Raw genomic sequence first — 55,470 nt, 5'->3', positions numbered from 1 at the left:
CCCGTACGTCGGGCCCGCCTTCGCCTTCAGCTTCAACACCCCCCAGGGCATGTGCCCGGCGTGCGAGGGGCTCGGCAAGGTGTCCGACATCGACGTCGACGAGCTGGTGGACCGGGACCTGTCGCTGAACGAGGGCGCGCTCAAGATGCCCGGCTACGGCGTGGACACCTGGCCGTGGCAGATCATCGTGGCCTCCGGCTTCTTCGACCCGGATGTCAAGTTGCGTGACTACACGCCGGAGCAGTGGGCGGACTTCCTGCACAAGCCGCCGGTCAAGGTGAAGCTCGGGGCCAACAACTTCACCTATGAAGGCCTGGTGCCCAGGGTGCGGCGGCAGTATCTCGGCAAGGACCGGGAGTCGATGAAGGGGCAGGCGCGCGCGTTCGCCGACCGGGCGGTCAAGCTCGCCGGCTGTCCCGACTGCGCGGGCTCGCGGCTGAACGAGGCGGCCCGGTCGGCCACCATCGACGGCGTCACCATCGCCCAGTGCTCCGCCATGCAGATCAGCGACCTGGCCGAGTTCGTCGGAGGCATCCGGCACGCCTCGGTGGGGCCGATCCTCGACAGCCTGCGCGAGACGCTCGACTCCCTGGTGGAGATCGGCCTCGGTTATCTCAGCCTGGACCGGGAGTCCTCGACGCTGTCCGGCGGCGAGGCGCAGCGGGTGAAGATGGTCCGGCATCTCAACTCGAGCCTGACCGACGTCACGTACGTCTTCGACGAGCCCACCGCCGGGCTGCACCCGCACGACATCCAGCGGATGAACGACCTGCTGCTCCAGCTGCGCGACAAGGGCAACACGGTGCTGGTGGTGGAGCACAAGCCGGAGACGATCCAGATCGCCGACCACGTCGTCGACCTCGGCCCCGGCGCCGGCTCGGCGGGCGGGCGGCTCTGCTACGCCGGCGACCTCGACGGGCTGCGCAGGTCCGGCACCCTGACCGGCCGCTACCTCGACCACCGCGTGACCCTGCGCGAGAAGGTCCGCACGCCCACCGGTCAGCTCCCGATCCGCGGCGCCACGCTGCACAACCTGAGTGACGTGAGCGTCGACATCCCCCTGGGGGTGCTCAGCGTCGTCACCGGCGTCGCCGGATCCGGCAAGAGCTCGCTGATCCACGGCTACGTGGCCGGGCTGGAGGGCGTGATCGTCGCCGACCAGTCGCCGATCCGTGGCTCCCGGCGGAGCAACCCGGCCACCTACACCGGGGTGCTCGACCCGATCCGGGCGGCCTTCGCCAAGGCCAACGGCGTCAAACCCGGCCTGTTCAGCGCCAACTCCGAGGGCGCCTGCCCGGCCTGCAAGGGCATCGGCCTGATCTACACCGATCTGGCGATGATGGCCGAGGTGGCGACGGTGTGCGAGGAGTGCGAGGGCAAGCGGTTCACCCCCGAGGTGCTGTCGTACAGGCTGCACGGCAAGAACATCAGCGAGGTGCTGGCCATGCCCGTGGCCGAGGCCCGCGAGGTGTTCACCACCGGTCAGGCCGGGGCCATCCTCGGCCGTCTCGAAGCGGTGGGCCTGGGCTACGTCGGGCTGGGCCAGCCGCTCACCACGCTGTCCGGCGGCGAGCGTCAGCGGCTCAAGCTGGCCATCCACATGGCCAGGAACGGCACCACCTACGTGCTGGACGAGCCGACCACCGGCCTGCACCTGGCGGACGTGGACCGCCTGCTGGCGCTGCTGGACCGCCTGGTCGACGACGGCAACACCGTCATCGTCATCGAGCACCACCAGGCCGTGATGGCGCACGCCGACTGGATCGTCGACCTCGGTCCTGGTGCCGGCCACGACGGCGGCCAGGTCGTCTTCACCGGCACCCCCGCCGAGCTCGTCGGCGCGGGCAAGTCCCTCACGGCGCAGCATCTGCGCATGTACGTGGACCAGCCGTAGCACGACGCCCCTGGCCGCGGCCCGTTCGCGGCCAGGGGCGTCCATCAGCCGGTTCGGCGGTCGCCCAGGTGGGCGGCGAGACCGTCGAGCATGCGCTGCAGGCCGAACTCGAACTCCTCCTCCAGGCTCACGTCGTCCTGGTCCGCCGAGGCGATCATCGCCAGGATCGGGTAGGGGCCGTCCGCGACCAGCTCGTGGAAGCGGTCGCGGTTGGACTCCCACCACTGCTCCTTGCCGACGCCGGTCAGGCGCTCGGCCTGCAGGTCGTTGACCAGGAACATCGCCATGCCCTGCACGTAGCCGGAGATGGTGACCGCCGCCCTGACCATGGTGGGCAGGTCGCGGCTCAGCCCTTCGACGCCGCGCAGCAGCCATTCGGTGCGCGCCGGCCCGCCCGGCGCCAGTCGCGGCCGGGTCACCGCCAGGACCTGCAGGAGCCAGGGGTGGCGCCGGTAGAGCGCCCACATGATGCGGGCGTAGGCCTCCACGCGCGCCCGCCAGCCGTCCCGCTCGGCGGGCGGCGCGCCGGCCGCGGCCTCCGCCTCGTCGAGCACGGCGCCGGCCATCAGGTCGACCAACTCGTCCTTGCCCGGCACGTGCCGGTAGAGCGACATGGTGCCCGCGCCCAGCTCGCCCGCCACCCTGCGCATGGACAGGGCGGCCAGACCCTCCGCGTCGGCGATCGCGATGCCCGTACGGACGATCCGCTCGACGCTGAGGCCGTCCTTGGCGGCCGGTTCGGGTGCGGCGGGCGGGATCTCTTCCGGCCGGGGGCCGGTGCGTGCCGCCGCTCGCGCGCGGTAGGCGCGCGCCTGGCAGGCGCGCGAGCAGTAGGTGGGGCGGCGTCCTCGCGCGGGAACGTCCAGCGGCCCGCCGCAGCCGGCACACGTCAGTTTCATCACACTCCCCTTCTGCGTGACGAAATGCTACCACGTGACGAAATTCGCGGCTATGCCTCTGTTTAATCTGTGCGTAGGGTGTATGCATACACCGTACTCATTGAGGAGGTCTTCGCATGGGGAGAGCGAGGGATCGGGCGGGGCTGGTGACGCTCACCATCCCCGGCGTGCTGGTCTCGATGGACATGTCCGTGCTTTATTTCGCGCTTCCGCCGCTGAGCGCCGAGCTCAGACCGACCGCGACGCAGACGCTGTGGATCATGGACGTGTACGGTTTCCTCCTCGCCGGTCTCCTGGTGACGATGGGCACGCTGGGCGACAGGATCGGCCGCCGGCGGCTGCTGATGATCGGCGCGGCGGCGTTCGGGGCGGCGTCGGCCGTGGCGGCGTACTCCAGCAGCGCGCAGGAGCTCATCGCCGCCCGGGCGCTGCTCGGCGTCGCTGGGGCGACCCTCGCGCCGTCCACGCTCGCGCTGATCCGCACCATGTTCCAGGACCCGCGCCGGCGCAGGACCGCCGTCGGGGTGTGGGCGGCGGGGTTCTCCGGCGGCGCGGTGATCGGGCCGGTCGCCGGCGGGCTGCTCCTGGAGCGGTTCTGGTGGGGCTCGGCGTTCCTGCTCAACGTGCCGGTGATGGCGCTGCTGCTGGTGGCCGCGCCGCTGCTGGTCCCCGAGCACCGCGATCCGTCGCCGGGCAGGTTCGACGTGGTGAGCGCGGGCCTGTCGCTCGCCGCCGTGCTGCCGGTGATCTACGGGGTGAAGCTGCTGGCCGAGGAGGAGCCCGGCTGGGGCGCTCCGGCCGCCGTGCTGGCCGGGCTGGGGCTCGGGGCGCTGTTCGTGCGCAGGCAGGCCCGGCTGGCCGCGCCGATGATCGACCTGCGGCTGTTCCGGTCGAGGACGTTCACCACCTCACTGGCCGTGAACTCGCTGACGATGTTCGCCATGGTCGGGCTGACGCTGTTCGCCGCGCAGTTCCTGCAGCTCGTCGCCGGGCTGCGCCCGCTCGCCGCCGCGCTGTGGATGCTGCCGGCGATCCTCGCGACGACGGCCGGCGTGGCGGTCGCCACTCTCGCCGTACGGCGGATCCGACCGGGAACGGTCGTCACCTGGGGGCTGCTGGTGGCCGCGGCCGGGCTGCTGATGACGGCCCGGGTCGAGGCGGTGTCCCCGCCCGCCGTCCTGGTGGCCTGCGTGGGCGTCATGGCGGCCGGCATCGGCATGGTCGCCACCCTGGCCACCGACCTGATCCTGGCCGGGGCGCCGCCGGAGCGGGCCGGCGCCGCTTCGGCGCTGTCGGAGGCCGGCACGGAGTTCGGCGGCGCGCTGGGCATCGCCGCGCTGGGAACGGTGGGCGCCGCCGTCTATCGGAGCGAGATCACGGCCGCCCTGCCCGGTCTGCCCCAGGCGGCGCGCGAGACGCTGGCCGGGGCGGCCGCCGTGGCCGGGCAGGTGTCCGGGAGCCTGCGCGGGCCCCTGATGGAGGCGGCCTCCGCCGCGTTCGTGTCCGGCCTGCGGGCCACCTCGATCACGGCCGCCGTGATCATGGCGTTGATCGCCGTCCCGGCCGCCGTCCTCCTGCGGCATGTGCGCGCCGACGCGGACGGCCCGGCTCAGCAGCAGAGGCGCAGGTAACGCTGCAGGTCGGCGAGGGCCTGGGCGGCGCGTTCGCGGTCACCTCGGTAGAGCACGGTCTTGCCGTCGCGCCGGGAGGCGATGATGCCGCCGCGGCGCAGCAGGGCGAGCTGCTGGGAGGCGGTGGACTGGCCGATGCCGGCGAGCTCGGCGACCTGGCCGACCGACAGCTCGGCGCCCTGGGCGGCCTGGCCTTCGACGGCGACGGTGAGCGCTATCCGCACCGCGACGAGGTGGTGGCCTACCTGGAGCGTTACGCAGGCGAGCTGTCCCGTGACGGCGCCGAGATCCGCACCGGAGCCCGGGTCGGCGGCGTCACCGCGACGGACGGCGGCTTCACCGTGCGCCTGCAGGACGGGCAGAGCCTGAGCGCGACGGCGCTGATCGCCGCCACCGGCTCCTTCGGCCACCCCCACCTGCCCGCGCTGCCGGGCCAGGAGACGTACACCGGCCGGATCACCCACGCCGCCTGCTACCGCTCGCCGCAGGCGCTGGCCGGGCGGCGGGTCGTGGTGGTGGGCGCGGGCAACTCCGCGGTCCAGATCGCCTACGAACTGGCCGAGCACTCCCGCGTCACCCTGGCCAGCCGCGCGCCCGTCCGGTTCGTCCCGCAGCGGCCGCTGGGGCGGGATCTGCACTTCTGGTTCCGGCTCACCGGCTTCGACCGGCTGCCGCTGCGACGCTCGGCCGACCCGCCCGCCTCGCCGGTGCTCGACCCGGGCCGCTACCGTGACGCCCTGCGCCGGGGCCGGCTGGACCGCCGCCCGATGTTCGCGCGGCTGGCGGGAGAGGAGGTGGAGTGGGCCGACGGCCGCCGCGAGCGGGTGGACGCCATCGTGCTGGCCACCGGCTACCGGCCCCACCTGGACTATCTCGATCCCCTCGGCGCGCTGGCGCCCTCGGGGCACCCCCGGCACGCGCGGGGCCTGTCGAGCACCCATCCCGGCCTGGGCTTCCTCGGGCTGGAGTGGCAGCGCACCCCCTCGTCCAACACGTTGCGCGGTGTCGGCTCGGACGCGCGCCACGTGGTCCGTGGCCTCGTCGCGCGGCTGCCGCGTCGTAACGTGGCACAGGGAGCTCGACGAGGGGACTGAGATGACACTGACCGCTGAGGACCGTACGGCCATCATCGAGTTGATCTCGTTGCACGGCCATCTCGTGGACGGCGGCGAGCTCGACCGCATGGACGAGCTCTTCACCGCCGACATCCGCTACGACGTCACCGACCTCGGCGGCGGCATCATCCTGGGGCTGGCGGCGCTGCGGGAGGCGGCGCTCGCGCTGGGCGAGGCGAATCCCGTCGGCCATCACGTCACCAACATCGTGCTCCGCGAGCTGGCCGACGGCACGGTCCGCGGCCTGTCCAAGGGCATCGGCGTGCACGCGGACGGCACCTGCGCGAGCGTCACCTATGAGGACGTGGTCGCCCGCGGCGACGGAGGATGGCGCATCACCCACCGTAAGGTCGTGCGGCGACGGGTCCCGCTCGGCGGACGGTGAGCGGGGCGTCTCAGGCGAGTGAGTCGATCCAGCGCTGGAGGCGACGCCCCTCGGCGACCATCAGCTCCGGGTCGCGGAAGGTGTTGGTGAGCAGCGAGATCCCCTGGTAGGAGGCGATCAGGGCGACCGCGAGCTCGCGGGAGTCCGGCCGCCCCATCTCGGCGAAGCGCAGCTCCACCCAGTCGATCAGCAGCCCCATGACCCCGGCCGCCGCCCGGTCGAGGCCGTCGGCCCGCTTGTCCAGCTCCGAGCAGAGGGTGCCGGTGGGGCAGCCGTAGCGGGCGGCGAGCTCGCGCTGGTCCACCCAGCCCTGGACGAGCGCCTTGAGGCGGTCCGGTGGCGTGGCGGCGTGCTGCTCCAGGGCGGCGGTCATCGTGTGGAACTGCTCCGCGTGCGCGCCGATCGCCGCCTCGATGAGCTGGTCCTTGGTCTTGAAGTAGTAGTAGACGTTGCCCACGGGGACATCGGCGGCCTGGGCGATGTCGGCGAGCGTCGTCTTCTCGACCCCCTGCTCGTGCAGCACCCTCGTGGCGGCGCCCACCAGCCGCTCACGCTTGCCCGGCTTGCGCACCGCGCTCTTCGTTGAGTCAGTCATCTCACTCACAGGGTAGCCGATCGCACGTCGATCAGTGGCCCGCGTGCCGGTCCGCCGCCGCGAGCCTGTGGGCGCCTTCGGCCAGGTCGGCGGTGTCGGCGGCGGCCGCGAAGCTGAGCCGCAGGTAGGCGCCGGAGGGCTCGGCGGGGAAGAAGCGGCGGCCGGCGTCGACCGCCACGCCGTGCTCGCGGGCGGCGGCGGCGATGGCGGCGTCGTCGGCTCCCGATGGCAGCTCCGCCCACAGGTGCAGGCCACCTGCCGGGGAGCCGGTGAGCCGCCAGCCGGGCACCCGCGCGGCCAGCGCGCCGGCCAGGAGGGTGCGGCGCTCGCGCAGCGCCGCGCCGAGCGCGCGCAGATGGCGGTCCCAGGCGGGAGTGCTGAGCAGCTCGATGGCCGCCTCCTGCAGGGGGCGGGCGGTGAAGAAGTCGTCGACGAAGCGCATGCCCGCCAGTCGCCGCAGCACCGGACCGCGGGCGATCACCGCGCCGATGCGCAGGCTGGGTGAGGCGGGCTTGGTGAGCGAGGTCAGCTGGATCACCGTGCCGTCGCGGTCGTCCGCGACCAGCGGGGGCGGCAGGGGGATGCCGTGACCGAGGTGGCGGGCGAAGTCGTCCTCGATGAGGAAGGCGCCCGCGGCCCTGGTCACGGCGGCGACCTGGCCACGCCGCTCGGGTGAGAGCACCGCGCCGGTCGGGTTGTGGAACGTCGGCTGGCAATACAGGACCCGGGAACCGGTCATGGCGAACGCGTCGGCGAGCAGGTCGGGGCGGATGCCGTCGCCGTCCATCGGCACGGGCACCGGGCGCAGCCCCGCGGCGCGGGCCGCGACCAGCGCGCCGGGATAGGTGGGCGACTCCATCAGCACGGCGCTCCCCGGCGCGGCGATCGCCCGGAAGAGCATGGACAGGGCTCCCTGCGCGCCACCGGTGATCAGCACGTCCTCGGCGGTGACGGCGCCGCCCGCCTGCTCGGCGAAGATCGCGCGCAGCGGCGCCAGGCCGGCCGTGGGGGCGCGGTGCCAGGCGTCGGGCCGGCGGGCCGCACGGGCCAGCGCGGCGCCCAGCGCCCGGGTCGGCTGGAGGGTCTCGTGCAGGTAGCCGCCCGCCATGGCGATCATCCCCTCGGGCAGGGGACGCGGCGGCTCGACGGCGACGGCCGGGTCGAAGTCGCGCCCGGACAGGGCCACCGACTGCCAGGAGGTGTCCGGCACGCCGCCGGCCGGCCGCTCGCGGCGGGGGGCGACGAACGTGCCGCTGCCGGGGCGGGTGATCACCGCGCCTTCGGCGGCCAGGGTGGCGATGGCGCGCGAGACGGTGCCCGGCCCCACCCGGTAGCGCTGGGTCAGCTCGCGGCTGCTGGGCAGCCGGTCGCCCGGCGCCAGCCCGGCCAGCAGCGCCCGGAGGCTGGAGGCCAGATCGGCGGAAGTGCTACTGTCGGACATGAAGACTCATGGTAGCGCTACCAGTGCTGGGGCGGAAACACTACTGGACATCGCGGCACTGCGCGCCGACACCCCCGGCTGCGAGCAGGTCGTGCACTTCAACAACGCCGGCTGCGGCCTGCTGGCCACCCCGGTGCTCGCCACGATGCTCGACCACCTCAACCTGGAGGCGCGCATCGGCGGCTACGAGGCGTCCGCCGCGCGCGCCGAGCAGGTCCGCGCCTTCTACACCGAGACCGCCGCGCTGATCAACTGCGCCCCCGGCAACATCGCCTTCGCCGGCAGCGCCACCCACGCCTACGCCACCGCGCTGTCGTCGATCCCGTTCGAGGCCGGGGACGTCATCCTGACCACGCGCAACGACTTCATCTCCAACCAGATCGCCTTCCTGTCGCTGCGCAAACGCTTCGGGGTGCGGCTGGTGCACGCCCCCGACCTGCCCGAAGGCGGTGTGGACGTGGCCGCGATGGCGGCGCTGATGCGCGCCCACCGGCCCCGCCTGGTGAGCGCCACCCACATCCCCACCAACTCCGGCCTGGTCCAGCCGATCGCCGAGATCGGCGCGCACTGCCGCGAACTCGGCCTGCTCTACCTGGTCGACGCCTGCCAGTCCGTCGGGCAGTTCCCGATCGACGTGGCCGAGATCGGCTGTGACCTGCTCACCGCCACCTGCCGCAAGTTCCTGCGCGGCCCGCGCGGTTCGGGTTTCCTGTACGTGTCCGACCGGGTGCTGCGGGACGGCTACGAGCCGCTGTTCATCGACATGCACGGCTCCCGCTGGGTCTCGCCGGAGGACTACCGGCCGGTGGAGTCGGCGGCCAGGTTCGAGGAGTGGGAGTTCCCGTACGCCACCGTGCTGGGATGCGCGGCGGCCGTCCGCTACGCGCGCCAGGTCGGTGTGGAGGCGATCGCCCGGCGCACCCCGGCGCTGGCGGCGCGGCTGCGTGCGCGGCTCGGCGACCTGGCGGGCGTGCGCCTGCTGGACAGGGGCAGGGAGCTGGGCGCGCTGGTGACCTTCGCCGTCGAGGGCTGGCAGGCGGAGCCGTTCAAGGCGGCGATCGACGCGGCGGGCGTCAACTCGGCGCTCAGTTTCCGGGAGTTCGCGCAGTTCGACTTCGCGGACAAGGACGTCGACTGGTGCCTGCGCCTGTCGCCGCACTACTACAACACCGAGGACGAGGTGGACCGGGTGGCCGGCACTGTGGCCGGGCTGCTCACGTCCCGTTGAGGAAGGTGGGCACAGCGAGCACAGCGAGCACGGCGGGCACGCGCCGGCCGGTGTCGTCGGCGAGCTTGGCGAAGACACCGGCGGCGTGCTCGCCGACGGTTCCCTCGCTGCGGCGTGTCCTCTGCTCCCGCCTCGGCCCGGTGACGTCAGAAGGGGGTTGCCGTGACGCTATGATGGCGCCATAGTGGTGCCATGAGGTTCGAGCCGCGCCGTGAGGGGACCGAGATGCCCACGTTCGACACCCCGGAGCCGATCTCCGTCACGATCTTCATCGGCACCGGCGACGTCCGCCTCGCGGCCAGCGACCGCGACGACACCGTCGTGGAGGTGCGGCCGAGCGACGAGTCCGACGAGGTCGACGTGCGGGCCGCCGAGCGGACCAGGGTGGAGTTCGCGGGCGGCCGCCTGACGGTGAAGACGCCATCGGACGTGGCGCGCAAGATCTGGGGCCGCGGCGGCTCGATCGACGTCGTGGTCAGGCTGCCGTCCGGCTCGCGGGTGGAGGCCGACGTGGCGTCGGAGGTCCGCGCCGAGGGCCGCCTGGGGGACTGCACGGTCAAGACCTCCGACGGCGACATCTGGCTCGACGAGGCGGGCAAGCTCCGGCTCGACACCGCCGACGGCGACATCACCGTGGCGCGCTCGTCCGGTCAGGCCGACGCCACCACCGCCAACGGCGACATCCGCATCGGCGCGATCGGCGGCCCGGCCGTGATCAAGACCGCCAACGGCGACATCACCCTCGGCGAGGCGGCCGGCCACCTGCGGCTGCACACGGCCTACGGCGACATCGTCATCGACCGGGCCGACTCGAGCGTCGTGGCCAAGACCGCGACCGGCGGCATCCGCGTCGGCGCGGTGGCGCGCGGTACGGTCGTGCTCGACACCGCCGCCGGCGACCTCGAGGTGGGCGTCCCCGAAGGCACCGCCGCCTGGCTGGACGTCAGCACCTCCTACGGCACCGTACGCAATCTCCTGACCCCCGCCGGCGCCCCCGGCAGCGGCGAGGAGACCGTCGAGGTGCGCGCCCGCACCTCCTACGGCGACATCCTCATCCGCCGCCCCTGACCCCCGGCCGCCGTCCGGGGGTCACCGGTCCCAGGAGGGTTCCGCGGCGTGCTCGACCCGGCCTTCGGCGGTGAAGATCAGGTAGCGGTCGAAGTCGGCGGCGAACCAGCGGTCGTGGGTGACCGCCAGCACCGTACCGGCGAAGGCGGCCAGCCCCTCCTGCAGCGCGTCGGCGCTGGCCAGGTCCAGGTTGTCGGTGGGCTCGTCGAGGAGCAGCAGCGTGGCGCCGGACAGCTCCAGCAGCAGGATCTGCAGCCGCGCCTGCTGCCCGCCGGACAGGGTCTCGAACGGCTGGCCCCACGCCGGTGCGAGCTCGTAGCGGGCGAGCGCCGCCATGGCGTCATTGCGGTCCAGGCGGTGATCGGCCATGACGATGCCGGCGACGCCACGGCCGCGCAGGTCGGGACGTTCGTGCGTCTGGGCGAACAGGCCGGGCCGCACCCGCGCGCCCAGCGTGGCCGTGCCGGTGTGCGCGATGGGCTCACCGGCGAGCAGGCGCAGGAAGTGGGACTTGCCGGTGCCGTTGCGGCCGAGCACGGCGACGCGCTCGCCGTACCAGATCTCGTGGTCGAAGGGCTCCAGCAGGCCGGTCAGGGCGAGCCGCTCGCAGATGACGGCGCGTTTGCCGGTGCGGCCGCCGCGCAGGCGCATGCGGACGTTCTGCTGCTTGGGGACGCGCTCGGGCGGGCCCGCCCGCTCGAACCGATCCAGCCGGGTCAGGGCCGCCTGGTAGGAGGTGGCCAGCGCGTCGTTGTGGGTGGCGCGCCCGCGCAGGGTGTGGACCATCGCGCGCAGGCGGGTCCGCTCCTGCTCCCAGCGGCGGTGCAGCTCCCGCAGGCGTTCGCCGCGGTCGCGGCGGGCCTGGGCGTAGCCGGCGTAACCGCCGCCGTGCACCCACACCCGGCCGGCTTCGACCGTGACGACGCGGTCGGCCGTCTCGGCGAGCAGCCGCCGGTCGTGCGAGACGAGCAGCACGGTCTTGTACGTCTCGCGCAGCCGCCGCTCCAGCCACTGTTTGGCGGGCACGTCCAGGAAGTTGTCCGGCTCGTCGAGGAGCAGCACCTGGTCGGGCCCGCGCAGCAGCGCCTCCAGCATCAGCCGCTTGCGCTCACCTCCGGACAGCGTGTCCACCGCTCGACGGCGTACCCGCTCGAAGGGCAGGCCCAGGGCGGCGGTCGCGCACACGTCCCAGACCACCTCCAGCTCGTAGCCGCCGGCGTCGGCGTAGTCACTGATGGCCTGGGCGTAGCGGAGCTGGCGGGGCTCGTCGTCGCGGGCGGCGATCGCCGCCCCGGCGGCGGCCAGCTCGGCGGCGGCGTCCTTGACGCGCCGCGGCGCGACGGCGAGCAGCAGGTCGGCGACGGTGCCCTGGCGGAGGAACTGGCGCATCACGCCCACGCCGCCGGTGGTCGTCACACTGCCGGAGGCCGGTCGCAGCTCTCCGGCGGCCAGGCGCAGCAACGTCGTCTTGCCGGCCCCGTTCGGCCCGACCAGCGCCGCCTTGACGCCGTCTCCGACCCGGAAGGACACCTCGTCCAGCAGCACCCGGCCGTCGGGCAGCAGATAGGTCAGGTCGCGCACCTCGATATGGCTCACTGTTCCATTACTAGACCATCGATCCGGTAGTCGTACAGCGTATTATCGGCCGGGTGGCAGACGAGAGCGTGTGGCTGCGGCCGCGCAAGCGGGAGCGCAGGCCGCTCACCCTGGACCGGATCGTCACCGAGGCCGTCGCCCTGCTGGACGAGGAGGGGGAGGCCCGGCTGACGATGCGCCGGCTGGCCGAGCGGCTCGACACCGGCTCGACCACCCTCTACTGGCACGTCAGGACCAAGGACGACGTGCTCGATCTGGCGCTGGACGCGGTGTTCGGCGAGGTGCCGCTGCCGGACGCCGGCGGCTGGCGGGACCGGGCGGGCGAGCTGGTCTCCGCCTGGCGGGCCGCGCTGCTGCGCCATCCCTGGTCGACCGGGCTGCTGGACCGGCCCATGCTGGGGCCGAACGCGCTGGCGCGGACCGAGTTCCTCTACGCCACGCTCGCCGAGGCCGGGTTCGGCGGGCCGGACCTGCCTGCGGCCGCCTTCAGCCTGTCCACGTACGTCACCGGCTCGGCCACCATGCAGGCCCGCGACGAGGCCGCCACCGATCCCGCCGTGCGCGAGCTCATGGTCGACCGGCTGGCCGCCTATCCCACGCTGGCCGGCCACGGCCTCGGCCACGACTGGGACGCCACCTTCGCGCGGGGCCTCGGCTACCTGCTGGACGGGATGGCCGCCTCGATCAGGGGTGCACGGTGATGACGACCTTCGCCCGCGCGTGCTCCACACCGAGATAGCGCAAGGCCTCGGCGGTCTCGCTCAGCGGGTAGGTCCGGTCGATGGCCGGGGTGACCTTCCCGGCTTCGATGAGGCCGGTCAGCTCGGCCAGGTCGCTCCGGCCCGGGTTGACCGTGCGCAGGCTCCGACGGCCGAACGGTGAGATCACCAGGGCCAGGAGGATGCGGCGCATGGGCCCGAACCAGCGGCCGCCGTCGCCGGCGGAGAGCAGGAGGATCCCGGCGGGGGTCAGGGTGCGGCGGAGCGCCGACAGCCGATGGTTGCCCACCAGGTCCAGGATGACGTCGTAGCGCCGCTCGCCACGGGTGAAGTCGTCCTTGGTGTAGTCGATGACGTCGTCGGCGCCGAGGGACCGGACCAGGTCGGTGTTCCTGGTGCTGCACACGCCGGTCACGCGCGCGCCGAACGCCTTGGCGATCTGCACGGCGAAGGTGCCCACGCCGCCCGACGCGCCGTTGATCAGGACCTCGTCCCCGGACCGCACCCGGCCGCTCAAGGCCGCGAGCGCGGTGACGGCGGCGAGCGGCACCGCGGCCGCCTGCTCGAAGGTGAGGTTGGCCGGTTTGCGCGCCAGCCGCCGCTCGGGGACGCGGGCGTACTCGGCGAGGCTGCCGGTGCTGATCTCGGCGTAGACCTCGTCGCCCGGCTGGAATCGGGTCACCTTCGCGCCCACGGCCGTCACCCGCCCGGCGACGTCCCTGCCGAGCACCGGGTTCTTCGGCCTGCGCAGCCCGAAGGCCAGGCGGATCGCGTACGGAGTTCCTGTGGTGACGAACCAGTCGGCCCGGTTGAGCGAGACCGCGTGCACGCGCACCAGCACGTCTTCGTCGCCCGGCACCGGCATGTCGATGTCAGCTAATTCGAGGACATCAGGTGATCCGTAGGTGTACTGGCAGATTGCTTTCATCGCTTGTCCTTACTGAGAGATGCGAGGGTTCCGGTGGAACGCCCGCCGGAAGCCGTCGGCGGAGTCGGTCAGGCACATCAGGACCACGGTGATCACGACGACGTAGGTGACGACGGACCGTGACCAGCCCATGGCCGCCAGGAACGCGTGGTTCAGCAGCAGGTCGCCGGCGGCCAGCCAGACGACCGTCACCGCGAACAGGACGCCGAGCACCGCGTTGGCGACGGCCTGCGGCACTCCCCAGCCCACGTAGTAGCCCAGCAGGTCGAAGCCGATGCGGGCAGCGGCGAAGAAGACGGCGAGGTAGAGCGCCCCGGACTCCCACAGCGCGGGCGCGATCACCCCGATCGGCTCGCCGTCGGCGCCGGTGAGCGGCCCCACCGTCTGGGTCAGCACCAGCAGGCAGGCGAGCAGGGTGGTGATCACGGTCCCGCCGATCAGCCCGGTGAGGTCGACCCGGTGCGCGGGCAACGCGGGCAGCGCGGAGACGTCCCACTTCACCCGCAGCTTCTCGCGCAGCGCCGGCGAACGCCCGACGACGGCGAACACGGCGGTCACCCAGAACGCGATGTGCATGGCCGTCACCAGCACGGCGACGACCGCGTCCCAGACGACCTGCCCGATCGGCGCGCCGTCGAGGAACCGTACGAGGCCGGCGGCCACGAACAGCACCGGCACCACCGCCGACAGCAGCGCCTTGAGCAGCCGGACGTAGTCGAGGTAGAGCTCCGGGCCGATGAGGTGCTGCGGCCGGCCGGTGTAGCGGGCGGCCAGGCGCGCGGGGTCGCCGAGCTCGGCGATCACCTGTGTCTCGGCGCTCTCGGCGTCGGCGCCGTCCCGTAACCGGTCGTCGATCGCGTCGGCGATGGAGGCGCGCAGCTCCCGCTCCAGGTCGGCGCGCTGCTTGCCGGGAACGCCGCGCAGCATCGCCATGACATAGCGGTCGGTGAGGGTGGCGGTCATGACTCGTCCTTCAGGAGGGTGCGGAAGGCGGTGTCGAGGTCGGTCCAGTCGGCGGTGAGGGTGGCCGCGAGCTCGGCCCCGTCGGCGCTGGTGCGGTAGAACTTGCGCGGTCGTGACTCCTCGGTGTTCCACTCGCTGGTGAGCAGCCCCTGTTTCTCCAGGCGGCGCAGCAGCGGATAGAGGGTGTTGGCGTCGACCGCGAAACCCCTGCTCTCCAGCGCCTCCAGCAGCGCGTAGCCGTAGTCGGGCCGCTCCAGGACCAGCAGGCAGGCCAGCACGACGGTCCCGCGCCGGAGCTCCTGGCGGTGCGTGGCGAGCGCGTCATCATCGATCACCCCTCGGACGATAGTGTGTGGCACACACTATGGCAAGGCCGCACAGCATTGTGTGCTGTTAAGGTAAGGCGGTGATCAGCCGTCACGCGCTCAACCGCGCCACCCTCGACCGCCAGCTGCTGCTGCGGCGCCACTCCATGCCGGCACTCAAGGCCGTGGAACACCTGGTGGGGTTACAGGCCCAGGCGCCGTTCCCGCCGTACTTCGGGCTCTGGTCACGCCTGGACGGGTTCCGCCCCGAGGAGCTGGCCCGGCTGCTGGAGCAGCGGGAGGCGGTCCGGATCGTGCTCATGCGCGGCACCGTCCACCTGGTCAGCGCCGCCGACGGCCTGGCCCTGCGGCCGCTCACGCAGCCGCTGCTCACCAGATACCTGCTGAACGCGTACGGCAAGACCATCGCGTCACTGGACCTGGACGCGGTCGTCGCGACGGGACGCCGAGCACTGGAGGAGCGGCCGCTGACCGGCGCCCAGCTCGGCGCGAGGCTGGCCGAGCACTACCCCGGCGTCAGCGCGGCGGACCTGTCGCAGATCATGCGCAGCCTCGCGCCGCTCGTGCAGGTGCCACCCCGGGCGGTGTGGGGCAAGGCAGGACAGACCGCCTACGCCACCGTCGAGTCATGGCTTGGCTGCGCACCCCATCCGGCCCCGACCCTCGACGACCTCGTGACCCGCTACCTGACCGCCTTCGGACCCGCGACCGTCGCCGACGCCCAGGCCTGGTCCGGGCTGACCGGGCTGCGCGAGGTGTTCGACCGGCTGCGGCCCCGGCTCGTGGTCCTGGAGGACGAGCGCGGCCGGGAGCTGTTCGACCTGCCGGACGCGCCCAGGCCGGGGCCCGGCGCGCCGGCGCCCGTGCGGCTGCTGGCACCGTTCGACAACCTGCTGCTCAGCCACGCCGACCGCACCCGCGTCATCTCCGACGAACACCGCAAACGCGTCATCACCATCAACGGGCAGGTCCTCGGCACCGTCCTGGTCGACGGCTTCGTCCAGGGCGCGTGGAAGCGGGACAAGGCGGTGCTGACCGTGGACATGTTCGCGCCGGTGACGGCTGGGCAGGCAGAGGAGATCCAGGCCGAGGCCGCCGCGCTGCTGGCCTTCGCCGAGCCCGGCAAGGCCCACGACATCAGGGGGATCTGAGTGGGGGAGTACGTGTACGCGGCCGCCGCGGTGCACGTGCCGGCACCGCCGGAGCAGGTGTTCGCGCTGATCACCGACTGGCCCCGGCACCGGGAGTGGATGTTCATGACCTCGGCCCGGCAGGCGGGCGACGGCCGCGTCGAGGCCTACACCGGGATCTGGCCGTTCGGCTTCCTCGACGTCATGACGATCACCGCCTGGGAGCCGCCGGCGCTGGTGCGGATGCGGCACATCGGCCGGCTGGTGCGCGGCGAGGGCGTCATCCGCGTCCAGGCCCGTGACGGGGGCAGCCGGGTGATCTGGGGCGAGCGGCTGCTGCCGCCGTTCGGGCTCCTCGGGCGCGCGTTGTGGCCGCTGGCGCGGCCGGTCACCGTCATGCTGGCCCGCCGCTCACTCCGCAAGCTGGGACGGCTCCTGGCCCCCTGACCTCCGCCGGCGGATCAGCGGCGGCGACCGCCGCCGGGGACCTGACCCGGCGCGCGCCCGAGCCCGCCGCGGCGGCGGCAACGCCGAGGGGCCGCTGCGCGCCGTACGGATGCGCGCCCCGGGAGTGCGCCCTGGGCGCGCGTCTTGGGCGCGCCTTGGTTGCGCGCCGCCTTCTGGTACGGCATCGCCGTCACTTCGCTCGTCTGCCCCCTTCAAGCGAGGGACGTCCGATGCCGCCCTTCAGGTGGAGGGCTTGCGATGACTGACCTGCGGCCCAACAGGTGCGGGGTTTCTGAGCAGCGCGGCGCTGAGGGCCTCGGCCAGGGCGGCTTCGGTGCGCTGCCCGGCCGGCTCGGCGGCGCGCCAGGCGACGAACCCGTCCGGGCGGATCAGGACAGCCCCGCCACCGGTCACCCCGAACGCGGTCGCCCAGCGCCGCTCCGGATCCCCCAGCAGGCCGCTCCCCGCGACCGCACTGCCATCCGCCACCTGGTACGACGTCAGCCATGGCCCGGCGACGCGGGCGGCGGCCTCGGTCCAGGCGCCGCCCTCGGGGCCGGCCAGCAGCACGAACCCGCCGGCCCACAGGTCGACCGTGGACACCCGCCGGCCTTCCCGCTCCAGCCACACGTGCGGCGCCCGCGCGCCGGGCTCGCCGGTCGGACGCCGGGGGTCCTCGAAGCCGGCGCCGTCGTAGCGGTAGCCGAACTTGACGGTCACCTCGTCGAGGAGCTCGATCGCCGCCACCTCGGCGGGCAGCTCCGCGCCGAACCAGTCGCGGCCCGTGGCCAGCGCCTGATCGACGGTCCTGGCGGCGACGGGACGGCGTTCGGCGTCATAGGTCTCCAGCAGGGACGGCCCGGCCCAGCCGTTGAGCACGTAGGCGAGCTTCCAGGCCAGGTTGGCGGCGTCCTGAATGCCGGTGTTGGCGCCGAAGGCGCCGGCCGGAGGCATGACGTGAGCCGCATCCCCGGCCAGGAAGATCCGGCCGTCGGCGAACGAGTCGGCCACGGCGGCCGTACTCTGCCAGGGCAGCACCTCCAACGGCTCGACCGCCAGGTCGGGCACCCCAGCGGCGGCGCGCGCGAGCTCGACGCAGCGCTCCGCGGTGAACTGGCCGACGCCCTCCTCGGGATCGAAGGGGACATGGAGAGCCATCGTGTCGCCGATGACACGGACCATCCCGGAGAAACCCGAATTGTTCACCTGGCAGATCGCGAACGTCCTGTCACGCAGCGCGTCGCCGAGGTCGGCGCGGGCCATGATGCCGGCGATGTGCTCCAGCACGCCGACACCGCTCCTGCCGATGCCGAGCTTGGCGCGGATGGCACTGCCGGCCCCGTCGGCGGCGATCAGGTAGTCGGCGTGCACCGTGACACGGGCGCCGGTGGCCCGCTCCTGCAGCACGGCCGTCACGCCGTCCGGGCCGTCGTCGTACGCGCGCAGCTCGGTGCCGAACCGCAGATCGGCGCCGAGCGCCTCGGCGTGCTCGCGCAGCACGGGTTCGAGCACGTCCTGGGAGAGCATGACGTCCTCGCAGGGGCTGACATCGGAGAGGTCCTGCCGGGCGCTCGGCCGCTCGATCCAGTAGTGGTGCGGGCTGGTCAGGCTCTCGGCCCAGAGCAGCCCCGAGCCGTTGAGCCGCCACGGCCCGGCCGCGCGCACGGCCTCCTCCACGCCCGCCGCCCGGAACAGCTCCATCGTGCGGGCGTTGTAGCCGGGAGTGCGGGGGTGGATGGAGGTGCCGGAGTGCCGCTCGGCGAGAATCACCCCGACCCCGTGCCGGCGCAGGAACAGCGCGGCCGATAAGCCGACCAGGCTGCCGCCGACGATGAGCACCTCGGTGTACTGGTGGGACATGTCGTCATCTCCTTGGAAGTCTCTCAGTCGAGCGAGGTCAGCAACCGCTCCAGCTCCTCGCTCAGGCGCGTGTCGGCGCCGGGGGGCATGGGCGGGCGCATCACCATGCCGAGCACGATGAACATGATCATTCCCGCGACCGTGACGGTGTCGAGGTCGCCGCGGACCCGCCCTTCCCGCTGGCCCGTCTCGAGCCAGCCGTTGATCGTCTGGTGCCACTCGTCGTGACAGTCGGCGATCAGGCGGTGGATCACCGGGTCCTCGTGGGAGGTCCAGACCATCTCGTGGAGCAGCCGGAAATGCCCCGGATCGACCTCGGCCTGGCGGTGCAGGCCGGTGAGCATCGTGCGCAGCGCGGCCAGGCCGTCCTGCCACTCGGCGTCCAGCCGCAGCGGCGCCAGCATCCGCTCGCGGATCGTGTGCTCCAGCACGGACCGCACGAGGTCGCCCTTGGTCGGGAAGTAGTAGTGCAGGGTGGCGACGGTGATGCCGGCCTCGGCGGCGATGTCGCGCGTGCGCGCCCCCGCCAGGCCGGAGCGGACCATGGCGCGATACCCGGCCGCGATCAGCCGCTCCTGACGCTCCTGCGATCGCGGACCTGGTTTGGCGCGCTTGACGGTCATGCCGCCCTCCATCTTCTATCAGTTGATAGAAAGTTACGGGCAGGCCGGCCCTGAAGTCAATCACTTGATAGAAAACGGGGGAGCGCGTCGCGGGCTGCCACGGAATGCATGGTGATCGGGCCCTGCCGGCAGCCCCACCCGGGCGACCCGGTGCCGCCGGCGGCGGCCCGACGGGGGTGATCCGGTGCCGCCGGCGGCCCGGCCGTGGTGGTCCGGTGCCGCGGGGGCCCGGCTGTGGCGATCTGGTCCTGCCGGGGCCCGGCCGTCGCGTTGCGGCCGGCCGGCGGCGAACGCCGTGCCACCTGCCGCGACCGGCGGCGTCTAACGTGGGACCGATGCTCTCCGACCATGTCCGTACGCCGGACGGCCGACCGTACGACCCGCTCGACGCCAAGGGGATCCTGGTGTTCGTCCTGCTGGGCGTCGCCGCGGCCTGGGACGCCGCCACCGGGGTGGACCGGCCGGCCTGGCTCGCCTGGCTGGGCCTGGCCGGTGTCGCCGCCCTGTACGCCGCCGCGGTCCTGCTGGCGTTCCGGCGCGTCCCCGCGCTCGCGACGGCGGCGCTCATCGCGCTCGCCGCCGTGGTGACCGCCCTGGCGGCTCACTTCGGCGGCGGCTGGCTGTATCTGTTCCCGCTGGTCGGCATCGCGTGCGGGGTCGTCCTGTACGGCCGGCGCGTACGGATCGCACTGCTGGCCCTGACCGGGGTGACGGCGCTGGTCGTCTGGCGGGGCGGCGGGCAGCTGGAGTCGATCATGACGTTCTCGTGGGGAACGTTCAGCGCCGGGATCGTCGTCGCGTTCATCCTGCATCTGCACGCCCTCATCGCCGAACTGCACGACACCCGGCAGCAGCTGGCCGAGGCCGCCGTGACGCGGGAGCGGCTGCGGTTCGCCCGTGACCTGCACGACCTGCTCGGCCACACACTGTCGGTGATCGTGGTGAAGGCCGAGGCGGTGCGCCGCCTGGCCCTGCGCGACCCCGAGCAGGCCCGGCGGCAGGCCGGGGACATCGAGACCGTCGGCAGGCAGGCCCTGACCGAGGTTCGCGAGGCGGTCACCGGCTACCGCGAGGCCAGCCTGACCGGCGAGCTGGACCGGGCCGTGGACGCGCTGCGCGCGGCCGGCGTGGAGCCGGTCGTGCGCAGGACCGGCCCCGAGCCGGACGGGCGGGCACAGACGCTGCTGGGCTGGGTGGTGCGCGAGGGCGTCACCAACATCATCCGGCACAGCGGCGCGACTCGCGCGGAGATCGAGCTGACCGGCACGTCCCTCACCATCCGCGACAACGGCCCCACCCCACCTCCCACCGGCACCGCCTCGAAACCCACCGCTGCTGTCACCCCCGCTGGTACCACCACCACCACCTCCACCACCACCTCCACCACCACCACCTCCGATACCGCCGAGGATGCAGCCGCCGCCGAGGTCGCCTTCGGAGGTGCTTCCGGTGGCGGCGGTAGTGGGTTGCGGGGTCTGGCCGAGCGGCTGGCCCAGGCGGGCGGCCAGGTCGAAGCGGGTCCGCTGCCGGAGGGCGGCTGGCAGCTGAGGGTCTTCCTGCCCCAGGACTGACCGGCCACCAAAGCGGCGAAGGGATGCGATCAGGTCAGGAACGTGACCGCGGGCGGTCAGGCCATGTTGCTGTACGCGTGCTCGGTTCTCTGGACGCCGGCCACCCGTCTCGCCGACCCGCACAAGCCCGTGGGGGCACCCTGGTCTTCACTCAGCGGCGGGTTGGGCCGGGGCCGCGGGGAGGCGCCCACTTGGTGACCCAGGCGAGGCCGAAACCGGATAGGTGTGTTGTAGACTATGTGTTATGTCCCTCAAGCATGCCATCCTCGGTCTCCTCGATCTGAGGCCGATGACCGGGTACGACCTCAAGAAGACCTTCGACGACACGGCCCAGCATTTCTGGGCGGCCGATCGGTCGCAGATCTACCGCACCCTCGGCACCCTGAACGCCGAGGGCCTGCTGGACGAGCACGTCATCCCGCAGCGGTCACGCCCGGCCCGGCATGAGTACCGGCTGACCGAGGCGGGCTCCGCCGAACTGGACGCGTGGCTGCGCTCCCCGGCCCCCGCCGAGTTGCCGCGTGAGGCGTTCCTGACGCGGATCTACTTCGCCGGCCGCGCCGAGGACCCCAAGCTCGTACGGGCACTCGTCGAAGAGCGCCGGGCCCTGGTGCGGCAGCGGCTCACGGCGTTCCAGGCCCTTGAGACGCCCACGACGACGTACGCCGAACGACTGCGGGCGTTGACGTTGCGCAACGGCATCATGCACCTCGAGGCCGAGCTCAGCTGGCTGGACGAGCTCGAGGAGGCGCTGTGATGTTCGTGCACGAGGAGCACGCGGACGCCGGCGAGACCCTCCTGTTCCTGCACGGCGGCAACGTCGCGGGGTGGATGTGGCGCGACCTGGCCGCATCGCTGCCCGATCACCACAGCCTGGTCCCCGACCTCCCCGGCTTCGGCGCGTCGAACACCGAGCCCTGGACGACCGTCGCCGGCGTGGCGGACTCGGTGGCGGCGCTCATCCGTGACCGCGCCCACGATGGACGCGCGCACCTCGTCGGCCTCTCCCTCGGCGCGGTGGTGGGCACCGTCCTCGTGGCACGCCATCCCGATCTCGCCAGGAGCGCCATGCTCACCGGCGCACCGCTCCAGGGCCTGGGCGCGACGGCGAGGGCGCTGGGGCTCGCACAGATCCGGTTGTGGGGTTCGCGGCCGTACTGGCGGGTGATGGCGCGCGCGTTCCGGTTACCCGATGACGCGGTCGGCGCGTTCGTCGAGACCGGCCTGGGGATCGACCGCACGTCGGCGCGGCGGATGCTGACCCAGGTGTCCGCGGGGGTGCCGGCCGCGGATTTTGAAGGCCTGCGGCGTACGCGGACGCCGATCCTGATGCTGGCGGGCGAGCGAGAGCCGAAGGCGGTGCACCGAGCGCTGACCGAGGTGACCTCCCGGGCGCCGGAGGCGGTGGCGCGGACCGTGCCCGGGATGCGTCACGAGTGGAGCGCGGAAGACCCGGAGCTGTTCCGCCGCGTACTGCTGCACTGGCTGGCGACGGGCGAGCCAGAACCCGAGCTGGCGTTCACGACACCGGCCCGCACGCCGGCGCCGTGACCGGGCCGGCCGGGATGCTCCCCCCAGGCCGAGCACCGTTCCGCAGCCGGACGGTGGTCGCGGTGTGCGCCGGCGCCAGATGCGAACTGTGCGTGATCTTGCCGGCGTGTTCGGCGCATCAGCGGGCCACCTTCGCGTAGGCCTCCTCCCTCTCCTGCGGCCCCATCGCCTCCAGCTCCTTGGCGAACTGCTCGGTCTCCACGAACATGAGGACGTACTTCATCGTCTGGCGGACCTGCGGCGGCGGGATCGCGGTGCGGAACACCGGTCCGGCGCGGCCGAGCCGGGCGAAGGGCCAGGTCAGCTGTCGGCGCATCCTGGAGCCACCGTAGACTGGAAGAGCCGGGGAAACCCGCAGATCCGGACCGGGGACCAGGGATCCTGCCCCAGGAGGACGCCATGCGGCAGACAAGACTGGCCGGGGAATCGGCGGAGTACCTCGCCGCCCGCGAGGAACTACGCCTGGCCGAGATCGACCTCATGCGCCACCGCGAGAGGGTCGCAACCCAGCGACGGACGCTCCCCCAGGGGCCGCCCGTCGACGACTACGTCTTCATCGAGGGCCCCGCCGACCTCGACGCGGGCGACGCGCCGGTCCGCGAGGTCTCCCTCGGCGGCCTCTTCACCGGGCAGGACCGCCCGCTGATCGTCTACCACTTCATGTACGGCAAGCTGCAGACCGATCCGTGCCCCATGTGCACCCTGTGGATCGACGGCTTCAACGGCATCGCCCACCACATCGCCCGGAACGCCGACTTCGCCGTCGCCGCGGCAGCCGACCCGCCCGTCCTGCGGCAGCACGCCCGCAATCGCGGCTGGCACCGGCTGCGGCTGCTGAGCTGCGGCGACAGCACCTTCAAGTACGACCTCGGCAGCGAGGACAAGGAAGGCGAACAGGACTCCACCATCTCCGTCTTCACCCGCGACGGCGACGGCGCGATCCATCACTTCTACTCCGCCCACCCTCGCATGGCCGACGACCTCGACGAGCGCGGCATCGACCTCCTCGCCCCTGTCTGGCACCTCCTCGACCTCACCCCGCACGGCCGAGGCGACTGGTATCCGCACCTCCACTATTGACCTTCGCCCGCTGGGTTCGATCCATCGAACGTTGAGCCTTGCCTTGAAGGTCAACGTGGGTAGGGCGCCGCTGTGTACGCGGGTCGTCGCGTACTTCTGCTCTGACGGTCATCGAGGGGTGGACGCGGTGCCGCGTGAGGCGGCGTGGTGGGTGACGGCGGTGGCGAAGGCGGTGATGACCGGGTGCGGGCGGGTGCCGTCGCCGGCGAGTTCGGGCTGGAAGAGCGTGCCGAGGAAGAACGGGTGGCCGGGCAGTTCCGCCACCCGCACGGTCCCGTCGTCGGCGTGGCCGGTGAAGACGAGCCCGTGGGCGGTCAGGGTGCGTTCGTGGGCCTCGTTGAGCCCGTAGGAGCAGTTGTAGGCCTCGACGGTGTCGCGGCCGCCCATGATGCGCTCGATGAGCGAGCCGGGCTTCAGCCGGACGGCGCCTTCGTGGCCGGCCAGCGAGCACGCCAGCGGCGTCAGCAGGAAGTCCGCCTCCCGATCGGCCTCGCCGTTCCCGCCGTCCTCGGCGTACTCGGCGTACTCGGCGTGGGCGGCGTCCATCCCGCACACACCGCGCGCGTACTCCAGCAGCATGTGCTGGAATCCGGCGCAGGTGCCGAGGAACGGGATGCCGCGCTCGCGGGCGGTGCGGGCGGCCGCGACGGCGCCGGCCTGGCTGCGGTAGGGGCTGCCGGGCAGCATCCAGATGCCGTCGAAGGCGGCCAGGTCGCCGGCGTCGGGGGTGGGGATCCAGTAGGGGTCGAGCGCGATCCCGTGGCGCTCGCGCAGCGCCTCGACCAGCAGCGGGACGCGGGTGTGCGAGCGCACGCCGGGCGAACGGTCGGCGACCAGGGCGATGTTCATGCCCCCATGGTGGCCGCCGGACCGGCTTAAGCGCCAACGATGAAATGTGCGGATGCTATAAGCATTACTGATGGATCCTCATTTGCTGCGTACGTTCGTGGCCGTGGCACGTCACGGTTCGTTCTCCGGCGCCGCTGGAGAGCTCGGCTACACGCAGTCGGCGGTCTCCCAGCAGATCGCGGCGCTGGAGGCCGATCTGGGCATGCCGCTGTTGCTGCGCCGTCCGGTGGCGCCGACGGAGGCGGGGGCGCGGCTGCTGGAGCATGCCGGGCCGCTGCTGCTGCGCCTGGTCGCCGCCCGCGCCGACGTGCGCCGGATCGCGGCGGCGCCGGCGCACCGGCTGACGGTGGCGGCGACGCCGCTGGCGCTGAACGCGGTGCTGGCCGTACGGCTGGCGCGGGGGCGGGCGGCTCAGCCGCGGCTGTCGGTGACGGTGCGCACCTGCGGGCGTGAGGAGGTGGCCGGGCGGGTGGCGGCCGGGCAGGCGGAGCTGGGGCTGGCCGACGGCGTCACCGCGCCGAGCGACCCGCTGCGGCCGGCGGACGTGGGGCCGCTGACCACGGCGATGGCGGCCGAGGAGCCGCTGGTGGTGGCGCTGCCGGATGATCATCCGCTGGCGGGGCGGGCGGGGCTGCGGCTGGCCGACCTGGTGGACGCGCGGTGGCTGCAGACGCCGCTGTGTCCGGTGGAGCGGCTGCGTGACCTGGCGGGGGACGGTTTCCGGCCGGGGCTGGCGTATCTGGGTGACGACGTGCACACGGTGCTGAACCTGGTGGCGGCGGGGCACGGGCTGACGTTGCTGCCCGCCTCGGTGGGGCGGGGGGTGCCGCTGGTCGCGCCTCGCCTGGTGCACCGGGTGGAGCTGCTGCACGGGGCTCTGCCGCCGGGCCCGGCGGCGGAGCTGGCGGCGGCGCTGTCGGCTTGAGGCCCGTCGCGGGCGAACGTTCAGGCGAGGCGGGTGAGGAGCCGGGCGACGGCCTCGGGCCGTTCGGCGAGCATGCCGTGGCCGGCGTCGAGCTCGTGGATCTCGATGTTCGGGCGGGCGGCGACCAGCTCGGCCAGGTCGCGGCGCAGGCCGGCGCGGAAGGCGGCCATGAGCCCGGCCAGCTCCGGCGGCCGTCCAGGCTGACGGCGGCCGGGCAGGAGGGGTGGCGCCGGGCCCACATGCCGGCGAGCATCCCGCCCAGCGAGTGGCCGGCGACCACCGGGTCGGCCTGCCCGAAGAGCGCGGCCACCACCGCGTCGAGGTCGCCGAGTACGGCCTGCCAGGTCCACGGGCCGTCGCCGGAGCGGCCGTGACCGCGCAGGTCCACGGCCACCACCCGGAAGGCGCCGGTGAGCATCGGGGCGAGCGGCTCCCAGCGGAGCAGGTTTCCGCCCGCGCCGTGCAGCAGGAGCAAGGGCCTGCCGCTGCCGCCGTGGTCGCGGACCGCGATCGGCACCGCCCCCGCGCCGCTGATCATCTGGTCACCGCTCATGGTCGTCTCCCGGGTCTCGTGTGTCGAGCCGCTCGCGGATCGACGGCGTGGAGACGCCGCCGTCCGGGTGCGCGTGCAGCTTGCCGCGCCGTACGAGATCGTGGACGCCCTGACGGGTGATGCCGAGCATCGCTCCGGCGACGGCGTAGGAGACCCGCTCGGCGGACGGGTGGCCGACGCGCCGGGCGATGGCGCGGCCGAGCGGGGTGCGCCACCAGTCGGCGGGCGGGTCGAAGGCGGCGTCGCCGGGGTAGAGCACCGCGACCAGGCGCGCGCCCCTGTGGGTGGCGCGGGCCTGGTCGGGGCCCAGCAGCTCGGCGGCCCAGGCGTCGGCGTCCTGCCGCACCCGGCGGCGCATCGCCTCGATGCCCGGGTCGGCGGCCGTCACGTCGTCGCTGAGGAGGATGTCGAGCGGGTCCAGCAGCCTGCTGGTCACCAGCCGGATCAGGTCCTGTGCGAGCTCCTCCCGCTCGTGCCGTGTCACGGTGCCTCCCACGTCTCGCCCGGCCACTGCTTGACGTACGATAGCAAGTACTTGACGTGTTACGTCAAGCTGCTAATGCCAGCCTTCGACACCTCCGGGGACCGGCGCGGCCGGGTCGTAGGGGTCACGGGTGAAGATGAAGGTGTTGAGGTCGAGATGGTCGGCCGCCACCCGCAGCGTCTCACCGGCGTAGTAGCCGTCCAGGCCGAGCCAGGTGCCGTCGTCCTGCGGCGCGAATCGGGAGGCGCGCCCGGTGCCGCGCACCGGCTCGAGCGACAGGCCACCGCCGGGCAGCAGCCGCAGCAGGTAAGGGGCGGGCCCCCAGTGCCACAGGCCGGTCAGCGCCAGCAGGGCGGGGTCGGCACCCGCGGGGGTCCACTCCTGGGGCAGGCGCGGCTCGTGCTCGTCGAGGATGTCGAGCAGGTCGGTGAGCAGCCCTGGCCGCATGCCGGAGGTGGTGTTGGCCACGAACAGCGCGCCGACGCGGTCGCCGGGGTCGGCCCACACGGTCGCCAGGAAGCCGGGCATCGACCCGGTGTGCCCGGCCAGGCGGCGACCGGCGTGCCGGGTGAGCTGCAGGCCGAGCCCGTAACCGGAGGTCCAGGCGTCGCCGTCGGCGACGGTGGCGGGCTCACGCATCTCGGCGAGGGTGTCCGCCGACAGCACCCCGCCGGTGTCCCCGGCCACGAACGCCGCCCAGCGGGCCAGGTCGGTGGTGGTGGACCACAGCTGCCCGGCCGGTGACATGGCGCCGGCGTCATGCTCGGGCTCCGGCAGCAGCACGTCGGCGTAGGGGTGGACGGCGTAGCCGGTGGCGTGCGGCGGCCGCGGCCTGGCGGTGGTGTCGTCCATGCCGAGCGGGCCGAGCACCTCGGCTCGCGCCACCCGGTCCCACGGCGCGCCACGCAGGCGGGCGACCAGCTCACCGAGCAGGGAGAAGCCGATGTTGGAGTAGTGGTAGCGGCGGCCCGGCCGGTGCTTGACCTCGCCGGGGCCGACACGGGACAGCAGGTCGGCCATGTCGATGCCGGGGGTGCGCTCCCACCAGCCGGTGGGCGGCTCGGCCGTCAGGCCGCCGGTGTGCGAGAGCAGCTGAGCGATCGTGACCTCGCCGAAGCGGGTGTCGGGCAGATGCTTGCCGATCGGCTCCAGCAGGTCGATCAGGCCCTCGTCACGCAGCCGCATGACGGTCACGGCCACGACGCTCTTGGTGATCGAACCGATCCGGTACTGCGTGCCGGGCTCCGGCGGCCGCCCGTCCACCTGGCCGCGCCCGGCCTGCCACACGATCTCACCGTCGCGCACGATCGCGGCCCGCACCGAGGGGATGCGGCATTCGGCCTGTTCGACGGCGAGCCTGCGTAGCAGCGCCCGCGCCGTCTGATGTCCTACCTGACTCATGGGGGTCAAGCCTAATCCCGGCCGGACGCCCTCCCGGGTCGTTCGATGCGTTCAGGCCGGCGGGGCGGCGTCGAAGGCGTCCAGGATGAGCCGGGTGGCGTCCAGCTGCCGGTTGGTGACGCCGAGCCTGGGCACCTCGATCGGGCCCGGCCAGGTGTGGCCGCCGCCGCTGATCGTGTACAGGCGCACGCGGACACCGCCGGCACAGCCCGTCCAGGTACGCAGCCGTACCTGCGGGACGGGGGAGGAGGCGGCGGCGGGGGAGCGGCAGCCGAACGCGTCCGCCCAGCCGCCCGTCACCCGCTCCACCGGCTGCAGCGTCACCAGGTCGGCGAGCTTGCGCAGGTCGCCGGAGGCGTCGCTCAGCGGGTGCCCGCCCCGGTAGGGGACGACCCGGTCGGCGGTGCCGTGGAAGGCGACCAGCGTGGCCGGCTCCGGTCTCTGACACGGCTTGACGATGTTGACGCCGCCGACGGCCGCCACCCCGGCCAGCCTGCCGTCCAGGCCGCACACCAGGGCCGTGGCCATGGCGCCGCCGTAGGACAGGCCGGCGGCGAACTCGCGCCGCCGGTCCACGCACAGCCGCTGCTCCAGCCGGTCCAGCAGCGCCCGCAGGAAGCCGGTGTCGTCGGGGCCGAAGCCGTGCGGCAGCGTCCAGGCGAGCCGGTCCTCGGCCACCTGCGGCGTGGCCACGATGTAACCCCGGCGGACGCCCTCCCGCGGCAGGCGGCTGTAGGCGGCCTGCTCGCGGGCGTTGGAGCCGAGCCCGTGCAGGTTCAGCAGCACCGGGTGCGGGCCGTCACCCTCGGGCAGCGACAGCAGGAAGACGCGCGCCTGGCCGGCGAACTCCAGCTCGTGCCGGCCTTCCTTGAGCGGCTCGCCGCCCGCACAGCCGTCCGGCGGCGGCGCCGCAGCGGAGGAGGAGGGGCGCGCGGGCGCCGGCGCGCCGACGGCGCACCCGGCCCCGGCCAGCAGCAGCGCCGCCAGGGCCACCCTCAACACGCGTGCGAGCACCCCGGGCTACCGCTCCACCGCGCCCGCACGCTCAGGCCCGGCATGGGGCCCGGCATCGGGAGGGCCAGCATGGGGAGGCCCGGCATGGGGACGGCCGGCACCGGCGCGCGGCATGGGCATCCGACTCCTTGGCAGAGGTCAGATGAAACGCTACACGCGACCGCTGACACTCTCTCCCCGTCGCGCCCCCTTGTTTCCGGTCAAGGCCCGCATCTCACCGCCGTGGACGAGCAGGGCGTAGATGACGAGGATGTCGACGGCGATGACGATCAGCGACCAGAACGGGTACGCGGGGAACCAGGCGAAGTTGACGATGGCCTGGATCGCCGCCAGGAAGATCCCGACCGCGCGCCCCCACGCCTTGCCCCACATGACGGCCAAGCCCGCAAGGGCGACGATCACCCCGAGGACCAGGTGAGCCACACCCCAGGCCGTATAGGTGACGGGAACGGCCAGGTTGTCCGCCGTAACGACGTAGAAACCGGTGTTGAAGATGCCGACGAGCCCCATCACCGCCTGGAAGCAGCCCACCAGCACCATCGTGAAACCGGCGAACAACACCCAGCCGAGCCACCCGGTCACCCGGGGCTCCGCCTGCTGCGGCGGTTGCGCCTGGGCCGGGCCTTCACGCTGCTGCGGTACGGCCGCCGCCGGGTCCTGGGACGTCTGGCCCGCCTGCGGGTGCCGTTGCTGTGCCATGGTCGGCTCCTTTCCGCCCTGCCCTCCCTTCCATCCGGCATATCACGACACTTTCCGCAGGTGTCCTATGGCCGCGTAAACACGACGTCGCTTCGGCTTGGCCGGACGACCCGCCCCCCTCCTAGGATGACGATCATGCGTCTCACCCCCTTACTCGCGGCCCTCACCCTGTGCTCGCTCCTCTTAGCCGGCACGGCCCAGGCCGCCACCTACCCCATCCGCGACCGCGCCCTGACCGCGAACAAGCTCTACCGCAGCGGCGACCTACGGCCGAGCCAATGCACCGAACGCCAGGTCAAGCCGAACGACGTCCCCGCCGCCAAGCGCTACCTGACCACGATCGTGAACTGCCTCAACCGCTCCTGGGCCGCCCACTTCGCACAAGCCGGCCTGCCCTTCGCCAAAGCCAGGATCGGATTCATCACCAAACCACGGCGCTTCTGCGAAACAGCGTGGATCGACGCCTCGGCCAGATACTGCGACGACGAGCGGCGCTTCCTCGTCCTGCTGGACCGCGACCTGCTCAGCGAACCGTCGGACCTGTTCCTCTTCGACGTCGCCGCCCACGAATTCGGCCACCACCTGCAGAACCTCACCGGCATGGGCCGCGCCTTCGACCGCCACCCCTACAAGGGCAAGAGCGAGCTGCACGAGCAACTGCGCCGCTACGAACTGCAGGCCGAATGCCTGGCCGGCGTGTTCATCCGCAGCACCTGGGAATCCCTGGACCGCACCACCCAGGACTGGGAGACACTCCTCGACATCGACCGGAACAGCGGCGACGAGCAGAGCGAGCACCGCACCCACGGCAAGGGACGCACCATCGCCGCCTGGCTCGACAAGGGCTTCCGCTCCGGCTCACCCGCGGCGTGCAACACCTGGACGGTCCCCTCAGCCCGCGTGTCCTGACCCAGGCAGCGGCAGGCGGTAGACCGACACATGCGAAGGCGACTCGGCCGTGAAGTCGGCCCCGGCCCAGTCGGCCTGCCTGCTCTCCAGCTCGAACCCGGCCAGCTGCGCCATGAGATCCAGCTCCGAGGGCCAGATGTACCGGTGCGGGCTGCGGAACAGCTCGGCCTGCCGGCCCTCACCGAACCTGAAGTGATGCGACACGACATGCTGACGCAGCACGTCGTAGGTGTCCAGACCGATGTAGCCGGGCTCGCAGTTGCAGACCATCGCCTGCTGGCCCGGCGGCAGCCTGCGCAGCTCCGGCACCCACAGCTCCACCACGAACCGGCCCCCCGGCACCAGATGCCGGGCCGCGTTGCGGAAACACGCCACCTGCTCGGCCTGCGTGAGCAGGTTCGAGATGGTGTTGAAGACGAGATAGACGAGCGTGTACGTCCCCGGCGCGGCAGCCGTCGCCATGTCGCCGGCGACCACCGGGACCGTGGCCTCGTCCACCTTCGCCCGCAACTGCCGGATCATCGGGGCGGACAGCTCGATGCCGGTGACGGGCACCCCCCGCTCGGCCAGCGGCACGGCCACCCGGCCGGTGCCGATGGCGAACTCCAGCGCCCGCCCACCGTCCGCGAGCTCGGCGAGACGGTCCACCGTGGGGTCCAGAACCTCGGGCGCGAACATGCCGGTCCCGGGCGTGTCATATCGCTGGGCCGTCTCGGCGTCCCAGATCTCCTCCTGGCGCATGCCGTCCACCATGGCCACCGACCGCACACGATGTCCAACGATTTCCCGGCACCACCGAGAAGATCGCACCGTCCCGCCGAGCCGGAGGTGCTTCGCCGCGACCTGGACCGGATGGACAAGGCTCTCGAACGGCAGACTGACCTGCTGATCAACGAGGCGATCCAGCGATGGAGCCGGAATCGGGTCCGTGCCGGCCCCGCCGTCGAACGGACGGGGCCGGTGATGGTGGTCCGTCAGTCAGCGCAGATGGCGAAGACGCTGATCCCGACGTCGTTGCTGCCGGTCTGACGGCCGAGACCGATCCAGCCGCGTCCATCGTCGGTGGGGAACGACCCCACCAGGATGGCGGCGTTGCCGCGGGCCTCCGCGCCGCCGCCGAGGACACGCTTCGAGCCCGGGCAGTACAGCGTGCGACGCTGGAAGTTGGGGACGTTGGCGTTGGGCAGGGTGACGAGCTGGTAGCCGGGCGGTAGCGCCGAGTGGTGGGTAACCGCCACGGCGGGAGCGGATGCCTGGAGGGCTACGACGGTGGCCGCAGCACAGGCCGCCGTGGCCAGGGCGGCGAGGGAAAGGGGCAGAGACTTCTTGAATCGCACGGTCTCTCCTTGTCTGATTCCCCTGACAGACACCATGTCCGGGCAGCGCGCGGCAAGCCGGCTTTGCGGCGCTGAGCGGACGGTATGAGGTCAGGGGGAAGGGCGCTGACACGCTGAGTATCCGATCCGTTTCTCTCCGTGTCTAGAGGATGTCGAGCCGTTCTTTTGCTTCTCGACGCCCGCTCACGCTCGACCGGCCGCCTCGGCGGGGGAGAGGTGCCCGCGCGTTCATGATGGATCGTCAGCCCAGCGGCGCGGCGGTTATCCGGCTGCCTGCTCCCGGGCGGTGGACACCTGGTCGCCCAGGCGTGATCGTCCTTGGTGGAACCGCACGGCTTGCGAGGCCCTGAGCAATGGCCGCACGCTGGAGCGGTGGACATAGGCATGATCAGTCTGGTTGTCACGCTCACCATCGGCGTCGTACAGGTCTACCTCGCCTGGCAACAGCTACGCCATTCACGCAACCAGGCGACACCCCACCACACGGGCCCGGCCGAGACCACGTCGCCTCCCCCGTCGCCGCCGAGCGCCACGAGCGCCGAACCGACGCCCTCCTCCGGCTCCGCGCTACCACCCCACGACGCCCCCGCCGAACCTCCGCCCCCTCAGCGCCGCACCCCAGAGCCGCCTCCACACCCCGAACCGCCGGCGACGGAAGCGCAGGCAGGGGAATCGCGCCCATCCCCGCCACCCGACGCCCCCGTCGAGGACGACGCGCGCGGCATCATCCCCGTCCTGCTGGCCTACATCGCGCCGGCGTCCCTGTGGGTGGCGGGCCTGGTCAGCCTCGCCGCCCTCGGCTGGATCTTCGGGTACGACGACCTGGCCGAAGATTACAAGACCCCCACGGAACGCGTGCAGTTGTCCTCCAGCCTGTGGTTCATGGCGGCGGCACTCCTGATCAGCAGCACGTCGACCGGATTCACCGCGTACGCGTGGTCCCGCGAGAAGTCCATCACCGACGACAACGAGGAACGCTTCAACCTGTACGTGGCGACAGCGGTGCTCGGCCCGCCGCTCGCGGTGTGGCTCGTGATCGCCCGGCGCGCCGTGATGTTCTGATCTTCCGCCCTCCGCGGCAAGCACCGAAGCGGCTCGCAGAAGGTGTCGCGGTGTTGTAGATCTGCCCTAGTCTCATCTGGGTGGGGAGGCCCGAGGTGAGCCCGGACATGGGCTCCAGAAAAAACGTCACTGTCTTGGACGCGGTACTGGAACGCATCACCTACGCCAACGAGGAGACCGGCTACACAATCGCCCGCGTGGCCACCGCCCGCTCCGGCGCCGAGCTGCTGACCGTGGTCGGGCCGCTGCTCGGCGCGCAGGTGGGGGAGTCGCTGCAGCTCAGCGGACGCTGGACCTCCCACCCCCGCTACGGCAAGCAGTTCGAGGTGTGGTCCTACACCACCGTGCTGCCCGCCACCGTACAAGGCATCCGCCGCTACCTCGGCTCCGGCCTCATCAAGGGGATCGGCCCCAAAATGGCCGAACGGATCGTCGACCACTTCGGCACCGACACCCTGGACGTGATCGAGAACGACCCGCAGCGGCTGGTGGAAGTGCCGGGCCTCGGCCCCAAACGCACCAAGATGATCGGCGCCGCCTGGGAAGAACAGAAGATCATCAAAGAAGTGATGATCTTCCTGCAGGGAGTCGGCGTCTCCACCTCCATCGCCGTACGCATCTTCAAGCAGTACGGCGAACGCTCCATCGACATCGTCCGGGCACAACCGTACAAACTCGCCGACGACGTGTGGGGGATCGGCTTCAAGACCGCCGACACCATCGCCCAGGCCGTCGGCATCCCGCACGACAGCCCCGAACGCGTCAAAGCCGGCCTGCGCTACACCCTGTCGCAAGCCGCCGACGACGGCCACTGCTACCTGCCCGCCCCCAACCTGATCGGCGACGCCGTCAAGATCCTCGAAGTGGACGCCCCCCTGATCGCCACCTGCCTCGAAGACCTCGTCACCGAGGAAGGCGCCGTCCGCGAAGAGATCCCCACCGGCGACACCCTCGTGCCCGCCGTCTACCTGCCACCCTTCCACCGCGCCGAACTCTCCCTGGCCGGCTCCCTGCTCACCCTGCTGCACCACGGCCACGACCGGCTCAAGGCGTTCACCGACGTCGACTGGGACAAGGCCGAACACTGGCTGCACGGCCAGACCGGCGCCGAACTCGCCACCGAACAACGCCAGGCCGTCCGGCTCGCCCTCACCCACAAGGTCGCCGTCCTCACCGGCGGCCCCGGCTGCGGCAAAAGCTTCACCGTCCGCTCCATCGTCACCCTCGCCCGCGCCAAACGCGCCAAAGTGATCCTCGCCGCCCCCACCGGCCGGGCCGCCAAACGGCTCGCCGAGCTCACCGGCCACGAGGCCACCACCGTCCACCGCCTCCTGCAACTACGACCCGGCGGCGACGCCACCTTCGACCGCGACAACCCCCTCGACGCCGACCTGGTGGTCGTCGACGAGGCCTCCATGCTCGACGTCCTGCTGGCCAACAAACTCGTCAAAGCCGTCGCACCCGGCGCACACCTGCTGTTCGTCGGCGACGTCGACCAGCTGCCCTCCGTCGGCGCGGGGGAGGTGCTCAAAGACCTGCTCGCCGCCGACGACATCCCGCGCGTCCGCCTCACCCAGATCTTCCGCCAGGCCCAGGAATCCGGCGTCGTCGTCAACGCCCACCGCGTCAACACCGGACGCCACCCCGTCCTGGAAGGCATGAAGGACTTCTTCCTCTTCCCCTGCGAGGAACCGGAGGAGATCGCCGCCCTCACCGTCGACGTCGTCGCCCGCCGCATCCCGCGCACCTTCGGCCTCGACCCCCGCCGCGAGGTCCAGGTGCTCGCCCCCATGCACCGCGGCGCCGCCGGAGCCGGCGCGCTCAACATCGCCCTGCAGGAATCCCTCACCCCCGCCCGCGACGGCATGCCCGAACGCCGCTACGGCGGCCGCGTCTTCCGCATCGGCGACAAGGTCACCCAGCTGCGCAACAACTACGACAAGGGCGCCGCCGGCGTCTTCAACGGCACCGTCGGCATCGTCACCGGCATCCAGCCCGACGACAACTCCCTGACCGTCCGCACCGACGAGGACGAACAGGTCGACTACGCCTTCGACGAGCTGGACGAACTCGCCCACGCCTACGCCGTCTCCATCCACCGCTCCCAGGGCAGCGAATACCCCGCCGTGGTGATCCCCCTGGCCACCAGCGCCTGGATGATGCTGCAACGCAACCTGCTCTACACCGCCATCACCCGGGCCAAGAGACTCGTGGTGATCGTCGGCTCCCGTCGCGCCCTCGCGCAGGCCGTACGGACCAAGGGCGCCGGACGGCGGCACACGAGCCTCACCCACCGCCTGTCACAGCCCTGACCGGCCCTTCTACCACTTGACCGGGACTTGACCCAGCCCTGACCTGTGTTTTACTTCCAGAAGTGATGGAAATGTGACCGAACTCTCCCATATGATTCCGCGTCTTACATGCAGGAGCATTAAGGTTTTAGTGCGTCTGTCATAGCGGGGAGAGGTTCGAGTTGAACGTTGAGACCGGCTGGAGGAAGGTCGTCGCAGGCGTGGCCCTGGCCACCGCGACAACCCTCACCGCCTCATGCTCCGGCGCCGCCCCCGGATCGGGCCAGGCCGCCGACGGCGACGCGACGATCTCGGCCACCCCCCAAGCCCCCACCATCGCCATCACCCCCCAAGAGGGCAGCACCAAGGTCAGCCCAGGCAAGAGGATCATCGTCACCGCCGCCGGCGGCACCCTGGACGAGGTCGTGGTCGAAGGCGACGGCGAACAGATCGAAGGCAAGTACAACACCGACAAGACTCGGTGGATCTCCAAGACCCCACTGAAGCCGTCGGCCGACTACAACGTCACCGCCAAATCCGGCGTCACCACCGCCGCCAGCACCTTCACCACGCAAAAACCCGAACGCGTCCTGGAGATCGCCGACGTCACCCCCAACGTCAAGGGCGAGAAGGTCGGCGTCGGCATGCCGATCATGGTCAGGTTCACCCAGCCCATCACCAACAAGGCCGCCGTCGAACGCGCCCTCAAGGTCGAATCCGAAAAGCCCGTCGACGGCGCCTGGCGGTGGATCGACGACAAATACGCCATCTACCGCCCCGCCAAGTACTGGTCCGCCCACCAGACGGTCACCTTCAACGCCGACCTCGACGGCGTCAAAGCAGGCCAGGGCCTGTGGGGGATGAAGGACTACGACTACAGCATGAAGATCGGCGCGAAGATGGTCTCCAAGGTGGCCGCCGACAAGCACATGATGTACGTCTACAAGGACGGCAAACGCGTCGAGACGATGCGCATCAGCGCTGGCATGGCCACCACCCGCGAATACACCACCACCTCCGGCGTCCACCTCACCATGGAGCGCGCCAGCCCGGTCCGCATGATCTCACCCGGCCGCAAGAAGGGCGACCCCGGCTACTACGACGTCATGATCGACCACGCCGTCCGCATCTCCAACAGCGGCGAGTACGTCCACGCCAAGAACAACGTGTGGGCCCAAGGCGTCCGCAACGTCAGCCACGGCTGCATCAACGCCCGCCCCGACCAGGCCAAGTGGTACTTCGACAACTTCCAGCGCGGCGACATCGTCGAGATCACCGGCACCGACCGCGAACTCGAATGGAACAACGGCTGGGGCTACTGGCAGATGTCGTTCAAGCAGTGGAAGAAGGGCAGCGCCCTCGACGGCGACGACGCCTGACCACCCCACCCGACCTCACCCCTGCCGGCCTCACGCCGCACCCTCCGGCCCGGCGCCCTCCGCGATGATGCCCAGCACCAAGCGGACCGCCGGGCCGACCGCCGCCCGCACCGGCGCGCTCAACTCCTCCCCAGATGAGCCCTCCGGCACCCCGGCCCCCACACCTGCCGGCTCACAGCACACCACCACCACCCGATCCGGAACCCCGCCCAGCTCGGCCGCCCGCCGCAGCACCCCCACCGGATCCACACCACGCGCCGGCCCCGCCCCGCCCCAATCCGGCAGATCCGACCCCGGCAGATCCGCACGCGGCTGATCCACCCCCACCACCGTGATCGTCCCCGGCACCCGCCCCCGCACCGCCGCGTCCACGATCACCGCCAGGTCATAGCCCCGCCGCAACGCACCCGCCAGCTCCCCGCCACGCACACCGAAGTCGACCACGTCCACACCCGCCCGCCGCACCCCGGCGAGCCGCCGCACCACCTCGACCCCGAACCCGTCATCCCCCAAGAAGACGTCACCCACCCCCGCCACCAGAATCCGAGCCGCCCCCTCCACACCCGGCTCAAACCCCCGGCGCTCCCGCAACCCCATCCCTCACCCCCCGCACCCGGCACACCCCCACAGCGACGCCTACCGAGGTGCCTACCGCACCACAGCCACCATCTAACCCCGCACCGCCCGCCCCCAGCGGACCCTCGTCATCCGGCCCCAGCGGCGTGTCCCCATCGACATCCCAACCCGAACCTCCACCTTCGGAAACCGAACCGGACTGTGCCCCATACTCCCGCGCGGCACCCAACCCCGGGGTGGCGGGAGGCCGGTGGCGTGGACAACCGACCTGACGGGTCAGGGGCCTTACAGGGGACGTCGTGCGGAGTCCACAGCTGAGTGCGAGGCCCATTCTGACGACGGAGCGGAACGGCTCGTCCGGCGACACGGAACCACCGACTCCAGCCGGCTCACAGCACCGTCAACTGCGACGAACGAGGCTCCCGCGGCACCGCCCCCACCGGCCCCACCGCCACCCCATAACCCCGGCACAACTGCCCGATCTGCCCAAGAATGCGCTGCTCATAGCCGGGGGAGGGGAGCCCCGACCGGTCGTACAACTCCTCATAACGCGCCACCAACTCCGGATGCGCCCGCCCCAGCCACTCCACGAACCACCCCCGCGTCCCCACCGGCAACCGCAACACCACCGGCTCCACCGCCACCGCCCCCGCAGCCGCGATCCGCCGCACCGTCGCCGCCAGCTGATCCGCCCCATCACTCAGCAACGGCAACACCGGAGCCATCAGCACCCGGCACTCCACCCCCGCCTCCACCAGCGACGACACCAACTCCAACCGCGCCTGCGCACCCACCGCACCCGGCTCCACCGTCCGCCGGATCCGCTCGTCCACGAACGCGATCGACACCGCCACCTGCGCACCCACCTCCGCCAGCAGCGCAGCGTCACGCAACACCAGCGGACTCTTCGTATACACCGTGAACGGCACCCCCGCCCCCGCCAGCGCCGCCACGACCCCCGGCATCAACCGGTACGTACGCTCCGCCTCCTGATAACAGTCACCACTCACCCCCACCGCCAGCGCCTCACCACCCCACCGGCCCAACTCCGCACGCAACCGCTCCACCGCGTTCGCCTTCACCACGACCCGCGTGTCGAAATCAGCCCCCGCGTCCAACCCCAGCCGGCGATGCCCCGCGCGGGCACCGCAACCGCGGCAGGCATGGGCGCAACCACGGTAGGGGGACACCGCCCACCGCTGCGCGATGCCCGCGGACTGCGGCACCCGCTCGATCATCGTGCGAGCCTGCATCTCATAGAACCCGCCACGCACCACGGCCCGCCGCTCGATCAGCGGCCGCTCATCGACGGCGTCCACCAGAGGTAACGCATCCCAGCCCACCCACCAAGTGGAACACGCATTCGACTCCCATTTCAAGCCGACACCCACCCCACATAAACTGACACCCACGTACCACTCCACCGGAAGGGCCCCATGCCCTGGCTCCTGCTCGCCCTCGCCATCGCCTGCGAAGTCACCGCCACCACCGCACTCAAACTCAGCGACGGCTTCACCCACCTCGGCTGGACCACCCTCACCGCCCTCGGCTACATCGCCTCCTTCACCCTCCTGTCCCAAGCACTCAAACTCCAGCTCGACATGGGCACCGCCTACGCCGTCTGGGCCGGCGCCGGCACCGCCGTCATCGCCCTCATCGGCGCCGCCTTCATGGGCGAAACCCTCACCCCACTCAAAATCGGCGGCATCCTCCTCATCATCGGCGGCGTCGTCGTCCTCAACCTCGCAGGCGCCCACTGACACCCGCACCAAAACGCCTCGCACCCCGCCCGACCAGCGCCCTACACTGCCCCCGTGCTGAAACCCCACTACCCGATCACCACCGACCGCCTCCTCCTGCGCCCCTTCACCCCCCACGACCTCCACCCCCTGCACGCCTACGAATCCCGCCCCGACGTCACCCGCCACCTCTACTGGGGACCACGCGACCTCGACACCACCCGCGCCTTCCTCGACAAGAAGATCACCCGCACCGCCCTCCTGCAGGAAGGCGACGCCGTCGACCTCGCCATCACCCTCCCCGGCACCGGCGACCTCATCGGCAACTGCCTGCTCATCTGGACCAGCCAGGAACACCGCCAAGGCGAGATCGGCTACATCCTCAACCCCACCCACCACGGCCACGGCTACGCCCCCGAAGCCGCCCGCGAAATGCTCCGCCTCGGCTTCGAACACCTCGGCCTGCACCGCATCATCGGCCGCCTCGACGCCCGCAACACCGCCTCCGCCCGCGTCCTGGAAAAACTCGGCATGCGCCGCGAAGCCCACCTCATCGACAACGAACGCGTCAAAGGCGAATGGTCCTCAGAAATGGTCTACGCCATGCTCGAAACCGAATGGACCCCATGACCATCCACCACCTCGCACTCCACACCGACTGGACCCACGCCCAGAACACGGGGGAGTACCGCATCTCCACCCTCGGCCGCACCCTCGACCAAGAAGGCTTCATCCACTGCAGCCGCGACCTCGACCAACTCCACGGCGTCCACACCGCCTTCTACGGCCACCTCACCGAACCCCTGCTCATCCTCGACATCGACCCCACCGGCCTCGACATCCGCACCGAGAACGGCTACCCCCACCTGTACGGGCCCCTACCCATCACCGCCGTCACCGCCACCCACCCCTACACCCGCCCCGCACCCATGAACCCCCGAGACGCCGCCCAGCGCTTCGCCGACACCTGGCAACACGGCTGGACCCACCACGACACCGACGCCATCATCGCCCTCTACAGCGACGACGCCGTCCACACCTCCATGCCGTTCAGACCCCCGCACCACGGCAAACAAGCCATCGCCGACTACATCCGCTGGTCCTTCACCGGCGAAAGCGCACCCCACGTCACCTTCACCACCCCCCTCGTCGACGGCGACCGAGCCGCCATCGAATTCCGGGTCCACGCACAAGAAAACGACCAGCCCGTCACCATCGCAGGCTGCGTATTCGCCCGCTTCAACCGTGACGGCCTGGCCGTACAGACCCGCGACTACTGGCACACCACCCAAGGCCACCAGTAGAAAACTCAGCAAACCCGTTCATCAACGCCACCGCCCCACCCGACGGCGGCACCTCAACGCGAAACATGCACTCCCGGAGCCACCGGAATCTGCTGCCCCCGCACCGGACCGGCCGGCGGCACCGGACGCAACTGCTCCTCCTGGTGCTGCTGCTGCGGCTGCTGAGCCGACAGGCCCCGCTCACCCAGCCCACGCCGCTCGGCGCAGCCACCCCCGCAGTAGCCATTCGTCACGATCAACCGCCCACGCAGTGGCGTGTACGCCTCACGGCCCGATGCCGGGAGAACCCCCTGGCACACCTGACATAACACAGACTCGTTCCCCACGTGCTGCTCCTCTCGCGGCGCGATAGCAGAAGACCACCCTAAACGCCACACAGAGCCAACGACAGTGAATCAACGACAAGTCAGAGCCGCTGTCAAGCACACAGCGCATCTAACGGCGCAATCACGCAAACCAGGGGAGTGACCCCCAGAACCCCACCCAAGATCTCGAAAGGCCCTGACAATACCCACAGTGACCAGCCCTGACACCTCCGACACAAGAGTCACCAACTCTCACACGGATCCGTCACCACCACCCGACAAACCACAGATCCCATCGGAACGCTCACGCACCGTGAGGTAACGCATCTCACAGGACCCGAATCCGGCAGGCCCAAAACAGCCATATCTGACCAACATCGACTCGCTGCCGACAATCGGACCGGCACACCGCAGGGGAGCCCCACCCCCTTCCGAAACCGCGCTACTTGACATAATGTCCATTATCAAGCAACCGCAGAGGCGCCGATCCACTCCGCACAGACGCCTGACATATCCGGATCCCGCACGATACGATCCCGCCCATGCCCATGGGAATCTCGGTGATGGAACTGCTGGCCATCGGCATCTTCCTCGTCGGCGCCATCGCCATCACCATGAGCGTCGTGATCAACCGCCGACGCGCAGGCATCACGAAAGCACCCCCGTACGCACCCGAGGAACTCGACGGCGCTCTACGCGAGCTGATCAGGCGAGACAGAAAGATCCAAGCGATCAAACTCCTGCGCGAGCACACCGGCATGGGCCTCAAACAGGCCAAGGACGCCATCGACGGACTCGCCGCCGGCCGCCCCCTCCACCCGCCCGTCACCCAGCAGCACGCCCCACCCCAGGAAGACCTCGCCACCCGGGTACGCCGCCTCAAGGAGTCCGGCCGCACCGAGCAGGCCGTCTTCCTGGTACGCGGCGAGACCGGCATGGACGAGGCCGGCGCCACCCTGTTCGTCGACAGCCTGTGACCGTACGGGCTTACTGGCGAAACCGCCTCTGATCCGCACGCCGGAACGGCGATACGATCGAGACATGCCCAGCCTGGCGATCTCCACCGGCGGTCTCGTCGCCCTCACTGTCGTCGTCACAGCGGCGATCATCCTGCTGATCGTCCTGGCCGTGCGGCTCACCCGCAACCCCCGCAACAGCCCCACCCCCAACCCGGGCCTGGTCGACCAGGCGCGCGAGATGAAGGCGATGGGTCAAATCCAGGAAGCCGTCTTCCTCGTACGCGGCGAGACCGGCATGAGCCACCGCGCGGCCACCCGTTTCGTCAACCGCCTTTAACCACACCAAATCGCCACAAAAGCACCCATACCAGACAGAAGCTGGATTCTGTCTGGTATGGCTTCCCTCGGCCACGGCGGCTGACGGCACCACGTTCGCCATGCCATGCCCGGCACACGAGATCTCCCGCAGAGCCACGAGGCGCCCCTACGCCCGCCCGCACCCGGCGGATGGCGGGTCGGCAAAGCGTTCGCAGGACCCCTTTTCCTCCAGGCACTCCCCCGGCGCCCTATCGGCACAGTGATCTTCAACGCCCAGAATGTCGCCCACAAAAGACCCTCCCCGCTCCGGCCGCGCGTTTCCGCAGAGAAGAGAGCTGCTGCGGATCCACCTCCTTCTGACCCCGCCCGCGGTCCCGTCGGAGAACGTTCGACGCCGCCCGTGCCGCGATCGAGCCGGACACACGAAGGGGGACGACCATGACCAGACAGCGCCGCAGAGGCACACCCGTTACCTCGGCGACCTGATCGACGAAGCGTTCGACCGCGCCAGTAGCGTCGAGCATGACCTGCGCCGTGCCGCGCGTACGGCGGCTTGGGCGTCGGCTCCCCCTCCGGGCGCAGGGTCCGCACCTGACGCGCCGGCCCTTCCACCGCCCTGCTCAGGTCGTCCAGCCGCTCGGCCACATCGTCCTCACGACGAGACCGCGACCGACCACCATGCCGGCCCGGCCGACCACCCCCGCAGCCCAGCCGCAGCTCGGACAGCGTATCGATGATGTCCGCGTACTCGTCCATCGTGCGCTCCGTCCCGCTCCCGTCCGATAGGCCCGGAACGGACGATCCGCACGCAGATCCTCCGACAACTCCTCCAGACGATGACGACGTCGATCGTGAGGACAACGACGAGGGTACGAACCGGGTAAAGGGACGCGGTGGGCTCCGGGCCGGCCGATGTTCCTGAGGGGCGGTGGGGGCCAGGCGGTTGCGCCGCTCGGCCGGCTCTTCGATCTGGACGAGCGGTGTCCGGTGACGGTTCGCGGGTGGGGTCGTACGGAGGGTGGGGGTTTTCGGTCGTGTGGCGCGTTGAGGTGAGATGCGAAGTTTCGCCACACTTCGCAAGAAAAATCCCGACAAAAGCTGACGAATGATGCCAACACGGGCGGCTTTTTATCGTGATGTGTCAGCGGGGCTTGCCCGGCCATGTCAGCATCGACGGATGAACGGGTCATATGGGGCTGCCGTAAACAGCTGGGGCCACTGGGCTCCCCCGCCGCCCGGCGCCGCCTGACCGCCCCGTCCCCCCTGGTCGATCCCCTCAGAAGGAAACTCCCCTTGCGTATCCTGCTTCTCTGCTCCTCGTTCAACGGCCTGACCCAGCGCGCCTGGCTGGAGCTACGCCGGGCCGGCCACGACGTCAGCGTGGAGCTGGCGCTGTCGGAGCAGGTGATGCTCGAAGCGGCCGAGCTGGCCAAGCCGGACCTGGTGATCTGCCCGTTCCTGAAGGAGAAGGTGCCCGCGCGGCTGTGGCAGACGCAGCGCACGATCATCATCCATCCGGGGCCTCCCGGCGACCGCGGCCCCTCATCGCTGGACTGGGCCATCGCCGACGCCGAACCCCAGTGGGGGGTGACCGCGCTGCAGGCGGTGGAGGAGATGGACGCCGGCCCCATCTGGGGCTACCGGATGTTCCCGATGCCGGCCGAACCGCCTCGCAAGTCCGCGCTGTACAACGGGCCGGTGGCGGACGCCGCGGTGGAACTCGTGCTCGAGGTGGCGGCCAAGGCCGCGGACCCGGCGTTCCTGCCCACCCCGCTGGACCCCCGCCGCCCCGAGGTGGTGGGACGGCTGCGCCCGGCGATGCGCCACGCCGACCGCGACGTGTCGTGGGCCGCGCCGACCGAGACGGTGCTGCGGCGGGTGCGGGCGGCCGACGGCGCGCCCGGCGGCCGGGCCACCCTGTGCGGGCTCGCGGTACGCGTGTTCGACGTCTACCGGGGGCCGGTCATGCCCGGCGAGCCGGGCACGATCGCGGGGCGGCGCGAGGGCGCGGTGCTGGTGCGTACCGGCGACGGCACGGTGTGGGTCGGCCATCTGCGGCCGGACGAGCCCGGCGCGGTCAAGCTGCCGGCCGCGGCCGTCCTCGGTGACCGGATCGCCGGTGCCGAGGAGGTCGCCGGCTACAGCGAGATCACCTACGACCGCAGTGACGGCGTCGGGGTGGTGAGCTTCGACTTCTACAACGGCGCCATGTCGACCGACCAGTGCCGGCGGCTCGCGGCGGCGCTGCGGTACGCGACCGCGCAGGACACGCGGGTGCTGGTGGTGCGTGGCGGCGAGACGTTTTCCAACGGGATCCACCTGAACGTGATCCAGGCGGCCAAGCATCCGGAGCTGGAGGCGTGGATGAACATCAACGCCATCAACCAGGTCTGTCGCGAGGTGATCTGGTGCACCGGGCAGCTGGTCGTGACGTCGATGGGCGGGAACGCCGGCGCCGGCGGGGTGATGATGGGGTTGGGCGGCGACCGGGTGATCATGCGCGCCGGCGTTGTGCTGAATCCGCACTACCGGACGATGGGGCTGTTCGGCAGCGAGCTGTGGACGTACGCGCTGCCGCGCCGGGTGGGCGCGGAGCAGGCGGCGCGGCTGACGCAGGAGGCGTTGCCGATCGGCGCGCTGGAGGCCGGCGAGCTCGGGCTGGCCGACAAGGTGGTGGCGGGGACGCGGCCGGAGTTCGAGCGGACCGTCCTGGAGTACGCCGAGAAGCTGGCGGTGGATCCGAACTACGAGGGGCTGCTCACGGCCAAGCAGGCGGCGCGGGAGGCTGACGAGCGGCGTAAACCGCTGGACGCGTACCGGGTGGAGGAGCTGGCGGAGATGAGCCGGGACATGTTCGACGACCGGTGCGGTTTCCGGGCGGCGCGGGAAGGGTTCGTGCTGAAGCGGAAGGCCGAGGCCACGCCGGAGCATCTGGCGGTTCATCGGGAGTTGTCCGGCGCGTCGGCCGCGCCGAACGCGAGACCATCTCATATGTGAGATAGGTTGTCGTCTTGTGGCAGACGACTATCTTGTGCGAATCGGCCGGCTCATCCGGGACGCGCGCCAGCATCGTGGTTGGACGCAGCTCCAGCTGGCCGACGCGCTGGCGACGAGCCAGAGCGCCGTCAACCGGATCGAGCGCGGCAACCAGAACATCAGTCTTGAGATAATCGCCCGCATCGGCGAGGCGCTCGACAGCGAGATCGTCTCCCTGGGCTACGCGGGCCCCATGCACCTGCGGGTGGTGGGCGGCCGCCGCCTGTCAGGCAGCATCGACGTCAAGACGTCGAAGAACGCCTGCGTGGCCCTGCTGTGCGCGTCACTGCTGAACTCCGGGCGGACGATCCTGCGCAAGGTCGCCCGCATCGAAGAGGTCTACCGGATCCTGGAAGTGCTCGCCTCCATCGGAGTGCGGGCACGCTGGATCAACGAAGGCAGCGACCTGGAGATCGTGCCCACCGCCCGCCTCGACCTGGAGGCGATGGACACCGAGGCGGCCCGCCGCACCCGCAGCGTCATCATGTTCCTCGGGCCGCTCATGCACCGCACCGAGCAGTTCCGCATCCCGTACGCGGGCGGCTGCGACCTCGGCACCCGCACCGTCCAGCCGCACATGTCGGCCTTGAAGCACTTCGGCCTCGACATCACCGCCACCGGCGGCTTCTACCACGCGCGCGTGGACCCCGAGGTGTCCCCCAGACGGCCGATCGTGCTCACCGAACGCGGCGACACCGTGACCGAGAACGCCCTGCTCGCGGCCGCACGCCACGACGGCGTCACCGTGATCCGCAACGCCTCCTCCAACTACATGGTCCAGGACCTCTGCTTCTTCCTGGAACAGCTGGGCGTGCGCGTGGACGGCATCGGCACCACCACCCTCACCGTGCACGGCGTGCCCTCCATCGAGCGCGACGTCGACTACTCCCCCTCCGAGGACCCGGTGGAGGCGATGAGCCTGCTGGCCGCCGCCGTGGTCACCTCTTCGGAGCTGACCATCTGCCGGGTGCCGGTCGAGTTCCTGGAGATCGAGCTGGCCGTCCTGGAGGAGATGGGCCTCGACCACGACCGGGGCGCCGAGTACCCGGCCGCCAACGGCCGCACCCGCCTGGTCGACCTCACCGTCCGGCCGTCGAAGCTCGTCTCCCCCATCGACAAGATCCACCCCATGCCGTTCCCCGGCCTCAACATCGACAACGTGCCCTTCTTCGCGGCCATCGCCGCCGCGGCGCAGGGCTCCACGCTCATCCACGACTGGGTGTACGACAACAGGGCCATCTACCTCACCGAACTCACCCGGCTCGGCGCCTCGGTGAAGCTCCTGGACCCGCACCGGGTGCTGGTCGAGGGCCCCACCCGGTGGCGGTCTGCGGAGATGATGTGCCCGCCCGCGCTGCGGCCCGCGGTCGTGGTGCTGCTCGCCATGATGGCCGCCGAAGGCACCTCGGTGCTCCGGAACGTGTACGTGATCAACCGGGGTTACGAGGACCTGGCCGAGCGGCTGAACGCGCTCGGGGCGCGGATCGAGACCTTCCGCGACATCTGAACATTCTGTCGGTGCGGGCCGCTACCGTCTCCTGATGGATCTTCCATGCCTGAATGGATCGTCCACGACAGTGAGGGGGGACGGTGCGGCCTGCGGAGCTCGACCGGCTGACGGTGGTGGAGGCGGCTGATCGCTATGTGGAGCTGGTCCGGGCCAAGACCCTGACCGGGGCGCTGTCCCCCGCCACCGCCGAGGTGTACGCACGAGACGTGGCGACCCTCGTCGCCCTGGCCGGCGAACGGACCGTGCTGGACGACCTGACCGGCGAGGACGTCGACGCGATCCTGCTCACGTTCGCCCGCAAGCCCGACGGCCGCCGCACCACCGACCCCGGCGCCCGGCAGTCCGCCTCGTCCCAGGCGCGCTTCCGCCGATCGATCTCCGCCCTGTTCAAACACGCCACCCTCGCCGGATGGGTGCAGATCAACCCGATGGCGCTGGCCACCGTGACCGCCAAGGAACGAGGCGGGCTGCGCCCCGAACGACGGGCGCTCACCCGCGAGCAGGCCCAGGGGCTCGTCGGCGCGGCCCGCACCCTGGGAGAGGAGCCACGGCGCCCGGGCCGGCGGCGTGATCAGCGGACCGAGCTGCGCGACGCGCTCGTCGTGCTGCTGCTGACGGCGCTGGGCCCACGCGTGTCCGAGCTCGTCCGGGCCAACGTCGAAGACTTCTACACCAACGACGGCGTCCGCTACTGGCGGATCTTCGGCAAGGGCGGCCGCACCCGCGACGTGCCCCTCCCCCATGACGTGGCGGCGGTCCTGGAGGCCTATCTGCAGCGGGGCAGGCCCGCGACGCAGGACAAGGCGCTGCTGCTGTCCTGGCGGGGACGCAGGCTGGCGCGCGGCGACGTGCAGGCGGTCATCGACCGCGTGCTGCGGGAGGTCGATCCGGCACAGCGCCGGTCGGTGACCCCCCACGGTCTCCGGCACACCACCGCGACCCACCTGCTGGCCGACGCCGTCGACATGGACGCGGTCCGGCGGGTCCTCGGGCACAGCGACCTGTCCACGCTGGGCCGCTACCGCGACGAACTACCAGGGGAGCTGGAGGTGGCGATGCGGGCGCATCCGCTGCTGCGCGACCCGAAACCGGCCGACTGAGCCCGGGCGTCAGGTCGGGACCGCGGGGGCGGCCCCCGCGGCGAGCCGGTCGAGGGGCACGTCCAGCACGCCGGCCAGCGCGGCGATGGTGAAGAAGGCCGGCGTCGCGATCCGGCCTGTCTCGATCTTGCGGAGGGTCTCGGCGGACATGCCGGCGGCGGCGGCGACCTCGACGATGCTGCGCTCACCTCGGGCCTGACGCAGCAGCCGGCCGAGTTCTTCGCCGCGGAGGCGTTCCTGCGGGGTCAGCGGGGGTCGCACCATGAACCCGAGTCTATATCCCCAATAGAAATACCGTTATAGTTATCGCCTGCGGTCGGAGTCACCACCATCAGCGTGGCCGGCCGCCCGCACCGGCTGACGCAGCACCACCCGCGGAGCCGGATCATCCAACGGCGTCACATACACCTCATGGTGCGGCCCGTTCCGCACCAACCCCCGCTCCGCCATGAACGCGTCCATGACCCGCAACGACCGATGCTCCTCACTGAACGGGCCGACGTGCAGCAACTCCACGCACTCCCCCTCCGCCTGCGACGCCACCCGCACCCGATCGACCGCCGCACCCGACGGCCGCGCCCTCTCCCTGGCCCGCTCCAGCAGACCCGGCTCCGGCACACCCGCCAGCGGCAGCAACAGATGCCACCGCCACAACTCCCTCGGCACCTCCAACGCCGGCCGCTCGTCCTCCACCCACCACAACCCCTCCAACGGCCCCGCCGCACCCCCCATCCCGGCCGCCACCGCATACAGAGCCCGGATCGCGGCCAGATGCTCCGCCCCGCCCGGCTCCCCCATCCCCGACACGTTCACGCACGTCACCTGGCCGTACGTCACCAGCTCAGGACTCACCACTCCTCCTCCAGACACACCATCACCTCGGTCACCAGCTCATCGGCCGGCGTCACCGCCGGATCCGACACGTACACCTCCCGGATCGGCCCCCCGACCCGCAACCGCCGCTCCGCACACCACGCCAGCACCGCATGCACCGTCAACCCGATCTGGTCGTACGGCCCCACATGCGTGGCAATCGCGAACCGGCCCCCTGGCAACACCCCCTCCCGAACCCCGCCCGGCAACGCCACCCCGGCCGCCAGCACACAGGCGACCTCGACCTCCACCACCTCTCCCAAATCCATCGGAAACAGCCCCACCAGCCGGATCCCAGCCCCCTCCACCGGCTCCCCCTCCGCCGGGCCCCTCTCCGCCGGCCCACCGGACGCCCACGACGGAAGCCCCCGCACAGCCGCCACCACCCGCGCGACCGCGGCCGACGTCGCCCGCCCGATCTCCCGCGGCCCGGCCGCCACCTCACGCACCACCGCCACCCGCCGAGCCGGCTCACTCACCACCCGCACGACCGCCGACGGCAACCCCTGCGCCATCACCCGCTCAAGCGACGCCAACGTACGACTCCGCCGGGCAAGCTCCTCCTCCAGCGAATCCCGTACCTCGTCCAGAGCCCCCAACGCGCCCGACAGCACCTCACCGATCACCGCCAGCGGCACATCCAGCGAACGCAGCAATCCGATCGACAGCGCCGCCCGCGCCTGCGACGCCCGGTAATAGCGGTAACCCGAATCAGGATCCACATACGCCGGCTCCAGCAACCCCAGCTCGCCGTAATGCCGCAACTGCTTCACACTCAACCGGGCCAGCCGGGCGAACTGCCCGATCGGCAGCAGATCATCTCCCACGCCCACCAGCATGCTCCCTCCCCCCACGGGAGAGTCCAGCGAGTTGCACCTGACGTAACGTGAGGCCGCATCCTGGGAAGCATGAGTCTGTCTGTCGGCCAGGTATCCGGCCTCGCCGGAATCACCGTGCGCACCCTGCACCACTACGACGAAATCGGCCTGCTCACCCCCGGCGAGCGCACCAGCGCCGGATACCGCCGCTACACCGACGACGATCTCATCCGGCTGCAGCAGATCCTCCTCTACCGCGAACTCGGATTCCCCCTCGACGAGATCGCCGTCATCCTCGACAACCCCGAAGTGGACGAACTCACCCAGCTACGCCGCCAGCACGAGCTCCTCACCCGCAAGTCCGAGCGCCTCCGCGACGTCATCGCCGCCGTCGAACGAGCGATGCAGGCACGCTCGCTCGGCATCGCCCTCACCCCGCAGGAACGCCTGGAACTCTTCGGCGACTTCCACCCCGAGGACCACGAAGCCGAGGTCGAACGCCGCTGGGGCGGCACCGAGGCCTACGCGCAGAGCCGCCGCCGCGTCGCCTCCTACACCAAGGCCGACTGGCAGGAACTCAAGGCCGAGGCCGCCGCCATCACCGAGGACCTCGTCGCGGCCTTCAAGGTGGGCCTGCCGCCCGACGGCGAACAGGCGATGGACCTGGCCGAACGGCACCGGCTGCACATCAGCCGCTGGTTCTACACCTGCGACCACGAGGTCCACCGATGCCTGGGCGAGCTGTACGTGTCCGACCCGCGCTTCACCGCCACCCACGACGCCCACGCACCCGGCCTGGCTCGGTACCTGCGTTCGGCCATCGCTGCCAATGCTTGTCTGCGTGGTAGGTGAGTTGCACACACCCACGACCTTTACAATGTAGATTCATAGGGATAATCGGGTGGCATGCCGCGCCGGACGGTCGCTAGCGTCGCGGGCATGATGCCCCTGCGGTGGCGTACGGGCCGCGTACGTCGACATGAAGCAGATCGGCGCGCTGCGCCCCGCCCTGAGCCGTCACCTGCTGAAGGCGCGCAATCTCGCGGCCGTCTGGGCCGGGTACAGCGCGGCGGGCGCCCAGTGTCTGATCGTCTCCGGCGAGGCCGACACCACCGGCGCCATCCGCGACTACGCCGCCCTGCTGCCCGGCGCCACCGTGACGGTCTTCCGCCTGCACGCCCGGCCCGGCACGCTGGCCGGACGTATCGCGCTGCGCGGCCGGGGAGGCGGGCCGGCGATACCGGGGGACGAGCTGCGCGGGCTCGGCCCCGCCGCCCTACGGCGCGTCAGCCGACAGGCCGCCCGCGCGGCCGAAGCCCTCGACCATGCCGGTGCGGGCGACCTGCGGATCGACACCGATGACCGGTCACCGCACGAGGTGGCCGCCCGCATCCGCGCCCTCTGGAGCCCCTGGAGCACCTCAGAGGAACTCCCGCAGTGAACGCGGTTCGCGTCCCAGGATGTCGGCCACGGTCGTGGTCGTGCTCGCCCAGCGCCCATCCCCGATCTGCGCCATGAGTTCGGCCAGGTCGCGGGCCGCTTGGCCGGGCATGCCGCGCTTCTCCAGGTGAACGGCGGCTTCCTCGGGCGACAGGTCCAGGTAACGCACGGTCCGGCCGAGCGCGCGGGTGAGCTCAGCGGCGACCTCGTCATGCGTGGGCGCCGACGGCCCCGTGAGCTCGTACGTGGCGTCGGCCCCGACGGGACGCGTGAGCAGCGCGGCCGCGACCGCCGCGATGTCACGCGCGTCGATGTAGCCGACGCCGCCCCTGCCGTACGAGCCGAAGATCCGCCCCTCCTCGTCGACATCGCTCGCGAGATTCTGCATGAAGCCGACGGGCGCCAGGATCGACCACGGCACTCCCGAGGCCTTGAGATGCTCGTCGACCTGCCCGTGCATGCCGAAGCCGAGCAGGCTGCTCGACGTCACGCCGCGCACGGAGACGCTCACCACCTGCGCCGCACCCGCGCCTGCCGCGTGATCGATGACCGCCTGGTGCGCTCGCACGAACCCCGGCCACAGCGCGCTGTTGAGAAAGAGCCTGTCACCGGGCTCGATCGGGATGCTCTCCGGCCGTTCCAGGTCGCCGACCACGTAGTCGCATCCCAGCTCCTCGCCCTGTTCCGCGCGCCGTACGACGGCTCGGGCCGCACCGCCGAGCTCCTCGATCAGCGCACGCCCGATCGTGCCTGTCGCACCGGTCACCACAATCATCGCAACCCCCATCAACCGGAATGTCAGTTTCCGGTTCTATACTAGGCGGAATCCTGTCGTCCACTTCAAGGGGGTTCGATGCGCGCCGATGCCCGCCGCAACCGGGACAGGATCTTGGAGGCGGCACGCGACGTGGTGGCCGAGCGCGGCTCGGACGCGCCGATGGAGCTGATCGCCCGCCGGGCCGGCGTCGGCGTCGGCACGCTCTACCGCCGCTTCCCCGACCGCGGGGTGCTGCTGGCCGCCCTGGCGGAGCATTACGTCCATGAGCTCATGGCCGCCCTCGACCGCGCGGAGGCGGCCGAGCCGGACGCGTGGGCGGCCGTTCGCGCGTTCGTCGTCTACAGCGTCGAGAAGGGCCGCGGCGCCGTCGCGGCCGCGCTGGCCGGCACCTCCGCGCCGCAGGCGAGACAGGCGCTCGTACGGCGACTCGACGAGCTGGTACGGCAGGCGCAGGCGGACGGCGCGATGCGGTCGGACGTCGGCACCGGCGACCTCATGGAACTGCTCAACGTGTTCGCCTGCCGCCCGGGCGTCATCCCGGAGCACTTCCTGTCTTTCATGCTCGACGGCCTCGACGGCGACGGTGACCAGGCGTTCCCGGCGAGCATCAAGGCGGCCTGGGGCCTGGGTGACCGTCCACGTAAAGGGCCGAAGCGCGGACTGACCCTGGAGCGCATCGTCTCCGCTGCCGTGGAGGTCGCCGACGAGGACGGCCTGGACGCGGTCTCGATGAGCCGTGTGGGCAACCGGCTGGGCAGCTCGACCATGGCGCTCTACCGCTACGTCGCCACCAAGGACGAGCTGCTCACGCTGATGCTGGACGCCGCCGTCGGGCCGCCTCCGCCGCTGCCCGAAGGCCTCGGCTGGCGGCGCGGCCTGGAGTCGTGGGCCACCTCGATGCGCGCGGCGATCCTGGCCCATCCCTGGACGGTCCACCTGCTGACGCCCAAGGGACCGCCCGCCACACCCCACCAGCTCGCCTGGCTCGACCAGTTCCTGCTGATCCTCCAGGACACCGGCCTGCCCGCGAGAGCCAAGCTCGCCACCCAGCTGCTGATCAGCGGGCATGTGTGGAGCCACGTGCGCATCACCGCGGCGATCACGCTCGACACCGAGCCCGAAACCCTGCGGCGCTGGAGCGGGTACGAGCCGTTCCTGCGGCGGGTGACCGGCGCGGGCCGTCTGCCCGGGCTACGTGCCGCGCTCGACGAGGGCGCCTTCGGCGACGACCCGGGAGCTCCTGACGATCACTTCGTCTTCGGCCTGGAACGCGCGCTGGACGGCGTCGAGGCGCACATCCGCTCTCTCAGCCGGCCCAGCCAGCAGGCGTGAAGGGGGGACTGCAGCCTCCTGACAACGTATGGCATACGCAGAATCGTGTATGTTGTACGCAGAAAGGGGGCGCAATGGAAGCACGCATGTTCGCCGAGACCGACCGCGCCCAGCTGCGCGAGCTGTTCGTCCGCGCCGGCGAGGGCGCGCCCACCGCCTCACTCTGGGGACACGAGGAGTCCGAGGCGGCCATCTATCTCGACCCCTACATGGACCTGGAGCCGGGCTCACTGTTCGTCGCCCCGGCCGACGGCGCCCTGGTCGGCTACCTGGCGGGCTGCCTCGACGGCGCGGCCTTCCCCAGCGAGGCCGAGCGCATGGAGAACGCCATCAGGAAGTACCGCCTCTTCCTCCGGCGCGGACCCGCGACCTTCTTCGCACGCAGCCTCGCCGACCTGACGGTCTCCAAGATCCGGGGCAGGCCCTCCGCAGGCGACTTCACCGACGCACGATGGCCGTCGCACCTGCACATCAACGTCGCCCCCGAGGCGCGCGGAACCGGCGCCGCCGACGCCCTGATGGCGGTGTGGCTCGACCGCCTGAAGGCGGCCGGCTCCCCCGGCTGCCACCTCCAGACGGTGGCCGAGAACACCCGGGCGGTGCGCTTCTTCGAGCGCGCCGGATTCGCCGCGCACGGCCCGACGCCGCTGATACCCGGCCTCCGACACGAGGGCAGGCGGGTTCACCAGCAGACGATGGTCAAGAACCTGCGCTGAGGGGCGACGGCCTACACCCCGGGGCGCAGGCACGGCAGGCGGGGTGCCGACAGCCTGGCGGCGGGTTAGAGTCATGGATCGTTTCCGTCTTCGGAGGTTCACGATGGCCGACGTACTGCTGTTCCATCACGCCCTCGGCCTCACCCCGGGCGTGGCCGCCTTCGCCGAGGCACTACGCGGCCATGGGCACAGCGTGCACACTCCTGACCTGTACGACGGCCGTACTTTCGACACCCTCGACGCGGGTTTGGCGTACTCCGACGAGATCGGCGTCGACGAGATCCTCGACCGCGGCGCGAGAGCAGCGGCGGACATTCCGGCGGAACCGGTCTACATCGGGTTCTCCCTCGGCGTGCTCCCCGCGCAGAAACTCGCCCAGACCCGGCCGGGCGCACGCGGCGCCGTGCTCGTCCACGCCTGCGTGCCAAGCTCCTTCTTCGGGCCATGGCCGGCAGCGGTCCCGGTCCGCATCCACGCCATGGAAGCGGACCGCGTGTTCACCGACGAGGGTGACGCGGACGCCGCCCGCGCGCTCGTCGACCAGGTTCCCGACGCCGAGCTGCACCTCTACCCCGGCGATGAGCACCTGTTCGCCGACAGCTCGCTGCCCTCCTACGACGCCAAGGCCACCGCCCTGCTCCTGGACCACACGCTGACCTTCCTCCGCACCCCCTGACAGGAAGCAAGGACCGGTGCGGCACCACCAGTGACCGGCCACCGTAGGCCCCGCCGCCCGCCGCTCGTGACAGCCGCGCACGCGTACGGTCCCACCAGCTGCGTTGCCGACTGGACGCTTGCTGTTGTCTTCATTTGTTGAACTTGATTTATCTCTAAGAGATCGGCTTTACACTGTAGATCAAAACTACTGGAGCCTGACAGCTGGCGGACTTCCTGGTCGCCGAGGAAGTGGTCGACGACATCAGCCACGAGGGGCTGCGGATCCTACTCCGCGAGGAAGGCGTCTCCTTTGTTCGCCGCACTCGACCTGGCCCGGGACAAGCTCTACGGCCACATCAAGCCGGTCAGAAAGCGGACCCAGTTCGAAGCGGACCCAGTTCCTGGAGTTCTGCCGCTACCTGCGCAGCCTCTACCCGCCCCAGACCCGTATCGGGATCGTCGGCGACAACTTCTCCCCGCACCTGGCCACGCCCAGGTGCCAGTGCGTCGGCACCTGGGCGGCCGCTGACAACGTCGAGATCGCCTACGTGGTGCGCTTCTCGTTCTCGACGAACTCCTTCTGGCTCAACCGGATCGAAGCCCAGTTCACCGCTCTTCGCTACTTCACCCTCGACGGCACCGACCACGCCGAACAGGGCAGCATGATCCGCCGCCACATCCTCTGGCGAAACCGCCACGCTCAGGACGAGCGCCTACGCGGAGTCGTCGCCAGAGCGAACGTCACCTGACCGGCAACTACTCGGCTTCGCCACGGTGCAGGTAAGAGCGGATGTCGTCGAGCCCGTCGAGGGCTCGTCCGTCGACATCCGCAGGGTCCAGCTCAGACCGGGTCGCCAGAGCTTCGGCCAGCGCTACCGCTCGCTCACTGAGTTGCCCGAACCTACGGGCCGCGTGGCCCAGGCACAGGCCGGCCAGCCCGAGCAACTGGCTCCCGCTCTCCGCCCTCATTCCCACCTCGATGCAGCAGTGCTCGATGAACGCGCGATCGTCGTCGTACAGCGCGATGCCGACCAGAGCCACGGCCGCCGAAGGTTCGTGCGTGGTGTCACCGAGCCCGCGTTCCACCGCCTCGGTGACGATGTCGTGGGGCAGCGCAGGCGGGTTCTCGAACATTCGGTGGGACTGCGTCACGTGGAGAGGGTACGCGGTGCACACGGCGATGCATCGCGGAGTCTCACCCGCGGCGATGGAAACCAACGGGGCGAATATCTTCTGATGCGGCACTAGCTCGTGGGCGGCGGTTCGCAGGTGGTGGCGGGTGGGGGTAGGCGGAGGTAGGTGAGGTAGCGGTTGGCGTGGGAGATGGTGCACTGGTTGCCGGAGAGGTAGAGGCCATGACCATGGCCGTTGTAGCGGACGGTGGACGAGCCGGGCACGTCCCTGACGATGTTGGCCGCGTCGGCGTGCTCGATCCACGTGCCGGCGCCGAGAAGCGGCGGGAGCCGGTCAGCGGGTAGCGGGGCGGCGGGGTTGGTGATGGGGGACGGCCAGCCGACGCAGGCGAGCGGATGCCAGAGCTGGTTTCCGGCGAAGTTGGGGGAGATCCGCTCGCCGAGCCTTCTCATCCGCTGGAACTCCTCGTAGCTGTCGAAGGCGAGTCCGTCCGTGCAGTGGGTCACGTTCATGCCTCTGAACGAGGGCACCTTGAGGCTCTGCGTGACCGGCCTGACGATGTCGGCGAAGCCGGAGGCGTCTCCTTGCACGGCCTGGTCGATGGCCCGGGCGAACCGCTGCCAGTTGGGGAAGTCAGGCGCGGGGCCGGGGCTGGTCACGTCCGCCGAGGCGGCGACCTTGAGGTCGAACCCGCTATAGGCGGCCCGCTCCCCCTTCACCGGCACGGGTGAGCGGTCGGCGGCGGCGGTGAGGGAGCGCCACACCGCACCGGGATCGCGCCCGTGCAGCGCGCATTCGGCGGCCGACTCGCACCACGCGACGAACCGGGCGAACTGCGCCTCGATCGACCCGGATCTCAGCCGGGCTCGCGTGGCATGGTCGGCGAGGTGGTCAACAGAGCCGTCGATGTACATCGCACGGA

The 55,470-nt window shown here is 71.3% G+C and carries 59 protein-coding genes and 1 pseudogene (2 of these 60 running past the window's edge); 32 read left to right on the top strand and 28 right to left on the bottom strand.

Translation table 11 applies throughout. The annotated features are described in order from the left end of the window. Positions 1-1,894, top strand: the 3' portion of a protein-coding gene (locus ACIBQX_RS42430) for an ATP-binding cassette domain-containing protein (RefSeq protein WP_397015146.1). The gene continues 344 nt to the left of window position 1, outside the view; 1,894 of the gene's 2,238 nt are visible here — the last part of the coding sequence; the start codon falls outside the window, past its left edge; it ends in the stop codon at positions 1,892-1,894. Between the two features lie 44 nt (positions 1,895-1,938). Here the strand turns inward: ACIBQX_RS42430 and ACIBQX_RS42425 are convergent, their stop codons facing one another. Next, positions 1,939-2,793 (bottom strand): TetR/AcrR family transcriptional regulator, encoded by an 855-nt coding sequence (locus ACIBQX_RS42425; RefSeq protein WP_397014949.1) that lies wholly within the window; start codon positions 2,791-2,793, stop codon positions 1,939-1,941. A 116-nt stretch (positions 2,794-2,909) separates the two neighbouring features. Between ACIBQX_RS42425 and ACIBQX_RS42420 the strand changes: the two genes are divergently transcribed. After that, positions 2,910-4,424, top strand: coding sequence for an MFS transporter (locus ACIBQX_RS42420; RefSeq protein ID WP_397014947.1), 1,515 nt, complete (start codon positions 2,910-2,912; stop codon positions 4,422-4,424). On the opposite strand, the gene ACIBQX_RS42415 is transcribed toward ACIBQX_RS42420, so the two are convergent. After that, the gene (locus ACIBQX_RS42415) at positions 4,403-4,648 is read right to left on the bottom strand and encodes an ArsR/SmtB family transcription factor (protein WP_397014945.1); all 246 of its coding nucleotides are present in this window, start codon (positions 4,646-4,648) and stop codon (positions 4,403-4,405) included. The two genes, ACIBQX_RS42420 and ACIBQX_RS42415, sit on opposite strands and share 22 nt — an antisense overlap. Positions 4,649-4,657: 9 nt before the next feature. Here ACIBQX_RS42415 and ACIBQX_RS42410 point away from each other — a divergent pair, with 9 nt between their 5' ends. Both ACIBQX_RS42410 and ACIBQX_RS42405 read left to right on the top strand, forming a co-directional pair. After that, positions 4,658-5,518, top strand: coding sequence for a flavin-containing monooxygenase (locus ACIBQX_RS42410; protein WP_397014943.1), 861 nt, complete (start codon positions 4,658-4,660; stop codon positions 5,516-5,518). Position 5,519: 1 nt separating this feature from the next. Continuing rightward, complete coding sequence (locus ACIBQX_RS42405; protein ID WP_397014941.1) at positions 5,520-5,924, top strand: nuclear transport factor 2 family protein; 405 nt, start codon at positions 5,520-5,522, stop codon at positions 5,922-5,924. Between the two features lie 10 nt (positions 5,925-5,934). Here ACIBQX_RS42405 and ACIBQX_RS42400 read toward each other — a convergent pair whose 3' ends face one another. Beyond that, on the bottom strand, positions 5,935-6,519 hold the full coding sequence (locus ACIBQX_RS42400; RefSeq protein ID WP_397014939.1) for a TetR/AcrR family transcriptional regulator: 585 nt from the start codon (positions 6,517-6,519) through the stop codon (positions 5,935-5,937). Positions 6,520-6,550: 31 nt separating this feature from the next. Continuing rightward, positions 6,551-7,960 carry a PLP-dependent aminotransferase family protein gene (locus ACIBQX_RS42395; protein WP_397014937.1) on the bottom strand — a complete coding sequence of 470 codons (1,410 nt, stop codon included), beginning with the start codon at positions 7,958-7,960 and terminating at the stop codon, positions 6,551-6,553. Here ACIBQX_RS42395 and ACIBQX_RS42390 point away from each other — a divergent pair. Both ACIBQX_RS42390 and ACIBQX_RS42385 read left to right on the top strand, forming a co-directional pair. Beyond that, positions 7,959-9,188 (top strand): aminotransferase class V-fold PLP-dependent enzyme, encoded by a 1,230-nt coding sequence (locus ACIBQX_RS42390; protein WP_397014935.1) that lies wholly within the window; start codon positions 7,959-7,961, stop codon positions 9,186-9,188. The genes ACIBQX_RS42395 and ACIBQX_RS42390 overlap by 2 nt on opposite strands. A 192-nt stretch (positions 9,189-9,380) precedes the next feature. Then, positions 9,381-10,256 (top strand): DUF4097 family beta strand repeat-containing protein, encoded by an 876-nt coding sequence (locus ACIBQX_RS42385; RefSeq protein WP_397014933.1) that lies wholly within the window; start codon positions 9,381-9,383, stop codon positions 10,254-10,256. 21 nt (positions 10,257-10,277) lie between these two features. Here ACIBQX_RS42385 and ACIBQX_RS42380 read toward each other — a convergent pair whose 3' ends face one another. Beyond that, the gene (locus tag ACIBQX_RS42380) at positions 10,278-11,852 is read right to left on the bottom strand and encodes an ABC-F family ATP-binding cassette domain-containing protein (protein ID WP_397014931.1); all 1,575 of its coding nucleotides are present in this window, start codon (positions 11,850-11,852) and stop codon (positions 10,278-10,280) included. Positions 11,853-11,905: 53 nt separating this feature from the next. Here ACIBQX_RS42380 and ACIBQX_RS42375 point away from each other — a divergent pair, with 53 nt between their 5' ends. Then, positions 11,906-12,553 carry a TetR/AcrR family transcriptional regulator C-terminal domain-containing protein gene (locus ACIBQX_RS42375; protein ID WP_397014929.1) on the top strand — a complete coding sequence of 216 codons (648 nt, stop codon included), beginning with the start codon at positions 11,906-11,908 and terminating at the stop codon, positions 12,551-12,553. On the opposite strand, the gene ACIBQX_RS42370 is transcribed toward ACIBQX_RS42375, so the two are convergent. Genes ACIBQX_RS42370 through ACIBQX_RS42360 form a run of 3 tightly spaced genes read right to left on the bottom strand, consistent with a single transcriptional unit; the run spans position 12,537 to position 14,797 of the window. Then, the gene (locus ACIBQX_RS42370; protein WP_397014927.1) at positions 12,537-13,499 is read right to left on the bottom strand and encodes an NAD(P)-dependent alcohol dehydrogenase; all 963 of its coding nucleotides are present in this window, start codon (positions 13,497-13,499) and stop codon (positions 12,537-12,539) included. The two genes, ACIBQX_RS42375 and ACIBQX_RS42370, sit on opposite strands and share 17 nt — an antisense overlap. Positions 13,500-13,508: 9 nt before the next feature. After that, entirely contained in the window at positions 13,509-14,462 is a 954-nt protein-coding gene (locus ACIBQX_RS42365) for a permease prefix domain 1-containing protein (protein ID WP_397014925.1), read from the bottom strand. Next, the gene (locus tag ACIBQX_RS42360) at positions 14,459-14,797 is read right to left on the bottom strand and encodes a PadR family transcriptional regulator (RefSeq protein ID WP_397014923.1); all 339 of its coding nucleotides are present in this window, start codon (positions 14,795-14,797) and stop codon (positions 14,459-14,461) included. The genes ACIBQX_RS42365 and ACIBQX_RS42360 overlap by 4 nt, the downstream gene beginning before the upstream one ends. Before the next feature lie 71 nt (positions 14,798-14,868). Here ACIBQX_RS42360 and ACIBQX_RS42355 point away from each other — a divergent pair, with 71 nt between their 5' ends. Continuing rightward, the gene (locus tag ACIBQX_RS42355) at positions 14,869-15,939 is read left to right on the top strand and encodes a winged helix DNA-binding domain-containing protein (RefSeq protein WP_397014921.1); all 1,071 of its coding nucleotides are present in this window, start codon (positions 14,869-14,871) and stop codon (positions 15,937-15,939) included. Then, entirely contained in the window at positions 15,940-16,365 is a 426-nt protein-coding gene (locus ACIBQX_RS42350) for an SRPBCC family protein (RefSeq protein ID WP_397014919.1), read from the top strand. A 240-nt stretch (positions 16,366-16,605) separates the two neighbouring features. On the opposite strand, the gene ACIBQX_RS42345 is transcribed toward ACIBQX_RS42350, so the two are convergent. Together ACIBQX_RS42345 and ACIBQX_RS42340 are read right to left on the bottom strand one after the other, a co-directional pair. Beyond that, positions 16,606-18,225: an FAD-dependent monooxygenase gene (locus ACIBQX_RS42345; RefSeq protein WP_397014917.1), complete on the bottom strand. Its 1,620-nt coding sequence runs from the start codon at positions 18,223-18,225 to the stop codon at positions 16,606-16,608. 23 nt (positions 18,226-18,248) lie between these two features. After that, positions 18,249-18,848, bottom strand: a complete 600-nt coding sequence (locus ACIBQX_RS42340; protein WP_397014915.1) for a TetR/AcrR family transcriptional regulator — start codon at positions 18,846-18,848, stop codon at positions 18,249-18,251. A 335-nt stretch (positions 18,849-19,183) separates the two neighbouring features. On the opposite strand from ACIBQX_RS42340, the gene ACIBQX_RS42335 reads away from it, so the two are divergent. From ACIBQX_RS42335 to ACIBQX_RS42325, 3 genes are all read left to right on the top strand, one after another. Beyond that, positions 19,184-20,419, top strand: a complete 1,236-nt coding sequence (locus ACIBQX_RS42335; protein ID WP_397014913.1) for a sensor histidine kinase — start codon at positions 19,184-19,186, stop codon at positions 20,417-20,419. A 244-nt stretch (positions 20,420-20,663) separates the two neighbouring features. After that, complete coding sequence (locus ACIBQX_RS42330; RefSeq protein ID WP_397014911.1) at positions 20,664-21,176, top strand: PadR family transcriptional regulator; 513 nt, start codon at positions 20,664-20,666, stop codon at positions 21,174-21,176. Then, positions 21,176-21,970 (top strand): alpha/beta fold hydrolase, encoded by a 795-nt coding sequence (locus tag ACIBQX_RS42325; RefSeq protein WP_397014909.1) that lies wholly within the window; start codon positions 21,176-21,178, stop codon positions 21,968-21,970. Before ACIBQX_RS42330 ends, ACIBQX_RS42325 begins: the two co-directional genes overlap by 1 nt. A gap of 118 nt (positions 21,971-22,088) precedes the next feature. Here the strand turns inward: ACIBQX_RS42325 and ACIBQX_RS42320 are convergent, their stop codons facing one another. Further along, a complete protein-coding gene (locus ACIBQX_RS42320) occupies positions 22,089-22,286 on the bottom strand; it encodes a hypothetical protein (RefSeq protein WP_397014907.1) in 198 nt (65 codons plus the stop codon). An 83-nt stretch (positions 22,287-22,369) separates the two neighbouring features. On the opposite strand from ACIBQX_RS42320, the gene ACIBQX_RS42315 reads away from it, so the two are divergent. After that, entirely contained in the window at positions 22,370-23,050 is a 681-nt protein-coding gene (locus ACIBQX_RS42315; protein WP_397014905.1) for a DUF899 family protein, read from the top strand. Between the two features lie 108 nt (positions 23,051-23,158). Here ACIBQX_RS42315 and ACIBQX_RS42310 read toward each other — a convergent pair whose 3' ends face one another. Further along, positions 23,159-23,899 carry a gamma-glutamyl-gamma-aminobutyrate hydrolase family protein gene (locus ACIBQX_RS42310; protein ID WP_397014903.1) on the bottom strand — a complete coding sequence of 247 codons (741 nt, stop codon included), beginning with the start codon at positions 23,897-23,899 and terminating at the stop codon, positions 23,159-23,161. Between the two features lie 70 nt (positions 23,900-23,969). Here ACIBQX_RS42310 and ACIBQX_RS42305 point away from each other — a divergent pair, with 70 nt between their 5' ends. Then, positions 23,970-24,824 carry a LysR family transcriptional regulator gene (locus tag ACIBQX_RS42305; protein ID WP_397014901.1) on the top strand — a complete coding sequence of 285 codons (855 nt, stop codon included), beginning with the start codon at positions 23,970-23,972 and terminating at the stop codon, positions 24,822-24,824. 20 nt (positions 24,825-24,844) lie between these two features. Here the strand turns inward: ACIBQX_RS42305 and ACIBQX_RS42300 are convergent, their stop codons facing one another. From ACIBQX_RS42300 to ACIBQX_RS42275, 6 genes and pseudogenes are all read right to left on the bottom strand, one after another. After that, positions 24,845-25,063 (bottom strand): hypothetical protein, encoded by a 219-nt coding sequence (locus ACIBQX_RS42300; RefSeq protein ID WP_397014899.1) that lies wholly within the window; start codon positions 25,061-25,063, stop codon positions 24,845-24,847. After that, positions 25,009-25,242 (bottom strand): annotated as a pseudogene (locus ACIBQX_RS42295) (alpha/beta fold hydrolase); the annotation flags it as partial. The gene ACIBQX_RS42300 and the pseudogene ACIBQX_RS42295, both read right to left, overlap by 55 nt. A 124-nt stretch (positions 25,243-25,366) precedes the next feature. Continuing rightward, a complete protein-coding gene (locus ACIBQX_RS42290; protein ID WP_397014897.1) occupies positions 25,367-25,861 on the bottom strand; it encodes a hypothetical protein in 495 nt (164 codons plus the stop codon). 72 nt (positions 25,862-25,933) lie between these two features. Continuing rightward, on the bottom strand, positions 25,934-27,262 hold the full coding sequence (locus ACIBQX_RS42285; RefSeq protein ID WP_397014895.1) for a serine hydrolase domain-containing protein: 1,329 nt from the start codon (positions 27,260-27,262) through the stop codon (positions 25,934-25,936). Positions 27,263-27,313: 51 nt separating this feature from the next. Further along, positions 27,314-28,264 (bottom strand): alpha/beta hydrolase family esterase, encoded by a 951-nt coding sequence (locus ACIBQX_RS42280; RefSeq protein ID WP_397014893.1) that lies wholly within the window; start codon positions 28,262-28,264, stop codon positions 27,314-27,316. A 162-nt stretch (positions 28,265-28,426) separates the two neighbouring features. Continuing rightward, positions 28,427-28,975, bottom strand: a complete 549-nt coding sequence (locus ACIBQX_RS42275; protein WP_397014891.1) for a hypothetical protein — start codon at positions 28,973-28,975, stop codon at positions 28,427-28,429. Positions 28,976-29,110: 135 nt separating this feature from the next. Here ACIBQX_RS42275 and ACIBQX_RS42270 point away from each other — a divergent pair, with 135 nt between their 5' ends. After that, complete coding sequence (locus ACIBQX_RS42270; RefSeq protein ID WP_397014889.1) at positions 29,111-29,884, top strand: neutral zinc metallopeptidase; 774 nt, start codon at positions 29,111-29,113, stop codon at positions 29,882-29,884. Here the strand turns inward: ACIBQX_RS42270 and ACIBQX_RS42265 are convergent. Then, on the bottom strand, positions 29,867-30,625 hold the full coding sequence (locus ACIBQX_RS42265; protein ID WP_397015144.1) for a class I SAM-dependent methyltransferase: 759 nt from the start codon (positions 30,623-30,625) through the stop codon (positions 29,867-29,869). The genes ACIBQX_RS42270 and ACIBQX_RS42265 overlap by 18 nt on opposite strands. A gap of 233 nt (positions 30,626-30,858) precedes the next feature. Beyond that, positions 30,859-31,221 (bottom strand): hypothetical protein, encoded by a 363-nt coding sequence (locus ACIBQX_RS42260; protein ID WP_397014887.1) that lies wholly within the window; start codon positions 31,219-31,221, stop codon positions 30,859-30,861. 384 nt (positions 31,222-31,605) lie between these two features. On the opposite strand from ACIBQX_RS42260, the gene ACIBQX_RS42255 reads away from it, so the two are divergent. The 3 genes from ACIBQX_RS42255 to ACIBQX_RS42245 all read left to right on the top strand — a co-directional run bounded on the left by ACIBQX_RS42255 (position 31,606) and on the right by ACIBQX_RS42245 (position 35,953). Beyond that, complete coding sequence (locus ACIBQX_RS42255; RefSeq protein WP_397014885.1) at positions 31,606-32,283, top strand: hypothetical protein; 678 nt, start codon at positions 31,606-31,608, stop codon at positions 32,281-32,283. Between the two features lie 107 nt (positions 32,284-32,390). Then, positions 32,391-34,595, top strand: coding sequence for an ATP-dependent RecD-like DNA helicase (locus ACIBQX_RS42250; RefSeq protein ID WP_397014883.1), 2,205 nt, complete (start codon positions 32,391-32,393; stop codon positions 34,593-34,595). 161 nt (positions 34,596-34,756) lie between these two features. Further along, positions 34,757-35,953, top strand: coding sequence for an Ig-like domain-containing protein (locus ACIBQX_RS42245; protein WP_397014881.1), 1,197 nt, complete (start codon positions 34,757-34,759; stop codon positions 35,951-35,953). 30 nt (positions 35,954-35,983) lie between these two features. Here ACIBQX_RS42245 and ACIBQX_RS42240 read toward each other — a convergent pair whose 3' ends face one another. Together ACIBQX_RS42240 and ACIBQX_RS42235 are read right to left on the bottom strand one after the other, a co-directional pair. Then, positions 35,984-36,481 (bottom strand): hydrogenase maturation protease, encoded by a 498-nt coding sequence (locus ACIBQX_RS42240; RefSeq protein WP_397014879.1) that lies wholly within the window; start codon positions 36,479-36,481, stop codon positions 35,984-35,986. Between the two features lie 437 nt (positions 36,482-36,918). Next, a complete protein-coding gene (locus ACIBQX_RS42235; protein WP_397014877.1) occupies positions 36,919-37,848 on the bottom strand; it encodes a radical SAM protein in 930 nt (309 codons plus the stop codon). A 117-nt stretch (positions 37,849-37,965) separates the two neighbouring features. Between ACIBQX_RS42235 and ACIBQX_RS42230 the strand changes: the two genes are divergently transcribed. From ACIBQX_RS42230 to ACIBQX_RS42195, 8 genes are all read left to right on the top strand, one after another. Continuing rightward, entirely contained in the window at positions 37,966-38,289 is a 324-nt protein-coding gene (locus tag ACIBQX_RS42230; protein ID WP_397014875.1) for a DMT family transporter, read from the top strand. A gap of 54 nt (positions 38,290-38,343) precedes the next feature. Further along, positions 38,344-38,898 carry a GNAT family N-acetyltransferase gene (locus ACIBQX_RS42225; protein WP_397014872.1) on the top strand — a complete coding sequence of 185 codons (555 nt, stop codon included), beginning with the start codon at positions 38,344-38,346 and terminating at the stop codon, positions 38,896-38,898. Beyond that, complete coding sequence (locus ACIBQX_RS42220) at positions 38,895-39,572, top strand: DUF952 domain-containing protein (protein ID WP_397014870.1); 678 nt, start codon at positions 38,895-38,897, stop codon at positions 39,570-39,572. The genes ACIBQX_RS42225 and ACIBQX_RS42220 overlap by 4 nt, the downstream gene beginning before the upstream one ends. Before the next feature lie 847 nt (positions 39,573-40,419). After that, on the top strand, positions 40,420-40,854 hold the full coding sequence (locus ACIBQX_RS42215; RefSeq protein WP_397014868.1) for a ribosomal protein L7/L12: 435 nt from the start codon (positions 40,420-40,422) through the stop codon (positions 40,852-40,854). Positions 40,855-40,918: 64 nt separating this feature from the next. Next, positions 40,919-41,173, top strand: coding sequence for a hypothetical protein (locus ACIBQX_RS42210; RefSeq protein WP_397014866.1), 255 nt, complete (start codon positions 40,919-40,921; stop codon positions 41,171-41,173). A gap of 1,274 nt (positions 41,174-42,447) precedes the next feature. Next, positions 42,448-44,151, top strand: coding sequence for an enoyl-CoA hydratase-related protein (locus tag ACIBQX_RS42205; protein WP_397014864.1), 1,704 nt, complete (start codon positions 42,448-42,450; stop codon positions 44,149-44,151). Between the two features lie 16 nt (positions 44,152-44,167). After that, the gene (locus ACIBQX_RS42200; protein WP_397014862.1) at positions 44,168-45,697 is read left to right on the top strand and encodes a helix-turn-helix domain-containing protein; all 1,530 of its coding nucleotides are present in this window, start codon (positions 44,168-44,170) and stop codon (positions 45,695-45,697) included. Between the two features lie 83 nt (positions 45,698-45,780). Next, positions 45,781-46,800, top strand: coding sequence for a tyrosine-type recombinase/integrase (locus ACIBQX_RS42195; protein ID WP_397014860.1), 1,020 nt, complete (start codon positions 45,781-45,783; stop codon positions 46,798-46,800). Positions 46,801-46,809: 9 nt separating this feature from the next. On the opposite strand, the gene ACIBQX_RS42190 is transcribed toward ACIBQX_RS42195, so the two are convergent. Genes ACIBQX_RS42190 through ACIBQX_RS42180 form a run of 3 tightly spaced genes read right to left on the bottom strand, consistent with a single transcriptional unit; the run spans position 46,810 to position 48,512 of the window. Then, positions 46,810-47,064, bottom strand: coding sequence for a helix-turn-helix domain-containing protein (locus ACIBQX_RS42190; protein WP_397014858.1), 255 nt, complete (start codon positions 47,062-47,064; stop codon positions 46,810-46,812). Positions 47,065-47,103: 39 nt separating this feature from the next. Then, positions 47,104-47,652: a hypothetical protein gene (locus ACIBQX_RS42185; protein ID WP_397014856.1), complete on the bottom strand. Its 549-nt coding sequence runs from the start codon at positions 47,650-47,652 to the stop codon at positions 47,104-47,106. Beyond that, on the bottom strand, positions 47,649-48,512 hold the full coding sequence (locus ACIBQX_RS42180; protein ID WP_397014854.1) for a MerR family transcriptional regulator: 864 nt from the start codon (positions 48,510-48,512) through the stop codon (positions 47,649-47,651). The genes ACIBQX_RS42185 and ACIBQX_RS42180 overlap by 4 nt, the downstream gene beginning before the upstream one ends. A gap of 69 nt (positions 48,513-48,581) precedes the next feature. On the opposite strand from ACIBQX_RS42180, the gene ACIBQX_RS42175 reads away from it, so the two are divergent. Then, the gene (locus tag ACIBQX_RS42175) at positions 48,582-49,343 is read left to right on the top strand and encodes a MerR family transcriptional regulator (protein WP_397014852.1); all 762 of its coding nucleotides are present in this window, start codon (positions 48,582-48,584) and stop codon (positions 49,341-49,343) included. 127 nt (positions 49,344-49,470) lie between these two features. Beyond that, a complete protein-coding gene (locus tag ACIBQX_RS42170; protein WP_397014850.1) occupies positions 49,471-49,932 on the top strand; it encodes a hypothetical protein in 462 nt (153 codons plus the stop codon). On the opposite strand, the gene ACIBQX_RS42165 is transcribed toward ACIBQX_RS42170, so the two are convergent. Then, on the bottom strand, positions 49,912-50,706 hold the full coding sequence (locus ACIBQX_RS42165) for an NAD(P)H-binding protein (RefSeq protein ID WP_397014848.1): 795 nt from the start codon (positions 50,704-50,706) through the stop codon (positions 49,912-49,914). The genes ACIBQX_RS42170 and ACIBQX_RS42165 overlap by 21 nt on opposite strands. 78 nt (positions 50,707-50,784) lie before the next feature. Here ACIBQX_RS42165 and ACIBQX_RS42160 point away from each other — a divergent pair, with 78 nt between their 5' ends. The 4 genes from ACIBQX_RS42160 to ACIBQX_RS42145 all read left to right on the top strand — a co-directional run bounded on the left by ACIBQX_RS42160 (position 50,785) and on the right by ACIBQX_RS42145 (position 54,163). Beyond that, positions 50,785-52,041 carry a TetR/AcrR family transcriptional regulator gene (locus ACIBQX_RS42160; protein WP_397014846.1) on the top strand — a complete coding sequence of 419 codons (1,257 nt, stop codon included), beginning with the start codon at positions 50,785-50,787 and terminating at the stop codon, positions 52,039-52,041. Positions 52,042-52,115: 74 nt separating this feature from the next. Next, positions 52,116-52,757, top strand: coding sequence for a GNAT family N-acetyltransferase (locus ACIBQX_RS42155; RefSeq protein WP_397014844.1), 642 nt, complete (start codon positions 52,116-52,118; stop codon positions 52,755-52,757). A 103-nt stretch (positions 52,758-52,860) separates the two neighbouring features. Then, on the top strand, positions 52,861-53,433 hold the full coding sequence (locus tag ACIBQX_RS42150) for a dienelactone hydrolase family protein (RefSeq protein ID WP_397014842.1): 573 nt from the start codon (positions 52,861-52,863) through the stop codon (positions 53,431-53,433). Positions 53,434-53,965: 532 nt separating this feature from the next. Then, positions 53,966-54,163, top strand: coding sequence for a hypothetical protein (locus tag ACIBQX_RS42145; protein ID WP_397014840.1), 198 nt, complete (start codon positions 53,966-53,968; stop codon positions 54,161-54,163). 7 nt (positions 54,164-54,170) lie between these two features. On the opposite strand, the gene ACIBQX_RS42140 is transcribed toward ACIBQX_RS42145, so the two are convergent. Both ACIBQX_RS42140 and ACIBQX_RS42135 read right to left on the bottom strand, forming a co-directional pair. Continuing rightward, entirely contained in the window at positions 54,171-54,566 is a 396-nt protein-coding gene (locus ACIBQX_RS42140) for a hypothetical protein (RefSeq protein ID WP_397014838.1), read from the bottom strand. A 92-nt stretch (positions 54,567-54,658) separates the two neighbouring features. Then, positions 54,659-55,470, bottom strand: the 3' end of a protein-coding gene (locus ACIBQX_RS42135) for an alpha/beta fold hydrolase (protein WP_397014836.1). It continues 1,420 nt past the right edge of the window; 812 of the gene's 2,232 nt are visible here — the last part of the coding sequence; the start codon falls outside the window, past its right edge; it ends in the stop codon at positions 54,659-54,661.

The organism is Nonomuraea sp. NPDC049714 (assembly GCF_044465295.1).
Classification (GTDB): Bacteria; Actinomycetota; Actinomycetes; order Streptosporangiales; family Streptosporangiaceae; genus Nonomuraea.
The sequence above is the reverse complement of the archived record's forward strand: the minus strand, read 5'-3'. Positions and strand labels throughout refer to the sequence as shown.

Coding starts and splice junctions, on each gene's coding strand:
- ACIBQX_RS42250 (WP_397014883.1), top strand. CDS start 32,391: ATGGGCTCCAGAAAAAACGTCACTGTCTTGGACGCGGTACTGGAACGC.
- ACIBQX_RS42335 (WP_397014913.1), top strand. CDS start 19,184: ATGCTCTCCGACCATGTCCGTACGCCGGACGGCCGACCGTACGACCCG.
- ACIBQX_RS42345 (WP_397014917.1), bottom strand. CDS start 18,225: ATGTCCCACCAGTACACCGAGGTGCTCATCGTCGGCGGCAGCCTGGTC.
- ACIBQX_RS42285 (WP_397014895.1), bottom strand. CDS start 27,262: ATGAGTCAGGTAGGACATCAGACGGCGCGGGCGCTGCTACGCAGGCTC.
- ACIBQX_RS42255 (WP_397014885.1), top strand. CDS start 31,606: ATGATCAGTCTGGTTGTCACGCTCACCATCGGCGTCGTACAGGTCTAC.
- ACIBQX_RS42175 (WP_397014852.1), top strand. CDS start 48,582: ATGAGTCTGTCTGTCGGCCAGGTATCCGGCCTCGCCGGAATCACCGTG.
- ACIBQX_RS42405 (WP_397014941.1), top strand. CDS start 5,520: ATGACACTGACCGCTGAGGACCGTACGGCCATCATCGAGTTGATCTCG.
- ACIBQX_RS42420 (WP_397014947.1), top strand. CDS start 2,910: ATGGGGAGAGCGAGGGATCGGGCGGGGCTGGTGACGCTCACCATCCCC.
- ACIBQX_RS42320 (WP_397014907.1), bottom strand. CDS start 22,286: ATGCGCCGACAGCTGACCTGGCCCTTCGCCCGGCTCGGCCGCGCCGGA.
- ACIBQX_RS42270 (WP_397014889.1), top strand. CDS start 29,111: ATGCGTCTCACCCCCTTACTCGCGGCCCTCACCCTGTGCTCGCTCCTC.
- ACIBQX_RS42190 (WP_397014858.1), bottom strand. CDS start 47,064: ATGGTGCGACCCCCGCTGACCCCGCAGGAACGCCTCCGCGGCGAAGAA.
- ACIBQX_RS42330 (WP_397014911.1), top strand. CDS start 20,664: ATGTCCCTCAAGCATGCCATCCTCGGTCTCCTCGATCTGAGGCCGATG.
- ACIBQX_RS42365 (WP_397014925.1), bottom strand. CDS start 14,462: ATGACCGCCACCCTCACCGACCGCTATGTCATGGCGATGCTGCGCGGC.
- ACIBQX_RS42165 (WP_397014848.1), bottom strand. CDS start 50,706: ATGATTGTGGTGACCGGTGCGACAGGCACGATCGGGCGTGCGCTGATC.
- ACIBQX_RS42170 (WP_397014850.1), top strand. CDS start 49,471: ATGAAGCAGATCGGCGCGCTGCGCCCCGCCCTGAGCCGTCACCTGCTG.
- ACIBQX_RS42265 (WP_397015144.1), bottom strand. CDS start 30,625: ATGCGCCAGGAGGAGATCTGGGACGCCGAGACGGCCCAGCGATATGAC.
- ACIBQX_RS42395 (WP_397014937.1), bottom strand. CDS start 7,960: ATGTCCGACAGTAGCACTTCCGCCGATCTGGCCTCCAGCCTCCGGGCG.
- ACIBQX_RS42305 (WP_397014901.1), top strand. CDS start 23,970: ATGGATCCTCATTTGCTGCGTACGTTCGTGGCCGTGGCACGTCACGGT.
- ACIBQX_RS42385 (WP_397014933.1), top strand. CDS start 9,381: ATGAGGTTCGAGCCGCGCCGTGAGGGGACCGAGATGCCCACGTTCGAC.
- ACIBQX_RS42315 (WP_397014905.1), top strand. CDS start 22,370: ATGCGGCAGACAAGACTGGCCGGGGAATCGGCGGAGTACCTCGCCGCC.
- ACIBQX_RS42310 (WP_397014903.1), bottom strand. CDS start 23,899: ATGAACATCGCCCTGGTCGCCGACCGTTCGCCCGGCGTGCGCTCGCAC.
- ACIBQX_RS42390 (WP_397014935.1), top strand. CDS start 7,959: ATGAAGACTCATGGTAGCGCTACCAGTGCTGGGGCGGAAACACTACTG.
- ACIBQX_RS42325 (WP_397014909.1), top strand. CDS start 21,176: ATGTTCGTGCACGAGGAGCACGCGGACGCCGGCGAGACCCTCCTGTTC.
- ACIBQX_RS42400 (WP_397014939.1), bottom strand. CDS start 6,519: ATGACTGACTCAACGAAGAGCGCGGTGCGCAAGCCGGGCAAGCGTGAG.
- ACIBQX_RS42230 (WP_397014875.1), top strand. CDS start 37,966: ATGCCCTGGCTCCTGCTCGCCCTCGCCATCGCCTGCGAAGTCACCGCC.
- ACIBQX_RS42220 (WP_397014870.1), top strand. CDS start 38,895: ATGACCATCCACCACCTCGCACTCCACACCGACTGGACCCACGCCCAG.
- ACIBQX_RS42275 (WP_397014891.1), bottom strand. CDS start 28,975: ATGGCACAGCAACGGCACCCGCAGGCGGGCCAGACGTCCCAGGACCCG.
- ACIBQX_RS42180 (WP_397014854.1), bottom strand. CDS start 48,512: ATGCTGGTGGGCGTGGGAGATGATCTGCTGCCGATCGGGCAGTTCGCC.
- ACIBQX_RS42210 (WP_397014866.1), top strand. CDS start 40,919: ATGCCCAGCCTGGCGATCTCCACCGGCGGTCTCGTCGCCCTCACTGTC.
- ACIBQX_RS42370 (WP_397014927.1), bottom strand. CDS start 13,499: ATGAAAGCAATCTGCCAGTACACCTACGGATCACCTGATGTCCTCGAA.
- ACIBQX_RS42150 (WP_397014842.1), top strand. CDS start 52,861: ATGGCCGACGTACTGCTGTTCCATCACGCCCTCGGCCTCACCCCGGGC.
- ACIBQX_RS42155 (WP_397014844.1), top strand. CDS start 52,116: ATGGAAGCACGCATGTTCGCCGAGACCGACCGCGCCCAGCTGCGCGAG.
- ACIBQX_RS42340 (WP_397014915.1), bottom strand. CDS start 18,848: ATGACCGTCAAGCGCGCCAAACCAGGTCCGCGATCGCAGGAGCGTCAG.
- ACIBQX_RS42215 (WP_397014868.1), top strand. CDS start 40,420: ATGCCCATGGGAATCTCGGTGATGGAACTGCTGGCCATCGGCATCTTC.
- ACIBQX_RS42425 (WP_397014949.1), bottom strand. CDS start 2,793: ATGAAACTGACGTGTGCCGGCTGCGGCGGGCCGCTGGACGTTCCCGCG.
- ACIBQX_RS42160 (WP_397014846.1), top strand. CDS start 50,785: ATGCGCGCCGATGCCCGCCGCAACCGGGACAGGATCTTGGAGGCGGCA.